Origin of the sequence: Rothia sp. LK2492 (genome assembly GCF_040946345.1) — a bacterium.
Taxonomy (GTDB): Bacteria; Actinomycetota; Actinomycetes; order Actinomycetales; family Micrococcaceae; genus Rothia; species Rothia endophytica.
The window spans coordinates 285290-342686 of record NZ_JAYWLX010000001.1; the positions used below are offsets into that span (position 1 = coordinate 285290).

Annotated in this window: 53 protein-coding genes and 4 tRNA genes (2 of these 57 cut by a window edge); 18 read left to right on the forward strand and 39 right to left on the reverse strand. The window is 57.3% G+C overall.

The window, feature by feature from the left end; all coding sequences use genetic code 11:
• Together VVR27_RS01320 and VVR27_RS01325 are read right to left on the reverse strand one after the other, a co-directional pair.
• Positions 1-161 carry the 5' portion of a LytR C-terminal domain-containing protein gene (locus VVR27_RS01320; RefSeq protein ID WP_368546727.1) on the reverse strand. The gene continues 745 nt to the left of window position 1, outside the view, so the window shows 161 of its 906 coding nt (coding positions 1-161); its start codon is at positions 159-161; its stop codon lies beyond the left edge, outside the window.
• A 55-nt stretch (positions 162-216) separates the two neighbouring features.
• The gene (locus tag VVR27_RS01325) at positions 217-510 is read right to left on the reverse strand and encodes a DUF3263 domain-containing protein (protein WP_368546728.1); all 294 of its coding nucleotides are present in this window, start codon (positions 508-510) and stop codon (positions 217-219) included.
• An 84-nt stretch (positions 511-594) separates the two neighbouring features.
• Here VVR27_RS01325 and VVR27_RS01330 point away from each other — a divergent pair, with 84 nt between their 5' ends.
• Positions 595-1302, forward strand: a complete 708-nt coding sequence (locus VVR27_RS01330; RefSeq protein ID WP_346872512.1) for a uracil-DNA glycosylase — start codon at positions 595-597, stop codon at positions 1300-1302.
• Here VVR27_RS01330 and VVR27_RS01335 read toward each other — a convergent pair.
• From VVR27_RS01335 to VVR27_RS01385, 11 genes are all read right to left on the reverse strand, one after another.
• A complete protein-coding gene (locus VVR27_RS01335) occupies positions 1229-2863 on the reverse strand; it encodes a threonine/serine exporter ThrE family protein (protein ID WP_368546729.1) in 1635 nt (544 codons plus the stop codon). The genes VVR27_RS01330 and VVR27_RS01335 overlap by 74 nt on opposite strands.
• 29 nt (positions 2864-2892) lie before the next feature.
• Complete coding sequence (locus VVR27_RS01340) at positions 2893-4998, reverse strand: threonine/serine exporter family protein (protein ID WP_368546730.1); 2106 nt, start codon at positions 4996-4998, stop codon at positions 2893-2895.
• 226 nt (positions 4999-5224) lie between these two features.
• Positions 5225-6325 carry a lipid II:glycine glycyltransferase FemX gene (locus VVR27_RS01345; RefSeq protein ID WP_368546731.1) on the reverse strand — a complete coding sequence of 367 codons (1101 nt, stop codon included), beginning with the start codon at positions 6323-6325 and terminating at the stop codon, positions 5225-5227.
• Between the two features lie 356 nt (positions 6326-6681).
• Complete coding sequence (locus VVR27_RS01350) at positions 6682-6960, reverse strand: HPr family phosphocarrier protein (protein WP_368546732.1); 279 nt, start codon at positions 6958-6960, stop codon at positions 6682-6684.
• A gap of 126 nt (positions 6961-7086) precedes the next feature.
• A complete protein-coding gene (gene ptsP / locus VVR27_RS01355; RefSeq protein WP_346872516.1) occupies positions 7087-8784 on the reverse strand; it encodes a phosphoenolpyruvate--protein phosphotransferase in 1698 nt (565 codons plus the stop codon).
• A 42-nt stretch (positions 8785-8826) separates the two neighbouring features.
• A complete protein-coding gene (locus VVR27_RS01360) occupies positions 8827-10821 on the reverse strand; it encodes a fructose-specific PTS transporter subunit EIIC (protein WP_368546733.1) in 1995 nt (664 codons plus the stop codon).
• A gap of 117 nt (positions 10822-10938) precedes the next feature.
• Positions 10939-11901 (reverse strand): 1-phosphofructokinase family hexose kinase, encoded by a 963-nt coding sequence (locus tag VVR27_RS01365; RefSeq protein ID WP_368546734.1) that lies wholly within the window; start codon positions 11899-11901, stop codon positions 10939-10941.
• Positions 11898-12689 carry a DeoR/GlpR family DNA-binding transcription regulator gene (locus tag VVR27_RS01370; RefSeq protein ID WP_237202815.1) on the reverse strand — a complete coding sequence of 264 codons (792 nt, stop codon included), beginning with the start codon at positions 12687-12689 and terminating at the stop codon, positions 11898-11900. The genes VVR27_RS01365 and VVR27_RS01370 overlap by 4 nt, the downstream gene beginning before the upstream one ends.
• 107 nt (positions 12690-12796) lie before the next feature.
• Positions 12797-13198, reverse strand: a complete 402-nt coding sequence (locus tag VVR27_RS01375) for a VanZ family protein (protein ID WP_368546735.1) — start codon at positions 13196-13198, stop codon at positions 12797-12799.
• Positions 13199-13246: 48 nt separating this feature from the next.
• The gene (locus tag VVR27_RS01380) at positions 13247-13831 is read right to left on the reverse strand and encodes a histidine phosphatase family protein (protein WP_368546736.1); all 585 of its coding nucleotides are present in this window, start codon (positions 13829-13831) and stop codon (positions 13247-13249) included.
• Positions 13832-13869: 38 nt separating this feature from the next.
• Positions 13870-14412, reverse strand: a complete 543-nt coding sequence (locus VVR27_RS01385; RefSeq protein WP_346872522.1) for a histidine phosphatase family protein — start codon at positions 14410-14412, stop codon at positions 13870-13872.
• 126 nt (positions 14413-14538) lie between these two features.
• Here VVR27_RS01385 and VVR27_RS01390 point away from each other — a divergent pair, with 126 nt between their 5' ends.
• Both VVR27_RS01390 and VVR27_RS01395 read left to right on the forward strand, forming a co-directional pair.
• Positions 14539-15246, forward strand: coding sequence for an HAD family hydrolase (locus VVR27_RS01390; protein ID WP_368546737.1), 708 nt, complete (start codon positions 14539-14541; stop codon positions 15244-15246).
• Positions 15247-15288: 42 nt separating this feature from the next.
• Positions 15289-15813, forward strand: coding sequence for a hypothetical protein (locus tag VVR27_RS01395; protein WP_368546738.1), 525 nt, complete (start codon positions 15289-15291; stop codon positions 15811-15813).
• Between the two features lie 73 nt (positions 15814-15886).
• On the opposite strand, the gene VVR27_RS01400 is transcribed toward VVR27_RS01395, so the two are convergent.
• The 4 genes from VVR27_RS01400 to VVR27_RS01415 all read right to left on the reverse strand — a co-directional run bounded on the left by VVR27_RS01400 (position 15887) and on the right by VVR27_RS01415 (position 20633).
• Positions 15887-16585, reverse strand: coding sequence for a methionine ABC transporter permease (locus VVR27_RS01400; RefSeq protein ID WP_346872525.1), 699 nt, complete (start codon positions 16583-16585; stop codon positions 15887-15889).
• Positions 16585-17643: a methionine ABC transporter ATP-binding protein gene (locus tag VVR27_RS01405; protein ID WP_368546739.1), complete on the reverse strand. Its 1059-nt coding sequence runs from the start codon at positions 17641-17643 to the stop codon at positions 16585-16587. The genes VVR27_RS01400 and VVR27_RS01405 overlap by 1 nt, the downstream gene beginning before the upstream one ends.
• 137 nt (positions 17644-17780) lie before the next feature.
• Complete coding sequence (locus VVR27_RS01410; protein WP_368546740.1) at positions 17781-18644, reverse strand: MetQ/NlpA family ABC transporter substrate-binding protein; 864 nt, start codon at positions 18642-18644, stop codon at positions 17781-17783.
• A 264-nt stretch (positions 18645-18908) separates the two neighbouring features.
• Positions 18909-20633 (reverse strand): long-chain-fatty-acid--CoA ligase, encoded by a 1725-nt coding sequence (locus VVR27_RS01415; protein ID WP_368546741.1) that lies wholly within the window; start codon positions 20631-20633, stop codon positions 18909-18911.
• A 46-nt stretch (positions 20634-20679) separates the two neighbouring features.
• On the opposite strand from VVR27_RS01415, the gene VVR27_RS01420 reads away from it, so the two are divergent.
• The 6 genes from VVR27_RS01420 (at position 20680) to VVR27_RS01445 (ending at position 25625) form a co-directional block, all read left to right on the forward strand.
• A complete protein-coding gene (locus VVR27_RS01420; protein WP_346872529.1) occupies positions 20680-20835 on the forward strand; it encodes a hypothetical protein in 156 nt (51 codons plus the stop codon).
• The gene (locus VVR27_RS01425) at positions 20828-21469 is read left to right on the forward strand and encodes a sugar O-acetyltransferase (RefSeq protein WP_368546742.1); all 642 of its coding nucleotides are present in this window, start codon (positions 20828-20830) and stop codon (positions 21467-21469) included. The genes VVR27_RS01420 and VVR27_RS01425 overlap by 8 nt, the downstream gene beginning before the upstream one ends.
• Before the next feature lie 44 nt (positions 21470-21513).
• On the forward strand, positions 21514-22335 hold the full coding sequence (locus VVR27_RS01430; RefSeq protein WP_368546743.1) for a hypothetical protein: 822 nt from the start codon (positions 21514-21516) through the stop codon (positions 22333-22335).
• A 182-nt stretch (positions 22336-22517) separates the two neighbouring features.
• Complete coding sequence (locus tag VVR27_RS01435) at positions 22518-23231, forward strand: response regulator transcription factor (RefSeq protein ID WP_346872532.1); 714 nt, start codon at positions 22518-22520, stop codon at positions 23229-23231.
• A gap of 164 nt (positions 23232-23395) precedes the next feature.
• On the forward strand, positions 23396-24619 hold the full coding sequence (locus VVR27_RS01440; protein WP_368546744.1) for a sensor histidine kinase: 1224 nt from the start codon (positions 23396-23398) through the stop codon (positions 24617-24619).
• On the forward strand, positions 24609-25625 hold the full coding sequence (locus tag VVR27_RS01445; RefSeq protein ID WP_368546745.1) for a hypothetical protein: 1017 nt from the start codon (positions 24609-24611) through the stop codon (positions 25623-25625). The genes VVR27_RS01440 and VVR27_RS01445 overlap by 11 nt, the downstream gene beginning before the upstream one ends.
• Positions 25626-26173: 548 nt before the next feature.
• On the opposite strand, the gene VVR27_RS01450 is transcribed toward VVR27_RS01445, so the two are convergent.
• The 4 genes from VVR27_RS01450 to VVR27_RS01465 all read right to left on the reverse strand — a co-directional run bounded on the left by VVR27_RS01450 (position 26174) and on the right by VVR27_RS01465 (position 30968).
• Positions 26174-27505, reverse strand: coding sequence for a dihydrolipoamide acetyltransferase family protein (locus tag VVR27_RS01450; RefSeq protein ID WP_368546746.1), 1332 nt, complete (start codon positions 27503-27505; stop codon positions 26174-26176).
• Positions 27506-27522: 17 nt separating this feature from the next.
• Positions 27523-28512 carry an alpha-ketoacid dehydrogenase subunit beta gene (locus tag VVR27_RS01455; protein WP_346872536.1) on the reverse strand — a complete coding sequence of 330 codons (990 nt, stop codon included), beginning with the start codon at positions 28510-28512 and terminating at the stop codon, positions 27523-27525.
• A 4-nt stretch (positions 28513-28516) separates the two neighbouring features.
• On the reverse strand, positions 28517-29689 hold the full coding sequence (locus tag VVR27_RS01460) for a thiamine pyrophosphate-dependent enzyme (RefSeq protein WP_368546747.1): 1173 nt from the start codon (positions 29687-29689) through the stop codon (positions 28517-28519).
• Positions 29690-29834: 145 nt separating this feature from the next.
• Positions 29835-30968 carry a histidinol-phosphate transaminase gene (locus tag VVR27_RS01465; RefSeq protein WP_368546748.1) on the reverse strand — a complete coding sequence of 378 codons (1134 nt, stop codon included), beginning with the start codon at positions 30966-30968 and terminating at the stop codon, positions 29835-29837.
• Between the two features lie 144 nt (positions 30969-31112).
• Here VVR27_RS01465 and VVR27_RS01470 point away from each other — a divergent pair.
• A tRNA-Thr gene (locus VVR27_RS01470) sits at positions 31113-31187 on the forward strand.
• Positions 31188-31238: 51 nt separating this feature from the next.
• Here the strand turns inward: VVR27_RS01470 and VVR27_RS01475 are convergent.
• The 4 genes from VVR27_RS01475 to VVR27_RS01490 all read right to left on the reverse strand — a co-directional run bounded on the left by VVR27_RS01475 (position 31239) and on the right by VVR27_RS01490 (position 34334).
• A complete protein-coding gene (locus tag VVR27_RS01475; protein ID WP_368546749.1) occupies positions 31239-31475 on the reverse strand; it encodes a hypothetical protein in 237 nt (78 codons plus the stop codon).
• Between the two features lie 30 nt (positions 31476-31505).
• Positions 31506-32360: a CoA ester lyase gene (locus tag VVR27_RS01480; RefSeq protein ID WP_368546750.1), complete on the reverse strand. Its 855-nt coding sequence runs from the start codon at positions 32358-32360 to the stop codon at positions 31506-31508.
• A gap of 82 nt (positions 32361-32442) precedes the next feature.
• On the reverse strand, positions 32443-33189 hold the full coding sequence (locus VVR27_RS01485; protein ID WP_368546751.1) for an ABC transporter ATP-binding protein: 747 nt from the start codon (positions 33187-33189) through the stop codon (positions 32443-32445).
• Positions 33190-33236: 47 nt separating this feature from the next.
• Entirely contained in the window at positions 33237-34334 is a 1098-nt protein-coding gene (locus tag VVR27_RS01490; protein WP_368546752.1) for an ABC transporter permease, read from the reverse strand.
• Between the two features lie 176 nt (positions 34335-34510).
• On the opposite strand from VVR27_RS01490, the gene VVR27_RS01495 reads away from it, so the two are divergent.
• Together VVR27_RS01495 and VVR27_RS01500 are read left to right on the forward strand one after the other, a co-directional pair.
• Positions 34511-35899, forward strand: a complete 1389-nt coding sequence (locus tag VVR27_RS01495) for a sensor histidine kinase (protein ID WP_368546753.1) — start codon at positions 34511-34513, stop codon at positions 35897-35899.
• A complete protein-coding gene (locus VVR27_RS01500; protein WP_368546754.1) occupies positions 35896-36525 on the forward strand; it encodes a response regulator in 630 nt (209 codons plus the stop codon). Before VVR27_RS01495 ends, VVR27_RS01500 begins: the two co-directional genes overlap by 4 nt.
• Before the next feature lie 37 nt (positions 36526-36562).
• On the opposite strand, the gene VVR27_RS01505 is transcribed toward VVR27_RS01500, so the two are convergent.
• The 4 genes from VVR27_RS01505 to VVR27_RS01520 all read right to left on the reverse strand — a co-directional run bounded on the left by VVR27_RS01505 (position 36563) and on the right by VVR27_RS01520 (position 40762).
• Positions 36563-37051: a dehydrogenase gene (locus tag VVR27_RS01505; protein WP_368546755.1), complete on the reverse strand. Its 489-nt coding sequence runs from the start codon at positions 37049-37051 to the stop codon at positions 36563-36565.
• Between the two features lie 117 nt (positions 37052-37168).
• Complete coding sequence (locus tag VVR27_RS01510) at positions 37169-37357, reverse strand: YbdD/YjiX family protein (RefSeq protein ID WP_237202853.1); 189 nt, start codon at positions 37355-37357, stop codon at positions 37169-37171.
• 14 nt (positions 37358-37371) lie between these two features.
• Positions 37372-39654 carry a carbon starvation CstA family protein gene (locus VVR27_RS01515; protein ID WP_409349915.1) on the reverse strand — a complete coding sequence of 761 codons (2283 nt, stop codon included), beginning with the start codon at positions 39652-39654 and terminating at the stop codon, positions 37372-37374.
• 115 nt (positions 39655-39769) lie between these two features.
• The gene (locus tag VVR27_RS01520) at positions 39770-40762 is read right to left on the reverse strand and encodes an NAD(P)H-quinone oxidoreductase (protein ID WP_368546756.1); all 993 of its coding nucleotides are present in this window, start codon (positions 40760-40762) and stop codon (positions 39770-39772) included.
• A gap of 111 nt (positions 40763-40873) precedes the next feature.
• Here VVR27_RS01520 and VVR27_RS01525 point away from each other — a divergent pair.
• Both VVR27_RS01525 and VVR27_RS01530 read left to right on the forward strand, forming a co-directional pair.
• Positions 40874-40961 (forward strand) — tRNA-Ser (locus VVR27_RS01525).
• Between the two features lie 285 nt (positions 40962-41246).
• Positions 41247-41338, forward strand: a tRNA-Ser gene (locus VVR27_RS01530).
• Between the two features lie 123 nt (positions 41339-41461).
• Here the strand turns inward: VVR27_RS01530 and VVR27_RS01535 are convergent.
• The 10 genes from VVR27_RS01535 to VVR27_RS01580 form a co-directional block, all read right to left on the reverse strand.
• Complete coding sequence (locus tag VVR27_RS01535; protein WP_368546757.1) at positions 41462-41989, reverse strand: histidine phosphatase family protein; 528 nt, start codon at positions 41987-41989, stop codon at positions 41462-41464.
• A gap of 45 nt (positions 41990-42034) precedes the next feature.
• Positions 42035-44080 carry a BCCT family transporter gene (locus tag VVR27_RS01540; RefSeq protein ID WP_368546758.1) on the reverse strand — a complete coding sequence of 682 codons (2046 nt, stop codon included), beginning with the start codon at positions 44078-44080 and terminating at the stop codon, positions 42035-42037.
• 147 nt (positions 44081-44227) lie between these two features.
• A complete protein-coding gene (locus tag VVR27_RS01545) occupies positions 44228-45004 on the reverse strand; it encodes an alpha/beta fold hydrolase (protein ID WP_368546759.1) in 777 nt (258 codons plus the stop codon).
• 124 nt (positions 45005-45128) lie between these two features.
• Positions 45129-45902 (reverse strand): winged helix-turn-helix domain-containing protein, encoded by a 774-nt coding sequence (locus VVR27_RS01550; RefSeq protein ID WP_368546760.1) that lies wholly within the window; start codon positions 45900-45902, stop codon positions 45129-45131.
• A gap of 420 nt (positions 45903-46322) precedes the next feature.
• On the reverse strand, positions 46323-46961 hold the full coding sequence (gene upp, locus VVR27_RS01555; protein WP_368546761.1) for a uracil phosphoribosyltransferase: 639 nt from the start codon (positions 46959-46961) through the stop codon (positions 46323-46325).
• 99 nt (positions 46962-47060) lie between these two features.
• Positions 47061-47151: transfer RNA gene (locus tag VVR27_RS01560), tRNA-Ser, on the reverse strand.
• Positions 47152-47199: 48 nt separating this feature from the next.
• Entirely contained in the window at positions 47200-47835 is a 636-nt protein-coding gene (locus VVR27_RS01565) for a TetR/AcrR family transcriptional regulator (RefSeq protein ID WP_368546880.1), read from the reverse strand.
• Positions 47836-47948: 113 nt separating this feature from the next.
• Positions 47949-48461 carry a tRNA adenosine(34) deaminase TadA gene (tadA, locus tag VVR27_RS01570; RefSeq protein ID WP_368546762.1) on the reverse strand — a complete coding sequence of 171 codons (513 nt, stop codon included), beginning with the start codon at positions 48459-48461 and terminating at the stop codon, positions 47949-47951.
• A 13-nt stretch (positions 48462-48474) separates the two neighbouring features.
• Positions 48475-50688 (reverse strand): ATP-dependent DNA helicase RecQ, encoded by a 2214-nt coding sequence (locus VVR27_RS01575; RefSeq protein WP_368546763.1) that lies wholly within the window; start codon positions 50686-50688, stop codon positions 48475-48477.
• Between the two features lie 99 nt (positions 50689-50787).
• Positions 50788-51522, reverse strand: coding sequence for a DUF6270 domain-containing protein (locus VVR27_RS01580; RefSeq protein WP_368546764.1), 735 nt, complete (start codon positions 51520-51522; stop codon positions 50788-50790).
• Between the two features lie 74 nt (positions 51523-51596).
• Between VVR27_RS01580 and VVR27_RS01585 the strand changes: the two genes are divergently transcribed.
• The 4 genes in view from VVR27_RS01585 to VVR27_RS01600 are tightly spaced (at most 8 nt apart) and all read left to right on the forward strand, a layout consistent with a single transcriptional unit that may run on beyond the window.
• A complete protein-coding gene (locus VVR27_RS01585; RefSeq protein WP_368546765.1) occupies positions 51597-53594 on the forward strand; it encodes a glycosyltransferase in 1998 nt (665 codons plus the stop codon).
• 8 nt (positions 53595-53602) lie between these two features.
• Positions 53603-54238: a hypothetical protein gene (locus tag VVR27_RS01590; protein ID WP_368546766.1), complete on the forward strand. Its 636-nt coding sequence runs from the start codon at positions 53603-53605 to the stop codon at positions 54236-54238.
• Positions 54235-55737, forward strand: coding sequence for a hypothetical protein (locus VVR27_RS01595; RefSeq protein ID WP_368546767.1), 1503 nt, complete (start codon positions 54235-54237; stop codon positions 55735-55737). Before VVR27_RS01590 ends, VVR27_RS01595 begins: the two co-directional genes overlap by 4 nt.
• On the forward strand, positions 55721-57397 hold the 5' portion of the coding sequence (locus VVR27_RS01600; RefSeq protein WP_368546768.1) for a glycosyltransferase. The gene runs 828 nt beyond the window's last position; the window shows 1677 of its 2505 coding nt (coding positions 1-1677); the start codon lies at positions 55721-55723; its stop codon lies off the right edge, out of view. The genes VVR27_RS01595 and VVR27_RS01600 overlap by 17 nt, the downstream gene beginning before the upstream one ends.

Consider the following 57397-nt stretch of genomic DNA (forward strand, 5'->3'; position numbering starts at 1 on the left):
TACATGAACCCACCTACGAGAAGCGCCAAGACACCGCTGAGTACCATAAGCACCAGCCCACGAGCTGAGGTGGTATTAGCTTTGGGACGCGCCCGGTAGGCGCCTCGGCGTGCTGTTGCTTCATCAATGTCATCGAATTCATCGCGAGGGTAGGGGGACACAGCATCTCTTTCGGGGCAGCAGCGGTTAGGCCTGATATTTCTAGGGTACAGCAGGTCAGCTCAGGGCATCTCGGTGGCGGCGCAGACGGTTCATTAGCAGGGGTTCTGCAGCCACCACTCTGGGGTTATCAAGCATGGAGTTGAGTTGCTGGTAGTAGGCCACGGGACTAAGGCCCAGCTGTTTCTGGATGGCCTGTTCCTTGCTGCCCTGGTAACGGAAACGCCGTTTCTCCAGCTCTATCACAGCTCGTTCTAGCGGTGTGAGCGAGTCAGCGGCTACTTCCCGGCCGGCAGCAGACTCTTCTAGGGGTTCATCATGACCGGCGGAGGCATTCTGTGCAGCAGACAAACGGCGTCCTTCTTTCGGGACTGATAGGTAACTGTACTAATCTTAAGGCACGTAAACCTGCGCCGCTGGACTAAGGGGACCTCTATGCCTGCCAAACCACTGACAGAGATCATGGCCGCTGATTGGGCCGAGGCGCTAGCCCCGGTGGAGAGCAACGTCAGGGCTATGGGTAACTTTCTGCGCGAAGAGCACGCAGCGGGCAGAAAGACCCTGCCAGCCGGTGACGATATTTTTAGGGCTTTTACCTACCCCCTAGCTGATGTAAAGGTCCTTATCATTGGTCAGGACCCCTACCCCACCCCCGGTCACGCTATGGGCCTGAGCTTTTCGGTACATCCAGATGTGCGCCCCATCCCCCGTTCCCTGCAGAATATTTACAAAGAGCTAAGCAGTGACCTAGGCGTAACGCCGCCTGCGCATGGGGACCTTTCAGCATGGAGCGCCCAGGGAGTCATGTTACTCAACAGAGTGCTCTCTGTGGGAGCAGGAAATGCTGGCTCCCACCGCAATCTGGGGTGGGAAACCATCACCACACGCGCCATTGAAGTGCTTGCCCAGCGAGGCACTCCCCTGGTTGGTTTGCTCTGGGGCGCGGACGCCCGCCGGTGCGCCCCCCTATTGGGAGGCTACCCCTGCGTTGAATCCCCGCACCCATCCCCTCTCTCCGCATCCAGAGGGTTCTTTGGCTCCAAGCCTTTTAGCAAGGTCAATGATCTTCTCATGGCCCAGGGCGCTGCACCTGTGGACTGGGCTCTGCCTCACGCGCCTGCTCAGGGCTCTCCTTCGATGTAGAGCCCCCGAAACGGCTGACGAGATAATCCACCAGATAGGTGCCGAACACAATTCCTGTGGCCAGCATCAGCACCGTGGTGCTGGCGTTAGCTAGGCCGTGGAGACCAGCGGTGATCTCTTCACCCTCCAGGAGCGCGTAAGCGGAACGGAAAATGGTGAGGCCGGGCAACATGAACATCATGCCCGGAATATAATATATAGCCGCCGGAGTATGTAACCGGTGCCCTAGAAAAGCGCCTACAGCCCCCACCGTAAGAGCTCCTAGCAGTACATTAACGCGCCCTGCCTCCGCACCGGTAGTAAAAACCAGGCCATAGTAAGCGCCCTGCCCCGCCAACGAGACCAGCGCGCTCAGCATTAGGTTGGCTCCTCTGCCCTGCCAAGCAGCTGCTACCATCACCGAACCGACCACCATGCCAGCCACATTCAGCCAGAGCGGCGGCGGATTGAAGACCGTTCGGTCAACATCAAGAGAAGCATAGTCAAAAAGATTAATCAGGGTCAGTGCGGTACTAATGCCAGCAATAATCCCGGTGAAGTTAGCACCCGTGACCACGAACTTACCGGCAGCCGTCAAAGGAAAGCCGTGCAGGGCGTCCTGCATAGCCGATACCAGGCGGAAGGTGGGCAACAGCATCATGAGCCCGGCAGCCACAATGTGGGGCGCTGACACAACAAACCCCTGCTGGAAGAACCAGGAATCCGTGCTACCCACCCACAGAGCAAAAAAGGTCACCACCCCTGACCCCAGGGCCATGGTGAAAAAGCTGGGTAGACCAAACTTTCCTGCCCAGACCATAGAGAAATTTACCGCAATAAAAACGAAAAAAGAGACAAGAGCAGCCCGCCACGAGCCACCCACACCCAGGGTAAATGCAACGGCCATCAAGAGGTTCCACACCAGCAGCACAGCGGGCGAATAAGGTTTTTTTACCGCGCTAATCTCAGCGAGCTGGCGTTCAGCGCGGGTGCGGGTTACTTGAGCCTCAGTGATACGGTGAATCAGCCGATAGGTGGCTTCCAGGGCAGCATAGTTTTCGGCGCTAGAACGAATGACGCGCACTAAGTTATGGCTGAACTTCTCGGCACCCGACCCGGCGGGAGCCAAGTAATCGCCGCGGCTAGCAGCCTCATCAAACTCAGAAACATAGTTGATTCTGATGGACTGATAGGAGATATCAACTTCTACATCGTGGATGCCGTAGGTGCCGCAGACCGCTACCACCGCGGCGTCCACATCGGCTGAATCTGCCCCGAAGCGGAACATGGTTTCTGCCAGACGCAGGGAAAAGTTGAGCGCACTGCGGGTTTCTTCTTGGAGCTGCACTCGTTGCCGCTGACGGTTGAAGGCGGCGTGAGCGAACTGCCGCTGCGCAACGCGCGCAACGCCGCGCATAGGCACGGTCATAGCCTGCTGCGAGCTCACCAGGATTTTGAGGCCAGCGCGTGCCTTGCTGGTAGGAGTGGAGCGCGTAGGGAGTATCGGACCACTCGGTGCAGAGGTGGAAGGGTAGGACGCCTGTGGCAACTCGGAGCGCGGAGCCTGGGAATTCTCAGTCACGGCCTGTGGTGCACTCTCTCGCAGACCAACTAGCGATCACGCTTTTCGTTGGCGTCAAGGGCGTCATTAGAAAGACGCTGCTGAATGAAGTATTGCATCAGGTAGCTACCCAAAACCACGCCCGATGCCATGGACAAGATGATTGCGATAGCTGCCACCATGCCAGGCAACCCGGTATCGGAGTTAGCCTCAACGGTGAAGAGATAGAGCCCACGGAAGACCGAAAGACCGGGCAAAAGGAAAGTAAGAGCAGGCACATAGAATATAGCTGCCGGGGCATGTAAGCGATAGGCTAGATAGGTGCTCAGCAAACCAATCACCAAGGCGGCAATAGCGGTGTTAGCCCGCCCTGCTCCGGCACCAAAAGTATAACTATAGCCCTGATAGACCCAAAACCCGGCAGTAGCTATAGCCAAAACCCACAACAGGTTATCCCACCGAGCATGAGTGGTCACGGCAAAAGCCAGGGAAGCCACCATAAAGAATGCATAACTAATCACAACCGGCGCCGGTTCAAACCGAGTTTGGGAGATATCCAGCTCCTCAACACCCAAAGCAGAGAGCACCGCCACCGCCGAAGCAAGCCCCACCACAATACCCAGAAAACTCATACCGGTAGACACGAATTTGCCGGCAGCTGTGAGAGGAAAGCCGTTCAGTGCGTCCTGCACCGTAGAGACCAAACGTGCCGTGGGCAGCAACATGATGAGCCCTGCCGCCACAATGTGGGGGGCATTAAGGTGAAAACCCAGATGAGAGAAAACCGAAGTGTCATCAGAAATATAGATGGACGCAAAAGTCACCGTACCAGCGCCCACCGCCATGTTGAAGAAGCTGGGCATCTTGAGCTTAGAGATGAGGCGGCTCACCAGGTGAATCACCAAAAAGACCAGCCCCCCTACAGCCCCCGCTTCCCAGGAACCACCTAGAGCGAGGACGAGGCTGAAAGCTGCCGCCATATTTGCCAGCATAATAACCAGTGGCGAATAGGGTTTTTTGGCTGTATTGATCGAGTGCAGGCGGCGTTCAGCCTTGTGACGGGGCAGACCGCCAGCAGTAATATCGTGAATCAGCTTGTAAATATCGTCAAGGGAGGCGTAGTTCTCTGACCAGGAGCGAACCACGCGCATCACGGTGTGGCTGAAGCGCTCCTTGCTCGGAGAGGAGCGCTCTTTGGCAAGATCATTCAGGTTCAGAGCTCGCGTCTGATCATCAATTTCATCAATGTCTGAGACGTAATTGATGATTACCGACTGGTTGGTGATATCGATTTCAACATCATCTAGCCCGTAGGCGGCACAGACAGCAACAATGGCCGAATCAACGTCTATGGTGTCAGCGCCGTAGTGGAACATGGTTTCCGCCAGCCGCAGCGAAAAGTTCAGCACCTCACGGGCTTCTTCTTTTTCGCGGACAAACTCAGCCCGACGAGAAGCAGCGGTAGCCAGAGCGAAGGGACGTTGCGCAAGACGAGCCACCCCACGCATGGGCTTAGTGAGCGACTGATCGGTGCTGACAAAAGATCTCAGCGTAGAACGCATCCGGCTAGGACGCTTAGGCGTGGTGCCGGTAAGGGGAAGCTGACCGGTGCCGGTGCCCGCAACCGATGGGTAGCTCGCCTGCTGTAACCCGGTGGTAAAAGCCTGTGCCTCTGTATCAGAAGAATTAGGTTGAGCAGCCGGTTTTTGAGCGGGGATGAGAGTCGTAGCCGGGCCAAAGGCCGAATCATGGGCCTGATGCTCAGCTGGAGCAGATACGTCGAAAGCTGAGGGTGCGTTCTTCACCACCTCAGCGGTAGGTGCCGCTGACTGCTGGGCTATTGCCTGGGACGGGGAAAAAGGGCTCCCGCTCGGAGTCGTTACCTCAGTAGTTGGTGGAACCAGGTCGGTGAGTGCATCGCGCAGTTTAGGATCACGCACCTGAGAAAGGGAAACCACGGGGATTCCCTCGCCCCGGTTGCCAACGCCTGCCACCTGGGGGCTAGTATCATCGGGTTTCTCCTGCTGCGGGACGCGAGGCAGCAGCCCGGTAGCACCAAAAGCGCTCTCCTCGGGAGCAGCCGGCTCAGCTTTAACATCAAAGGCAGAGGTAGAAGGGTAGGCCTTTTGCTGCAAAAGAGTGGTAGTGGGGTTCACCGTGAGGTTGCTCCTTCCGTCTCTGCGCTGATTCGCTGATTACAGATCCGCCGCAGTGGCAGGGGGTAAAGAGGTATGTAAAGGGTCTCAGTGGGCTGAACCAAGCTCACACGCGCTGCTGACCCTCTTGCTCAGGCTCGCGAGCTCGCACAGGAAATTCAAGCCAGCCCCGGTACAGCAGGCGAGCTACGAGCTTGGCTCAGCCCAAACCCTACTAAACCTCTCTTTAGTAGAAGGGCTGGCCGGTTTTGCGCACCCAGAGCTGACGCATGACCTTCTCAACCGAGGTGTTCCAGGCTTTGTACTTAACCGGTGAGATCACCTGGTCCCAGACACCCACGTAGTCGATGACGTCCTTGGTAAAGGAGGTCTTGAAGAGGCCCAGACCGTAGTGGTGATGGTCCTTGTTCTTCAGCTGATCCTTGGGCGGGGTGCCGCAGAAGTCGTAGCTGACGATTCCGTGTTCCTTCATGAGGTCGGTCAGAGCGGTCCACTGTACCTGGTGAGAGTCGCCGTACTGCTTGCGGCGGGGTTTGGAGCCGCCGTCCTTGTAGGTGCCCTTATCCCCGTAGTTGATGACGTATGCGCCCACGGAGGGTTCGCCGTCCTCGTAGGTGAAGTAGAGGCGGCCCTGGCCGGCGTTGGCGAAGCTGGTCCAGAAGTCACGGTAGTAGTCGTAGGAACGCAGGTGAACCTTGGCGTTACCCTGCCCCACGGTATCCATGAGAGCGTACATCTTCTTCATGTTCTCGTCGGTTAGCTCTACTCGCTCGACTTTGCAGCCTTCGCGCAGGGAACGGCGCACGGCGTTGCGGCCGCGGGATGAAAGAGATTTCAGAACCTCTTCTTCGCTCTTGTCAGTGGCGAGGATGGCGGTCGAATCGTTGGGCTGAATGTTCCAAGACTTCACCAGGCCGCTCTTTGCCATGTAGGCGTTGATTTCATCGTTAGCGATGATGTCTGGCTCGATTTTGACGGCAAAAACGCTCAGCTTCTCGCGCTGGATGAATTCTTCGTTAGCTTCAAGGATTGCGGGGATCTCTTCAACACTGTTCACACCGGGGCCCTTGATCATGTACCAGATCTTGCCCAGGGCGGGCACAGCTTTCTCCAGGACCAGGTTGTAGCTGGCGAAGGGGGCAGGCTCACCGTTGATGATGGTGGTGCCTTCGTGGACGAGGTAGAGCGGCTTCCAGCCGTGCTTGGCTTTGACGGAGGCAAAGGAGGCAGACTGCAACAGGTTACCGCCACCGGGGCTAGCGGTAACGTGCTCGTCCCAGGCTGCGATTTCTGCTTCGGTGGCGAAGCGTGCTGTGAATTCTCGCAAGGTCCCTCTTTTTCTGTGGTGCGCGGTGGCGCATGAATTGGGTTTCAGCTTTACAGTCTATCGACTTAGCCCCCACCTATGCACCCCATCTCTACGTGAGATACGCCGGCACACCCGACGCCCTGGGGTAGTCCAGCGCTCTGCCTGACCATAAAGGGCATAAAAATGGCTCCCACCGCACTAGACGGTGAGAGCCATGTAAGACTCTCAAGTCTTATCTACCTGGCGTCGATTAATCGGCGTTGTGATGAGTCAGATGGTCACCGCGCGCGGTGACCTAAGAGCTGACGAATGTGGTGCGGTAAGCGGAGCGAACTGCCGCTACTGACCACCACAACGCACGGCTAAATCTCTACTTATTCGGCGTCGTGGTCAGTCTCAAGAATCTTGACCAGGGTTTCGAGTGCTTCATCAGCGCCTTCGCCCTCTGCACGCAGAACAACCTTGTCGCCGTGCTTGGCACCCAGTGACATCAGTGAGAGGATTGACGCTGCGTCCATTGCCTCGTCTGCGGGTTCACCCTCAGCTGCGATGGTGACCTCAACGGGGAGGTCGGCGGCTGCTTCAGCGAAGATCGCTGCGGGACGTGCGTGCAAGCCTACGCGGCTTGCAATGGTGGCAATACGTTCTGCCATGGTGTTCTCCTTAGACGGGAAAGAAGGTGGATTGTTCTCCACTATTGAGTCTAGAACAGGGTAAACACGTTTTCGCGTGTTTACCGCTTGTTTCAGTGTGATTTATCGAAGAGCAAACGGTAGCTCTTAGAGGCCTAGCTCATCAAGGATGGGCAGTTCGGAGCGGGCTGCTGCCTTGGCTTCTGCAGAGGAAATCTCTGACAGTGCCTTGACAGCAATCTGCTGGGCCTTCTCGCGTGTTACTGACTTGAGAACTGCTGATACAGCGGCCATCGCGCCAGCGTTCATGGAAAGGGTGTCAACACCCAGACCGACCAGAACAACCGCCAGGGCAGGATCAGCTGCAGCTTCACCACAGACCGAGACGTACTTCTTGGTGCCAGCGTTAGTTGATGCGCGCTGGGCGCCTTCAACGGTCAGCTTGATCATCTTGAGGACGGCGGGCTGCCAGGGGTTGTTGAGGTGCGCCAGGTCGCCCAGGAGGCGGTCTGCTGCCATGGTGTACTGGGTCAGGTCGTTGGTGCCGATGGACACGAAGTCAACTTCACCCAGAATCGCTTCAGCGTTAACGGCTGCTGCGGGGGTCTCAACCATGACGCCGCGGGGCTTCAGGCCTACCTCATCCAGCATGTTCTTGAAGTTACGCGCTTCACTGGTGGTTGAGATCATGGGTGCCATGACCCAGATATCAGCGTCTGAATCGTCAGATGCTGCCTTAATGGCTTCAAGCTGGCGGGTGAGGACGCCGGGAACGGTCCAGTCGGTGCGGAAACCGCGTACACCCAGAGCGGGGTTCTCTTCTTCTTTGGTGTTGAGGAAGGGCAGGGGCTTATCTGCGCCGGCGTCCAGAGTGCGGACTACGATGTGCTGTCCGGGGAAAGCGTCAAAGACTGCCTTGTAGCTGGCGGTCTGAGTTTCGATGGAAGGTTCCCTGTCGTGACCCAGGAAGCCGAACTCGGTGCGCAGCAGGCCAACGCCCTCTGCCTTAAGGCCGGCTGCCTTCTCAGCGCTCTTGCCGTCGCCAACGTTAGCGTAGAGGGGAACGGCGTTGCCGTCAGCCATCACACCGTGACCGTCGAAGTCGGGCAGTTCTTTGCGGTTGGCATACTTATCTGCCAACTCGCGGTGAGCTTCGGTGACCTCGGTTTCAACAAGACCCTCGTTGGAGTCAACGTAGACCTCGGTACCAGCTGGAATCTCGGTCACACCCTTAGCTGCAACGATAGCGGGCAGACCAAGACCGCGCGCCAGAATAGCGGTGTGTGCCTGGGGGCCGCCGTCGGAGGTAATCAGAGCGATAACCTGCTTGGGGTCCAGGGTAGCGGTATCGGCCGGCGCCAGGTCAATAGCTGCCAGGATGAAGGGCTCAGCAGAAACCGGAATGCCGGGTGCCTGCTGGCCGGTCAGCTCAGCAACGATGCGGGCGCGGACGTCGTGAATATCGGTGACGCGCTCTGCCATGTAGCCGCCCAGGGCTGCCATCTGATCTGCAAATGAGGAGGCAGCTTCCCACACGGCCAGCTCGGGTGCCTTGTTCTGCGTCTCAACGAGCTTGATAGCGCTCTTGAGCAAGGCGCGGTCGGTTGCCATCTGAGAGGTTGACTTGAGCACTGCCTTGCCGTCGCGACCAGCGTGCTCAGCACGTTCCAGCAGACCGTTCTTAACAGCTTCTGCTGCTGCCTTGATACGTTCAGCGGCTGCCTCAGGTGTCTCATCGGCTGAGAGCTTCAAAGAGGTTGAAGGTGCCTTGATGGGATCAGGCATCTGGAGCACTTTGCCGATGACGCGTCCAGCGTAGACGCCAACACCGTTATAGGTGGTCATACGATTTCCTTTGTTAGACCTCAAAAGAGAGTGATTATGAGTTTATGCGGCGACGGTTTCTTCGGTCTTCTTTGATGAAAGAGACTTCAGAACGATGTACATTAGAGCTGACACTACCGTACCTGCAAGCGCTGCCACAAGGAACATTACGGGGTTATCAACCAGGGCAATAACCCAGACGCCACCGTGGGGCGCGGGCGAAGCCACACCACTACCCATAGCGATAGCACCGGCAACCGCAGCACCCACCATAGAAGAGGGGATTACACGCAGCGGGTCAGCGGTAGCAAAGGGGATAGCGCCTTCTGAGATGAAGGATGCACCCAGCAGCCAGGCTGCCTTACCGTTTTCGCGTTCGGGGGCGGTGAAGAGCTTGGGGCGCAGGGCGGTTGCCAGCGCCATAGCGAGCGGGGGCACCATACCTGAGATGATGACTGCTGCCATGACTTCCTGGCTTGCCTGAGTACCGGATGCAAGGCCTGCAGTCGCAAAGAGGTAGGCTGCCTTATTGACGGGGCCGCCAAGGTCAAAGCCCATCATGGCACCTAGAATGAGGCCCAAAACGATAGCTGAGGTGCCGGTCATGCCGTTGAGCCAGTTCTCCAGTGAGGAGGTAACCCAGGCCAGAGGGCCGCCGAGCAGGAAGAACATGAGGCCACCGGCAAAGAGGGTAGCCACCAGAGGAGTAACCACCACGGGCATCATGGATGCCAACCAGCGGGGCAGCTTCAGCAGTGAGAGCCAGTAGGCACACAGACCAGCGAGCAGACCGGCAACGATACCGCCCAAGAAGCCGCCACCCACCAGCACAGCGACTGAACCGGCGATAAAGCCGGGAGCAATACCGGGGCGGGACGCCAGGCCGTAAGCGATGAAGGCAGCAAGGATGGGAACCATAGCACCCAGACCGAAACCACCGATGGTGTGCAGGGCTGCACCCAGGTAGAGGCTGAGCGGGGTATCGCCCAGGTTGGTCAGTGAAGCACCTTCAAGGATGGCGGCGGGATCGACGTCACCCAGGTTGGGCATAGTGATTGCTTCAAGCATGAAGCCAATGGCAAGAATAATACCGCCAGCTGCCACGAAGGGAATCATGTAAGAGACACCGGTCATCAGTGCCTTGTAGATGCGTGAACCCCAAGAACCGTCCGTTGAAGCGGTCTCTTCTGCATCGGTAGCACCGGCGACTACTCGCTTACCTGAGGGGTTCTCGGCCTCGCGCAGGGCTTCTTCAATCATGACCTTGGGCTCATCAATACCGCGCTTGACGGATGACTCGACGTAAGGCTTGCCGGCAAAACGCTCGCGTCCACGCACGGGCAGGGCAACGGCGAAGACCACAGCATCGGCTTCATCAATTTCAGCCTGAGTGAGCTTCTCTCCACCGGATGAGCCCTGGGGCTCAACCTTGAAGTCGTAGCCCATTTCCTCAGCGGCGTACTTAAGTCCGTCAGCTGCCATGTAAGTGTGAGCGATGCCGGTGGGGCAGTTGGTCACAGCCACAATCTTTTTGCGGGCGGGCTCTCCGGCAGCAGGAGCTGACACTGAGGCGGCAGGAACCGCAGCAGCAGGCTCAGCCTTCTCGCGCAAACCCAGTGCTTCTTCAGCCAACACAACTACCTCATCGCGAGTCTTAGCTTCGCGCAAAGCGGTAGTAAAGCTCTTCTTCATCAGAGAGCGAGCCATCTTTGAAAGAATCTTCAGATGCGCCTCATCACCATCAGCGGGAGCTGCAATGAAGAAAATCAGGTCGGCCGCGCCGTCCTTAGCACCGAAGTCAACACCGGGTGCAGGGCGAGCCATCGCCAGGGTCGGTTCGGTAACGGCCTCGCTGCGGCAGTGCGGAATCGCAATGCCGCCGGGAATACCGGTGTCGGTCTTTTCTTCGCGCGCACGGGCCGCGGCGTAGAGGGTTTCAAAGTCGGTGGCCCGACCTGCGTTGACAACCGCCTGCGTCAGATGCTTAATAACATCAAAGCGGGAATCGCCTAGGTTCTCATCCAGGGTGATGAGATTCGCGGTGATAAGAGCAGACATGTGCTCCTCCTTGGGAGTCTAAAGATACTCAAAGCGCCAACTGCCCGTTTCCCACGTATGCGGGCACCTATCACGGGTTGAGGGCAGGTGTGTGGTTGATAGGTTAAAACTTATAGTTTAGAAATCCAACTGGCGCAGGGTAACTGCGTCGGGAGTGGTGGATCCTAGGGTGGGCACCTGAGTTCCCGGCAGGGACGCCGCGGCGGAACCATGTGCAACCGCTTGCACCAGGCAGTCGGGCAGGGTCTTGCCCTGCTCGTGGGCGATCAGGAAGCCGGCCAGAGAGCAGTCGCCCGCACCTACGGTTGAACGAACCTTCACGGGGGCGTGCACTGCGTGCCATGCACCGTCCTTGGTCACCAGCACCGCGCCGTTACCACCCAGGGTTGCCAGCACCATCTCGACACCGCGGTCTACCAGTTCCTTGGCGGTGCGGGCGGTCAGTTCGGGGCTATCTTCTAGCTCATCTGCCATCTCAAGTTTGCCGACCAGTTCAGCCAGTTCTTCTGAGTTGGGCTTGATGAGATTAGGCATGCCGTCTAGGCCAACCAGCGCATCGCGCAGGGCTACACCTGAGGTGTCCACAGCGATACGGGGAGCTTTTTCACCCAGGGATTCACGGATGGAGCGCCCCACCACGGCGTAGTAGTCACCAGGGACGCCAGCGGGCAGGGAGCCTGCCAGCACCAGCCAGCTGGCATCAATGGTTTCTTTAATCATCAGACGGGTCAGCTGCTGCTGGGCAACATCGTTCAGAGGTTCACCCGGAGCGTTGATCTTGGTGGTGGTGCCATCAGGCTCAACCACGGTGATGTTTGAACGGATAGGGCTGCCGATGGGCATGTTTACGAAGGGAACCTCGGCCTCTTTGAGGCTGGCCAGCACGGGGTCTTCGTTATCTCCGGGCAACACAGCTATAGTCTCAAAGCCAGAGATAGTGAGCGCACGAGCGATGTTGACGCCCTTGCCGCCGGGATCGGACGCCGCGGCCACGGCGCGCTGCACGGCACCGCGCTTGATCTCGTGTTCAAGTTCAACGGTGCGGTCCATACTGGGGTTAGCGGTTAGTGTGACGATCATGCGATCAGTACCTCTACGTTAGATTCTTCAAGCGCCTCAGCAAGCTTGCCCTCGGGCGCGCTGTCGGTGATAAGCGTGTCTACATCTTCAAGCCCGGCGAAGCGCACCAGGGATTCCTGGCCAAACTTGGCAGAGTCACAGAGAAGCACTACACGGCGGGCAGACTTAACGATGGCAGTTTTAACGATTGCCTCGTTAAGACCTGGGGTGCTGAGGCCGAACTCGGGGTCCAGGCCATTGACACCAATGAAAGCGATATCGGGGCGGATGGTCGCAAAGTGGTCAGCCGCCCGAGTGCCTACAGCGGCCCAGGTCATCTTGCGCAACTGTCCACCCACCATATCGAGCACGATACCATCAGCTTCAGCCAGCTTCACCGCGATGTGAAGGGCGTGAGTGATAATCAGACGGTCAGCACCAGATTTGAGGGAGAAGTCGCTAGCAGCAATACGGTCTGCCAAGATTTCGATGGTCGTACCTGCGTCCAGCACCACGGCCCCGGCATCCGAATCGCGCAAGAGCTCGTAGGCTCGCATAGCGATTTTTTGCTTTTCGGGGGTATTCATATTTTGGCGCAGGGCGATGGAGGATTCTACCGAGGTCGACTGCTCAACCGTCACCGCGCCGCCGTGTACTCGGCGCAACTTACCATCGGCTTCAAGCGCTGCTAGGTCACGGCGGACGGTTTCCATCGTGACTTCGTAGCGGCGAGCCAGGTCAGCGCCATTGACACGGCGGGCAGAGGCTACGAGCTTCGCAATCTCGGCACGTCGTTCTTCAGCGAACATGTGTTCATCACCTTAAAAAATTTGGTTTGGGGGTAAACCCTATACACAGTTGATTTTATGTGGGTTTAGTTGGGTACGTCAATGTTCAAAGACCTAGAAGCGTTGTATTACACGCATTCCTTGAGGGTTTGCGTGGGTTTCAAGACAACATGTAAAACCACTAAACCCACAACCCAACCGATAGCACAACCCAGGGAGTTAGCCAACACATCCAGCAGTGAACTGGTTCGCCCGGGCATAAAGTGCTGGATAGTTTCAATGAAAAGGGTAGCGCCCAGACCTCCCAGAGGCACCAACCAGGAGCGAGTAGGGCGCAGAAGTAAGGTAAAGAGCAAGCCACCGGGCATAAATATCAGCACGTTGGAGAGCCATTCCACCTGGGCGTAGCCGAACCAGCGGGGTAAGAGCCCTGAACGGTAACCGGTATGTAGAAGTTCTTGCAGAACGTGGCTGGGCTCCCCCGCGTCAACGTGCACCGGCCAGAATACAATCACAGCAACGGTGAGCAAGTAGCAGGATAGAGCCGCCCACCCCAGCAGTGTGAAAGGTAATCGCACCTAGGGTTTGCCCATCAACAGCGGTTCATTATCAACTGACCAGGACGCCAGCCCCGGCAAATCCACCTGGAAAGGTTCTGCGTTGGCGACCGTGCCAAATTCCTCACCCTGCGTAGCTGAAAGAGCCCGCCGAATGAGGGAACCGTGAGAAACAGCGATGACCCGTTGATTCGGGTAATCACTAACAATTTTGCGCAGAGTCTCAATGCCGCGCAGGTAGACAGATCGCTCCGATTCGACTCCCGCATAAAAGGCATCGGGGGTGCGGCGGGCTTCTTCTGAGATATCTAGCCCTTCCGCTTCACCATAGCTGCGCTCTACCAACCCATCGTAGGTAGCGCTGACCGTGAGACCGAAATCTGCGGCAATAATCTGAGCTGTCTCTAAAGCCCGGCTTAGCGGGGAGGCAACGACCACGTCATAGCTGAGACCACGCGCTTTGAGGGCAGCGGCAGTATCGTGCGCCTGCTGACGCCCCACATCATTGAGGGGAATATCGGAGGAGCCCTGCATCAGACACTGCTTGTTCCAGTCAGTCTGGCCGTGACGGATAAGGGTAAGGGAACCGGTGTTATGCGTAGTCATAGGGTTCTTTCTGGGCGGTGGATCAGCGGCAAAGCAGTTTAGGCGGAGAGGTGTACAGGCAATTCAATGACTGCACCATTCACCGGGATGAGCAGTTCACCGCCAGTGCGGGCCTGCAAGGTGGCGCCAATCAGCATGCCGTGAGCAACCACAATGACGTTCTGTTGCGGGTAGTCAGCTTCGACCTGCATTAGGGCGGCATCGGTGCGTGCCAGAAAGTCTGCCATGGGTTCTATATCCAGGGTTTCCGCCACTACGGCTGCCCAAATCTCAGGGTTGGATTTAGTGCCCTCAAGGCTCCTGAAGGACCGTTCAGCCAGTCCGGCATAGACTCCACCGATTTCTAGGCTCAGAGCATCGGCGATGATCTGTCCGGTTTCTACCGCTCGGCTCAGCGGGGAGGTGACCACCGCGTCCCAGGTGAAGCTCTCACCCCGGTCCTCAGCAAAGGTGCGCAGGTTATGAGCTGCTTCCAGAGCCTGGCCCCGCCCAGTGTCGTTGAGCGGGATATCGGTGGCACCCTGCAGGCGGCGGTCGATGTTCCAGTCAGTCTGGCCGTGTCTGATAAGTACGATAGGCATAGGCTCCATTATTCCAGCACTCTCTCTACCCTGCTGGGTAGAGCCACTGTTAGCTTACTCTAGGCAATCTGTGCCTGCTGCGTAATATCGCCCCCGGGGTAAGGGCTCTTATGAGAGCATTAAGATATGTTTTCTCTTGATACCACTGATACCTGGGCGCCCCACTGCGCTGTCTTTGACTGCGATGGCGTGCTGCTTGACTCAGAAACTCTTTGGAACGACGTCCAAATTGAGCTCTTTGACCATTACGACGTGACCGTGACCAAAGAGCTCGAAACATCACTGATCGGTTCGGCAGCAGAAGACTTGGCTAAGGTCATTACCCGCCTTTCACCCCAGGCACAAGGCAAAGAAGACTTCTATGATCAGGTGCTCGCCCATGTGAAATCCACTGAGCTAGAGATTCTGGACCGCGGGGTTGTACCCATCCCGGGCACTCTTGACTTCATCAAGAAGCTAGCGGCTCATATTCCCGTAGCGGTTGCTTCTAATTCATCTGGGGAATTACTGGCCGTGAAAATGCAGAAATTTGGCTATGCAGATATCGTAACCACCTGGGTATCTTCCAGCGATGTGCCCTCACCGAAACCATCGCCCGATATCTACCTTGAAGCAGTACGCCGTTTAGGGTTTAGCCCCGAACAAGCTCTGACGGTAGAAGATTCCGTTACGGGCATGATGGCAGCAACCGGCGCAGGCACTCGCTGTCTGATTTTTACTCCCGAGACACCGGAACAAAAAGAACTCCTCACGGCGGGAATTGGGCGCTTTGACTCTTTCAAGGACGCAGATCTTCTCGCCCAGGTAGACCGCTGGCTCGCCAGCGAAGCATAGCTAGCAGGTTATATAGACTAGCCAGAGAGAGGGAGGGCAACGATGCCTGAAGAATCTGAGCGCGATCAATCGCGTTTTGGTAAGCGCCTTGAGGATCTTAGTGAGGACGAGCGCGCCTATTACAGGGACTTCCTGCCGCCCTCTCCTACTCCCACCACCAGTACCGCTGATGATCCGGTCGGGCAGCACTCTGCTCGGAAACCTAGGAAGCCGCTGAGCCGCTGGTTCTGGTTTCCGCATACTCTGACCGGGCTTGCCCTCATCACGGCTCTAGCCAGTTTTACGGTGGTGCCCGCTGTTTACTCTGACGTGTCGCCGGAGCTTCGCCGCAACTATGTAATTATGTGGGCTGAGCTTGCCTTCTTCTTCCTACTCTTCGCAGCTCTGCTCTACGGTATCTTCACCCTGGCCCGCTTCACCGACCACGATGATGAGGACGACGACCGGCTGGTACGCCCCACCGACTATGCCGAGCGTCTCTACGAAAAAGACATAGCCCGGACGCAGAAGAACTTGCCCGACTCCGGTTTCTACGACTCATCCTGGGTCAGCGGTAAGAAAAACTAACCACCAACAAAAGGCCGGTCTCCTCAGAAGAGAGACCGGCCTTAGACGTGCGGGGCAAGCCCACCTGCCCTGACTAGCGGCGCATGACCTTGCGGGCCAACATGTTGCCCACCAGCTGGATGAGCTGCACCAGAATGATAATGACGGCAACGACGCTCCAGGTGATGACCTCGTTGAAGCGCTGGTAGCCGTCCACCAGAGCCACCTTGCCCAGGCCACCGCCGCCGATGTAGCCTGCCATAGCAGACATATCGACCACGCCAATGACCAAGAAAGTGTAGCCCAGAATCAGCGGGCCGAGCGCCTCGGGGATCATAACCGTGAAGAGGATGCGCATCTTTGAGGCACCCATAGCGCGTGCTGCTTCAATCACGCCGGGGTCAATAGAGACCATGTTCTGCTCAACAATGCGGGCAATAGCAAAGGTCGCGCCGAAAACCATGGCAAAGATAGCCGCATTAGCACCCAGCCTGGTGCCAACCACCATGGAGGTCAGCGGGCCCAGAGCAGCCAACAAAATGATAAAGGGGATGGGGCGAACGATGTTCACCACGACATTAAGCACGATGTTAACGAAGCGATTGGCCAGGATGTTGCCCTGGCGGGTGGTGTAGAGCAAAAGCCCCACCACCAGGCCCAGGAAACCGGCAATGAGCATGGTGAAGGACACCATGTAGAGAGTTTCGCCCAGGGCGGGGACCAGCTTATCGGGCACAAAAGAGGCCCAGTCGACCGAATTAGCCGCCAGCAGTTTACCTTCGCTCGTGTACATTAGCGTACCTCCTGCACGCGGGTTACGGTTTTGAGTTCAGCAACCGCCGCATCAATGCTGATGACATCGCCGATTAGTTCCAGGGTGAGGTTACCGTAGCTCTTACCCTGTAGGGTTTCTAGACCACCTTGCACAATGTTGAAGGAAACATTGCGGGATCCCAGGTAAGAGAGCACCTTGCCGATGCTAGTGTTCCCCTCGGTGATTTCGATGTTGATGAGATAGCCGCGGTGGCGTCCTTTGAGTTCAGCAGCTTCGCCACCCACGGGAGTAGTTTTGACGGCCGTACCCACAAAGCGCTTGGCAGTGGCGGTCTGGGGGTTAGAGAAAACATCGTAAACGTTGCCGCTCTCTACGACCTTGCCCAGCTCCATAACTGCCACGCGGTCTGCAATGTTTGAGACGACGTCCATTTCGTGCGTAATCACGATGACGGTGATACCCAGCTCGTGATTGACCTTTTTAAGTAGATCCAGCACCTCAGCGGTGGTTTCTGGGTCAAGGGCACTGGTGGATTCGTCTGCTAGGAGCAGGGAAGGTGAAGTGGCCAAGGCACGGGCAATCCCCACGCGCTGTTTCTGACCGCCTGATAACTGATCGGGGTAGTTATTTGCCTTATCAGCAAGACCGACGAACTCCAGTAGCTCGGTGACGCGCGCAGCGCGTTTGTTCTTATCCCAGCCAGCTACCTTGAGCGGGAACTCAACGTTACCGGCTACAGTGCGTGAGTTCATCAGGTTGAACTGCTGAAAAATCATGCCAATGTTGGTGCGGGCTTCACGCAGCTGGGATTCGCGTTTACCAGCAACCTCAAACCCGTTGACGGTCAGGGAGCCACTAGTAATGGATTCAAGCCCATTGATGAGCCGCACCAGCGTGGATTTACCGGCACCGGAATAGCCGATGATGGCAAAGATTTCGCCGCGGTTGATGGTCAAATCGACGTGATCAACGGCGGTAACAGTTTTCTTGCCTACGCGGAATTCTTTGGTGACGTTCGACAGGACGACCATGGGTTCAGCTGCCGAACGTGACGATACAATGTGGTCTTCGGTCATGGTTTCTCTTCAGTAGGTAGGAGCATCTTGGTACTAAAGCCCTGGATGCCGGTCAGGCAAACGCAGCGGTAGCCTAGTTGGGCTACCGCTGCGGCTGCGTGGCGCGAGCTAACTCAAAGCGACAGACTCGGGGCGTTTTAGCCGCGTAGCTTGTCTTCGAGAGTTGCCAGAGTTGAGCGCAGCTCTTCGAGGTCGATATCTACCTCAACAGCGGTACCCTGAGTCTCTTCTTGCACAGCCTGCAGCACAGCATCGGTGTGGAAGATTTCAACAATTTTCTTGTAGGTCTCATTATCAGCCTCATCAGCCTGAGCTACGAAGAGGTTGACGTAGGGGCGGGCGCTCTCGTTGGCGGGGTCATCCTGAGCCAGCGCGTTCTTGGGGTCAAGACCCGCATCCATGAGGAAGTCGTTATTGATCACTGAAGCATCGACCGATTCCATTGAAATCACGGTCTGAGTAGCGTCAACCGGGGTGACCTTGACCTTGGACGCAGCTGAGTCTACATCGTCAATGGTGGGGGTATCCACTTCGCTGGTGAAGCTAACCAGGCCGTTAGCTTCCAACAGTTTCAGGGCGCGGGCCTCATTGACAGTGTCATTGGGGATTGCAACCTCGGCGCCGTCAGGCAGATCGCTAATTGAGCTGTGGGTGGTGGAGAACATGGCCATGGGGTAGATGACGGTGGGGCCAACGATTTGCAGGTTGTCATCGTTCTTGACGTTGTAGTCAGAGAGGTAGGCAATGTGCTGGAACCAGTTCATGTCGATATCCCCGGCATTGAGGGCAGGGTTGGGCTGGGTGTAGTCACTGAACTCAACGAGTTCTACATTAATGCCCTCTTCAGCAGCAACTTCGACCAGTTTCTTGTTGGAATCACTGGAACCGACTACACCGATGCGAACCGTTTCGTCGCTAGATGATGCTGAGTCAGATGAGCCGCAGGCTGCAAGACCGAATGCTAGGGGTACGAGAGCCAAAGAGGCAACAAATTTCTTCACGGCTATGAATCTTTCTGCTGGGAAGTATATGAGGTGCGGTCACGCTCAGCCTCTAATGTCTTCAAGGTGCTGAGGTGGTCCCTAATGTCCGCCGCTACTGCGGCGTCTTTTCCATTAGACCATTAGAGAGCTACCGCACCCCTATGTGACCTGCTTTTGCGGTCTATTTCACGCCTTAGTGCGCAACATAAAGTTACCTAGTAACACAAGGTAACATTTAGTGGTTGTGCACGATGGTCAGCCGCGGTAGCCCTGAAGTCATATCTAGTGTTTTCCACCCAGCCGTGCTTCGATGTTTTCGCGCACCTTGCGGCGCAGTGTCTTCCCCAACATAGAGCGAGGTAGATCCTCGACCTCGTAGTAATTACGGGGCACCTTGTAACGGGTGAGGCGGGCACGGCAGTGCTCTTTGAGTTCTTCGGGTTCAATAGCGTAGCCCTCAGTAGGAATAATGGCCGCGGTTACGGTTTCTCCGCCAGAGGCATCGGGCAGGCCCACCACAGCGCAGTCAGCCACCGAGTCATGCTGTTTGAGTACATTTTCAACCTCGGTCGGTGAAACATTGAAGCCGCCAGTAATAATGACTTCTTTGATACGGTCAACGATTTGGATGAAGTAATCCTCATCGAGTTTCACAATATCCCCGGTGCGAAGCCAGCCACCTTCAACCAGGGTATTACTAGTATCTTCGGCGCGCTTCCAGTAGCCCTTGAAGACCTGCGGACCGCGCACCCAAAGTTCGCCTTCCTCACCGTGGGGGACGTCCTCAAGGGTGTCGGGGTCTACCACCCGGATGTCAGTGGAAGGGAAGGGTATGCCGATGGAACCGGCACGGCGGCTGTCGTTGAGCGGGTTGCAGGAAACTAAGGGGGCGCATTCAGTCAGACCGTAGCCTTCCACCAGCATGCCACCGGTAGCTTCTTCCCATTCAGCAACCAAATCGGTGGGCAGGTGCATGGCTCCTGAAACTGACGTGCGGATGCCGCGCAGAGAGACGCCGCGTTTCTTGGCTTCATCTAGAATACGGCGGTAGACCGGCGGCACCGCGGGCAAGATGGTGGGCGGTGTTTTCTTCATTGCCCTGAAAATGAGATCCATGTCGACGGTGGGAAAGAGCACCACACGGGCGTGGCAGACAGCGGCTACCGTCTGGCCCAAAGTCATACCGTAGGCGTGGAAGAGCGGGAGTACCGCATAGATAACGTCGCCGCCCTGGGGCTGAATGTAGGCTTCGCCCATGCGTCCGTTGGACTCCAGGTTGCGGTGGGTGAGCATAACCCCCTTGGGCAAGCCCGTGGTACCTGAGGTGTATTGCAGCAGGGCCAAGTCGTGGGCGGTGGGGCGGTGGTGGTCAGCGGCAACAGGCTCGTTTTTGAGCAACTGGCGCCAGGGAGTTGTACCCTTAGCTACGCCCTCCAGCTTCTCGCGGGAGGCTTTGAGCTTACCTACCGGCAATTTCAGGGCGGTACGCATTAGACGCGGCATCTCTTCAATCATGTTGACCGCGAAGATGTGCTTGGGCCGGATATCGCTGGGCAGAGAGGTGACGTTATCTGCGATTTTGTCCCAGACAATAGCTGCCTTAGCGCCGTGGTCTTCGAACATGTGGCGCAGCTCAGCAGCGGTGTAGAGGGGATTATGCTCGACCACCACAGCACCCAGACGCATGATGGCGTAAAAAGCGACCATATGTTGCGGGCAGTTAGGGAGGACGACGGCCACCCGGTCCCCGTGTTGGATACCGGCTTTGCGTAGGCCCTCAGCTACCCGCAAAACTTTCTCTCCCAGTTCACCGTAGGTGGTGGTGGCGCCGAAAAATTCTAGGGCAATCTTCTGGGGGTGCTCACGCACTGCATCTGCCATCAGGTGGCTGAGGGATGTCTCTGGTAATTCTACATTGCCGGGGGTGCCGAGGCTGTAGTTCTTTTGCCAGGGTCGGTGGGCGAGCGGAAAATCGTTGCTCTGGTATGAATTTTCGACTGTTTGCATACACACGATTGTGCCACAGCACCTTTATTACTGACATACTGGGGGTATGGCTCGTAGACGAAAAGAAGACATCAGCCCCGAGGAGTTTAGGGAGCTGATGCGTGAAATTAACAAGCGCATGATTATTGCCGGTCTCATTGTGATTATGGCGGGTCTACTCATCATCGGCGCTCTTGCTCTGTGGGGAGGCCCCAATGGTTAATTGGCAACAAAAACGAGAAGGCAAAAGCGTCTTTGAACAGATGACGGCGGGTTATGCTTACCGGCCCGATGATGAGTGCGTAGACCTTCATATGAGAGTAACTCAGCTAACTCAGGTCTACGCTCAGCAATACTACGCCTCAGATCCCACGATGACTGAAACACTTAATGAGATGGTGGGGTCCCTGGGCGAGGGGTCAATGATTCGCCCCGCTGTCTCTTTCGATTACGGCGTCAATACCCACATCGGAGCTGGTTGCTTCTTCAATTTTGGTTGTATCTTTTTGGACGTAGCCCCCATTACTTTTGATGATGGTGTGCTCGTTGGGCCTAATGTTCAGTTTCTGACACCCACCCACCCCCTTAACCCGGTAGATCGTAAGGCACTGTGGGAGGGTGGTTTACCCATCACTGTAGGCCGCAACGTCTGGATCGGCGGAGGCGCGATTATCCTCCCTGGAGTCACCATCGGTGAGAACGCTGTGATTGGCGCTGGAGCCGTGGTGTCTAAAGATATCCCAGCCAACGCCGTAGCGGTGGGTAACCCCGCTGAGGTGGTGCGGTATGTGGCTGAGGATGAGCGCCCTACCGACCCCAACCATCAATATAGCCCGCAGGCTCTGAGCCTCGCTTAGTCCTTCCTGTATCCTCAACCTATCTAGCAAAAGGAGTCTCGAGGGTGTCCCAAGATTCTAGCCGTCCCTCCCCTAACAGTTCCGGCGACTGGGAGGCAGTATTCAACGACGCTGATCCCACCCGGGTGCTCCCACCCTACTCATCAGAGCAGGGTGCTAACGCAAGCAGCCCGCAAGCTACCGATTCATCGGTGTCAGCGGTGCGTTATCAACCCGAACTTGCCCCTTCTGCTGCGGAGTACTCTGCACCTGCTGCCCCTACCGAGGTGCGGAGTTCGGGCCCAGCTCAGAGGGCAGCCTACAGCACGGTCGAGGCGCCAGCCCGTCGCAAAGGCAAGCTGACCCCCTACCGAAGAGTTCAGTTCATCCCCGCTTTCCTGGGTGCTCTCATTGCGCACGGCATGCTTACCCTGCTCTTTCAGTTGGCAGCCCCTCTTTTAGTGGCAGCTGGGCTGAAAAGCTATGACACCCCAACCCTCGTAGCTCTCGACCTTTTCAACGCCGATGCTAGATCGACAGCCCTTCCCTGGGCCATCTTCCTTGGGATCTGCTACATATTTGCTTTCCTTGTAGCAGGCTATGCAGCTGCACGTATGAGCGTGGTAGCTCCGGCGAAACAAGCTCTAGGGGTACTGATGATGACCTTGCTGGGCATGCTGCTGGGCTCAGCCATCGCTTGGCTAGCATCCCTAGCAAACGTAGATGTGCAGCCGTCTTTCGCCGGCCATCTTTTTATGGAGCGAGACTTTGCACCTGGGCTACTCACCCTACTCAGTGTGCTGGCCCTCGCTTTCTTCGCAGCCTTGCTAGGGGCCTTTATGGGCACATCCTACCACCGCAAATTAGAGAATAGCTGGAGCGAATAAGTCATAAATGGTGCCCTAGGGGACACCGACCCTTCACACTATAGTTCCCAAACGGGTCGCCGCTATTTTTGCCTGTAAAGTATTTCAAGAGTAAAGAATAGAAGATGGCCCTAGTGACACCAATACACGGCGAGGCTAGGGGTGAGGCTGTCACAGGCACGCCACAAACGAAGTAGGTAAGTATGAGCGTAGTACGGGTAGGAATTGTAGATGATCACGAGGTTGTCCGTGAGGGCATGCGAGCGGTCGCATCCGGAGCCAGCGAAATTGAACTAGTGGCTGCAGCTCCCACCGCCTCTGACCTTCTGGTAGCTCTGGGCAGGAACCTTCATGACCCGTCGTCGGCTGATTTGGGTAAACTCAAAAGGGACTGCGATGTCGTGCTTCTTGACCTTTCTCTACAGGATCGTTCACGTCCCAGCGAGAACGTAGACATCCTTCAGCGCGCTGGCATCAAAGTTCTTATCTTTAGCATTGGTGAGAACCCCTGCTTGATTCGTGAAGCGTTGAAAGCAGGTGCTTTAGGACTGGTTCGAAAGTCCGAGCCGTTGGAGCATGCTCTGGCTGAAGCAAAAAATATTGCCGACGGTAAAGCCGTGGTGACCAAAGAACTAGCAGCAGCTATCGATGGTGATCCAGAGTTCTCCCGGGCCAGCCTCTCCCCCCGCGAGCAGGAAACCTTGCGTCTCTACGCTTCCGGTTTTGCCCAGGTTCAGGTAGCCCGCCGCATGGGCATTAAGCAGTCTGCTGTAAAAACCAACATTGACCGTATCCGCGAAAAGTACGCCCGTGTAGGCCGGCCCGCCCCCACCAAGATTGATTTGCGCATCCGTGCTATCGAAGATGGTTTGGTTGATTCTATGGAAGATACTGAGAGCGCCCAGCGGTACCTTTAAGGCACCACCCACTCCCGCCCTCCCTACAGCAAGGAAACGCCCTGTCTACCTCTACCGGTGGTGCTTCTCGGGATTTAACCCGCGCTCTTCAGCCATCCCGAGTCGAGCGCATACGTTCCTTCTTTCTCAAGCCCCTGTCACTAATCTCTGACCAGCAAAGTCTCATGGGGCCTAGTTCTTTCGGGCTCTACTGCTCCCTAGAAATTATCTATGCTCTGATCGCTACCGCCCTGGTCTTCCAATCCTTAGCGAATATCTCAGGGGCGTACGGGCGAGACTCTTACTGGTATCTCTTCTTCATCCCTGTCACCCTAGCTCATGGTGCCCTCCTGATTTTCAATGGAGTGCGCAAAGAAATTAGCGCTAAAGCGGTGAGTTTTATGCTGATTATTGCCTACGGCGCCTATATAACCTGGCCCTTTAGCGAAGGAGCCCAACTATCGGCTATCCCCTGGTCCTGGCTTTTCGGGACCTACGCCATGCTTGTTCCTGCCTTTGAAGAGACCTCTCGAGGCAGTTATCTTCACAACTTCGCCATTCCCTCGTCTCTCATTGCCAGTTCCTTCGCCGCCCACTGGCTCACCGGCGCCCCCCTAGATTACGCAGGTCTCACCAGCCGCGTAGCCTTTCTAGGGTTCTTTTGTGCACTGCTCGCCGGGTTTGCTCGCTTTGCTCTCAACGCTGTGAGGGAATCAGACAAAACCTACTACGAAACTCTCTCGGCCCAGCTTTTGCTCAATCGGTCAAGGGATTACGCCAAAGACCTACAGGACTTTGACAAACTGGTTCACGATAACGTCATGGCCGCTCTGCTCGATGCCAGCCGGAACTTAGGTGAACTGCCTCAGCGCACCCGCCTTCTAGCCCGCCGCGCAATCACTGTGCTTGAAGAAGAAACTCTTAAGCTCCCGCCTCAGCAGCCCATCACCTTCCAGCAACTCACCGAGCAAATAGCGGAAGGGGTGGAACCGTGGAACCAGCGCTTAAGGTTCGTGCCGGATGTCATGGGGAAGCACCCCCAAGCGTCCCCTGACTCAACAATGCCCTACGCTACCGCCAGAGCCTTCACCTATGCAGTGACCGAGGCAGTGTCTAATTCAGCCCGCCATTCAGGAACTCGCACCACCATTATCAGTATTCGCACCGAGATGAGGCGCCCTTTTAGGTCCACCCGATCCGATGAAGTGCGCCCCTATATTCTCTGCACCATCACAGATAAGGGTCAAGGTTTTTCGATGAGTGACCTAGATTTTCACCGGTTGGGTGTGAGGGTATCAATGCTACGCAGCATGGAAGAAGCCGGTGGCAAGGTCACTATCAATTCAGCGCCAAATAAGGGAACCACGGTTGTGGTGCAGTGGCCCAATGAGGAATCCAATGCTGGCTAAGTATTACCACTCCAGCGTGCTGTTGAAGGTCTTTGTTGCGGGCAGCTTACTCATCATCACTGCCTTCGCTATCTGGTATAACTTTTACACGGTCATTACAGCTCCGCATTGGGGGACCATCCTAGGAGCCTACACCCTGGCGATCTGCCCTATTTTTCTTCCCACCCACCGACTAGAACTTCCTGAGTATCTCCCCCCACTCGTCGTGGTACTGGGGCTTTCCAGCGTGAAGATGACCCTGACCGCTATCAGTCACTGCCTGACGTTCTTGAGTCTTTCCTGGCCGCTGATGGCCTACACGGCACTAGCTTTGGGGCTCATTTTACGGCGCCGCAGTTTCTATGGGTGGCTTTTCTTCGTCGGTTTCAGCGTCCTGGTTCTGAGCAAGCATACCCGCTACTTCGATTCCCGGCTCACGCTGGCTACCGAGTTTATTATTCCCGTCTTACTGATGCTGATCGCCATGATTGTCCCTCGGCAAATTGAGCAGGCAAATTCTAAGACCCAGCAGGCACGCGGTATGCGAATTATCGCTGATGCTGACCGCGCTGAAGAGACCGGCATAGGAGCGGTGTCGTCCCAGCGCGTTCAAGAAGTTCGAGTGCTCACCGAAGACATGCTCTACCGCATCGCCTATAACCAAAGCCCGGTAACACACGACGAGATGAACAGTTTTAGGTTCGCTGAAGCTCAGCTACGCGATACGATTCGCGGGAGATATATCGTTAATCGACAGATTCTGGATGTAGCGTGGCTTGCACGCCAGCGTGGAGTCAAAGTCGATATCTTGGACGAACGCGGCTCCAGCCTTCCTAGCAGAGTGGCCTCTGCACTCACCCACTGCGCCGTGGACCTGTTTGAGAGTGCTTCAAGTGGAACCATCACCATCCGGGCCTTCCCCAGTGATGACCCGTGTGCCGTCATGCTAGTGCACGATGGTAACTCTGAGGACGATGAACCAAGCGCCATCGAGATCTCCCAAACAGGTGACATCGAACGTTTCTAGACACGCCTTTTTAGTTTCCGCATAAATAAAATTTCGTCACTTTGCCCCTCAGAAAACTCTTATAAGCAACACCCCTGCTTTTCTATAACCTTGATTTTCCGCGGGTTTTCCGCGGGTTTTCCGCGGGTTGTCCGGGCGTCTAAACTTGTAAAAGAAACTATTGTCATCACAAATGATGACAAATAGAGATTCAATAAGTGGGATATGATGAAATTGGTTTATGGGTGGTATTGAGTCGGGGGACTCAAAGCACCGGCGACGTTGGGGGACTGACCCGGAGCGTTACCCACCCGATAACCCAACCAGGTATCTTGTGAAGATTGCTGGTAGGTTTGATCCTACCTCCCGCATTTCTAGGGAGATGATGCGGGATTCTTAACACTCTTCACACCTTGCCACGGTCCCACCTCTTTCCCTTGAGCAAGGCTTTACAGGCTTCTTCCTGTAACGCCTTACTTAAGCTCATAGGTGGCACCGAAAGACCCAGTCTGCTTTACGCAGACTGGGTCTTTTTTGTGCCGGTTTGCCCCGGCCCCAGGCTTCATTCCCTACATGTCTAGGAGGAGAGCCGGTTCTTCCAAAATAGAAGCAACATCGGCCAGGAAGCGGGCAGAGAGATCTCCGTCCAGAATACGGTGGTCGAAGGACCCACCCAGAGTGGTGACCCAACGCGGGATGACCTCACCGCTCACTACCCAGGGCTTCTCTTTAATAGTGCCGAAGGCAATAATGGCAGCTTCACCCGGGTTGATAATCGGTGTTCCGGTGTCGATGCCCAAGGAACCAATGTTGGTAATAGTCATGGTGCCGTTAGACATCTCTGCCGGCTGAGTTTTGCCCTCGCGCGCGCGCGCGGTGAGATCGTTGAGTGCTATAGCCAACTCCCTTAGGTTCAGTTCGTGGGCATTTTTGATGTTGGGCACCATCAGACCGCGAGGGGTAGCTGCAGCGATACCCAGGTTCATGAAGTGCTTGATCTGAATTTCGCTGTCCGTCCAGGTCGCGTTGACCTGAGGGTTGCGGGCAGCAGCCCAGATGACGGCTTTGGCTAAGATGAGCAGCGGAGTTACCCTGATGCCTTCAAACTGGGGTGACTTCTTGAGTCTCTTGACGAACTCCATGGTGCGTGAAGCGTCCACATCTACGAAGATGGAAACGTGCGGTGCACTGAAGGAAGACTTGACCATGGCAGCAGCGGTCGCCTTACGCACGCCCTTAACGGGGATACGCTCAATCCGATCATCGCTGATTTCTGTTGCCTGCCAGAAACTGCTGGGGCTTGCTCCCGGCTGAGTGGCCTGAGGCAGAGCCATATGTGCGGCGTAGTTGAGAAGGTCTTTCTTGGTGACCTGCCCTTGCGCACCGGTGGGTAGAACATCGTGCAAATTGATGCCCATGTCTTGGGCGGCCTTACGAACCGGCGGTTTAGCCAGGGCATGGGAAGCAACATGCTTAGACGGTAGCGGGAAGGATGCCGCGGGCTCAGCAGAGACGGGCTCAGGGCGCTTACGAGCGCGGCGCTTCACCGAGTCAGCCTTGGGGCCAGAGCCCACCAGTGCCGCCTGCTGCGCGCCAGCGCCCTTGGCGTCGCGAGAAGCAGATTCAGTGGTAGCCGGGGTAGCGTTCTGCTCAGGGGCTGCGTCCCCTGCAGAGATAGCGATAATAGGGCTCTCTACCTCTACGGTCTGCCCTTCTTCTGCCATGAGTTTCTCTACCCTACCGGCATAGGGTGAGGGCAACTCAACCACTGATTTGGCGGTCTCAATTTCAACGAGGACGTCATTGACCGCCACTGTATCGCCGACTGCGACCTTCCAGCTGAGGATTTCTGCTTCGGTGAGGCCTTCGCCTACATCGGGGAGGTTAAAAATTTGGGACACGGTTTAACCTTTCGTTTCTAGTAGGCAAAGGAGCGGTCGACGGCATCGAGCATACGGTCAATGCCTGGCACGTATTCTTCTTCGACGCGGGAGACCGGGTAGGGCATGTGGAAACCACCCACCCGCAGCACGGGCGCTTCTAGGTGGAAGAAGCAGCGCTCTGAAATGGTCGATGCGATATCGGAGCCGATGCCACCAAAAACCGGAGCTTCGTGGGTTACCACCAGGCGCCCGGTTTTCTCTACCGAGGCAATAATGGTGGGAAAGTCCAGGGGTGAAAGGGAACGCAGGTCAATGACCTCGATGCTCCGGCCGTCCTCTTCTGCTGCCTTAGCTGCGGCTAGCGCAACCGGAACTAGGGGCCCATAGGCAACCAGGGTGAGGTCAGTGCCTTCGCGCACCACCTGGGCTTTGAAGGGATCAAAGCCGGTGTCGGTGAAGTCTACTTCTCCCTTGGACCAGTAGCGGCGCTTAGGTTCGAAGTAGATCACCGGGTCTGGGTGGGCAATGGACTTGCGTAGCATCCAGTAAGCATCGTGCGGGTTGGAGGGGGTCACCACGCGTAGGCCCGGGGTGTGGGTGAAGAGGGCTTCGGGTGACTCTGAGTGGTGCTCGATAGAGCCGATCATGCCCCCATAGGGAATGCGCACGGTGACAGGGACGGTGTACTGACCCAGGGTGCGACCGTGCATTTTGGCCAGCTGACTGGTGATTTGGTTGAAGCCGGGGAAGACAAAGCCGTCAAACTGAATTTCTGCCACCGGTCGGTAGCCGCGCAGGGCCATACCGATAGAGGTACCGATGATGCCTGCTTCGCCCAGGGGGGTATCCAGCACGCGGTTCTCACCAAAGGTTGCCTGGAGCCCCTCGGTGACGCGGTACACCCCGCCCAACTTGCCGATGTCTTCACCCAGGATGAGCACCTTGCGGTTGGCGGTCATTTCATCGTGCATAGCACGGGTAATGGACTTGGCGAGGGTAAGGGTTTCTTGAGTCTGTTCAGTCACGGTTTTATTCCTCTTCAAAACCTGCAGTGTAGGCACGGTAGAAGGCGCGGTCGTCCTCTACCTGCTGGTGGGGTTCAACGTAAACCCGGTCAAGGTAGGTCTCAAAGTCTTCGGGTTTGCTGTTCAGCACGTAGTCGCGCACAGTTTGCCCACCCTGCTTGGCCGCTGCTTCGATCTCTTCAAAGAAGCTCTCTTCGACCCCGCGTGACCGCAGGTAGGCTTCTAACCTGGGAAGAGGGTCAAGAGGAGTGTAGATTGCCTCATGGTCTTGCGGGCGGTACTTGGTGGGGTCATCGGCGGTGGTGTGGGGGCCTAAGCGATAGGTTTGAGCCTCAATCATAACTGGCCCCTCCCCCGCACGTAGCTTATCCATGGCGTAACGGGTAGCAGCGTAGACCGAGAGGACGTCGTTGCCGTCCACGCGCAGACCTTCAAAACCGTAGCCAGCTGCACGGGTAGCCAGAGGCACTCGGGACTGGGTTTCAAAGGGAACCGAGATAGCCCAGCCGTTGTTCTGCACAAAGAATAGAACCGGGGCGTTATAGCTGGCGGCAAAGACCATAGACTCATGCACATCGCCCTCGGTGGATGAACCGTCACCGAAGTAGACCGCCACGGCCGGCTTCACGGCGTCCTGGTTGGGGTCTGTCGCCTGACCCTGACCGGTCTGCTTTTCGCCCGTCTCCGCCTCAATCTCAGCGTCTATGTTCAGACCCATGGCGTAACCGGTAGCGTGCAGCACCTGAGCGGCCAGCACCAGAGTGTAGGGGTGCACGTTGTGCTTTTTTGGGTCCCAGCCCAGCGTTGTGCTCCCGCGGAAGAGCGGAGTAATTTCGGAGGGTTCGATGCCGCGTTCCAGCAGAGCGCCGTGATCGCGGTAGGAGGGGAAGATGTGGTCGTTAGGTGCTAAAGCCCGGGCGGACGCCACCTGAGCGGCTTCCTGCCCACGGGAAGGCACCCAGAGAGCCAGCTGACCTTGGCGCTGTAAAGCCGTCATTTCGTCGTCGAACCGGCGGGTGAGCACCATGGTCCGGTACATCTCTTTGAGATCGGTGCTAGTCAGTTCATCAGCATAGGGGCTGAACGTGGGGTGGGCTCTGACGGTGCCGGTCTCATCCATGAGTTGTACGAGGTCAGGTGTACCCCAGGGGGTGGCAGGGGTGTTTGCTTGTGGCATAGAATCTCCGCGTGATAACCGGGGTGGTGTACCTATTAAGACTACGCCCGCGCCACCGTCATTCTGCCCAGTTTTTGCAATTTTTAGTGAAAATATGCAAATAATGGGCAAAATCTCAGCTGGCGCGGGCCCGAGGTAAAGGGGGTTAGGGTGCGCTGGTGCGGTGTTCGAACTGCTCCGCGAGCGCTAGAAAACGGTCATTGGCCTCATCTTCGCCAATAGAGACACGCACGCCCTCACCGGCAAACGCGCGCACCGACAGGGCGTTGCGTTCAGCCAGCTCAGCGAAGGCAGCCGAGTGTTCACCCAGAGGCAACCAGATGAAGTTAGCGCGGGTCTCGGGCACCCAGTAGCCTAAGTTAGTTAGCTGGGTAACCACCTTTTCACGTTGCTCGACCAGGTGGGCTACCCGCTGCATGACGGCGTCGTTGTGATCGATGGAAGCAACGGCAGCCTGCTCAGCGATAGAGGTCACCGCAAAAGGAGTGGCGCCCACACGCAGGTACTGGGTGATAGTGGGGTGGGAGATGGAGTAGCCAACCCGCAGCCCTGCGAGCCCCTGTGCCTTAGAGAAGGTGCGCAAAATAATGACGTTTTCATAGTCAGGGAGAACGTCGAGGCCATTGACCGGGGGCTCCTGCCCCTCGGGAATATCGCTGGCTGCGCAGAACTCAAAGTAGGCCTCATCAATAACGACCAATACGTCGCTGGGCACTTTGGCCAGGAAATCCCGGACTTGATTCTCAGTCACTGCCGGGCCCGTAGGGTTGTTGGGGGTGCAGACCAGGATGACGCGAGTCTGAGGGGTAACCGCCGCCGCCATGGCGTCCAGGTCGTGGGCACCGTTGGGCAGATTGGGCACCTGCACGCTCTTAGCACCTGCTAACCCCACACAGATGGGGTAAGCCTCAAAAGAACGCCAGGCGTAAATGACCTCGTCCTGAACGCCATCATCGTGGCTCCCGGCGAATGTTGCCAGGATCTGATTCAGGGCACCCAGGCTGCCGGCACCGGTCACGATGTCATCAGCGTCCACCCCCAAATGCTCGCCCAAGCGGGTGCGCAGGGCAGTAGAGAGCGGGTCGGGGTAGCGGTGCACGGTGTTAAATTCAGCGAGCACCCGGGCCACCGGCTCCACCGGCCCAAAAGGGTTCTCGTTGGACGAAAGCTTAAACTGGGTTAGCCCTTCCACCGGTACCGGGGGTTTGCCCGCTGCGTACTGGGGAAGTTGAGAGAAGACCGGGCGAGGGTTAAGCCCGGAACGCTGTGAAGTAGTCATACCCACCATTGTAGTGCCCCTCACTTTTGCCGCTGGGTGGTGGACGCCGTTAGCTTGGTAACCAGTGCAGGGTCAGCAGGTGGTGAACCCGCGCGGCCTCTGGTAAAGTTTTCTTTCGTTCGCGCTGTCGTTCAGCACCAACAGGCCTCCATAGCTCAGGGGTAGAGCATTTCCCTCGTAAAGAAAAGGTCGTCGGTTCAAATCCGACTGGGGGCTCCAGAACATAAGACCCGTTCCGTTACTGCGGAACGGGTCTTATCTTTAACTCACTTAGTCCTCGTCTAGGTGAACCTCGGAGCCGTAGCCGATGAGGTAGGCCCAGACCCAGGCGGTCATCACCGCTAGAAAAATGGGCACCAGGAATATAGTGTCTGAGGCAAAGAGCCAGCGGTAGAAGAACCACAGGGCCAGTGAGGGAATCAGCAGGAACGCAAAGAGGGCTATAAAACCGCGGGAAAAGCCACCCGAAGGTGTCCTTCTGCTCTCAAATCGAAAATAATCTTTCACCCATGTCCCTTTCGTCGTCTAACCAACAATCTAGCTACGCCACAGGCCGTAGGTCTTGGCCAGGGAGGATACCTTGCGGGCACGTGCCAGGCGGGGCAGGTAGGAGCCGTCCTTAGGCACTGAGTCCCCCTCGCTCTTTTGCAGCAGTTCCCGTGCCCAAGCGATTTCATCGGAGCTGGGCGCCAAACCCAGATTGATGATTTCGGTCTGGGCTGGGTCAAGGGTCAGCTTACCGGTCATTCCGTGGCTGGTGGTTACCGCACAATCCTTGATGAGGTCTGACCCGTACTTACCGACCGAGGGGCCATCAATGGGGCCAGCAAGGCCACCCACGCGGGATGCCAGCACCATCTGGGAGCGGGCAAAAGCCAGAGCGATGGGGTCATCTGAGACACCGGTGTCACGGCGGTAGTCACCCTGCCCGAAAGCCAGGCGAAAGGTGCCAGGTGCCTTGGCGATGCGCACAACGTTCACCATACCCAGGGCGGTTTCAATGAGAGCAATAACGGGGGTGCCGGCAGGGAGCATCATGGCGGTGCGGGTCACGTGGTCGGGGTGCTCTGTCATAGCCAGCATGACACCTTTGAGGCCGGCTGCATTGTTCAAGGCTTCAAGGTCCTTAGCCCAGTGATCACTCTCAATACCGTTGATACGAACCCAAGCGCTAGCTGCTCCCCCATTGAGCACGGCGACCACGCGCTCGCGCGCCGCGTCCTTTTGATCTGCAGGGCAGCCATCTTCAAGGTCGATAAGCACTGAGTCAGCCTCAGATTCAAGGGCTTGAGCGATCACCTCTTCGGTTGCTGCTGCGCTGACCAAAAGCCAGGAGCGGGAGAGGCGGGCGGGCAGGGAGGCGGCACGTTCGTTGCGGTGAAAGTTAATCACAAAAAGTCCTTGTTATGGTTTCTTTGACTGCGACTCATTCTACCTTGCTCACCCTATCGGGGGGCTGACACGTGAGCTATCTCTAGGCGTCTGTAAGGCACCCATCGGTCATGTGCACCGTTCGGTCAGCGTGAGCCAATTGGTCCCCGTCGTGGGTAATAAGCAAGGTGGCAGTGTTGAATTCGAGGGTGATCTGTGCCAGCAGTTCCACGATAGAGGCGGAGCGCTCGGCGTCCAGGGCGCTGGTGGGCTCATCGGCAAGGAGCAGGGCTGGGGTGTTCATGAGGGCGCGGGCAATATTGACACGCTGACGCTGACCGCCTGAAAGCTGATGCATCTTACGGCCCTTTTCAGCACCGAGCCCCACCAGTTCAAGAAGCTCGGTTGCCCGCTGGCGAGCTACTTTGAGGTCAGCACCGCGAGCGCCGCTAATGCGCGCCACCAGCTCGAGCTGTTCAGCGGCGGTGAGGGAGGCCAGTAGGTTGGGCTGCTGGAAGATGAAGCCGACGGTGGTGCGGCGAAGCTCGGCCAGTTGGCGGTCACTGTAATTTTCGGTGCGGTTGCCCTGAATAATGCGGGCGCCGCTGGTGGGGGTAATCAGCCCGGCTGCTACCGAGAGCAGGGAGGATTTACCGGAGCCGGAGGCCCCGGTCACGGCGGTCAGCGTACCGCGGTGGGCGGTCAGGCTTACTCTGTCTAGGGCGCGCATGACGGTGGGGTTGCCGTCAGCGTCCACTCCGTCTGGGTATTCCAGGACGATGTCGCGCAGTTCTAGCACGCTGTCGGTGGGAGTAACAGTCTGGGTGGGAGCGATAAGGGTCGCAGTCATGGTGGTTGGCCTTTCGGGAAGCGGGGTCATCGGGTCAGAGCGCGGGGTTAGTTGCCGCCCAGTGCAATCATGGGGTCTACCTTGGCTACCTTTCGCAGGGCGAAGAGGGAGCCTGCCATGCCTAGTGCCCAGATACCTGCTGCGGGTGCCAGGACGGTCAGGGCGGTGAGCTGGAAGGGCACGGCGTTCGCCGCCAAGGCACCTAGCCCAAAGCCGGTGAGAGCGCCGAAAGCTACACCTGCTGCCAAGATGACAGCGGTCTGTGTCAAAGCGTCTTTAGTGAGGAAGCCTTGAGAAGCGCCTAGGGCGCGCATGACGGCGATGTCACGGGTGCGCTGGATCGTCCAGACGGTCAGGAAGGAGATAATCACCAGAGCTGAGATGCCGTAGAGGAAGCCCTGCATGGTGAGCAGGGAGCCTCGTTCTGAGGTGTAAGCGGGCAGAGCGTTAAAGGATTCGCGGGGTGTAATCGCCTGAGTGCCGGTTTCTGAGGCAAGTGCTTCAACGTCGGCGCTGCCTTCTGCCAGCATCACGGTGCCCACAACCGCTTCATCGCCCTCTAGGGTGCGCTGGTGGGTGAGGTTCTGCCAGGTGGCGGTGGTTGCCCAGCCGGTCAGGGTGTGGGAGTAGAAGGTGTCTTCAGCGATACCGGAGACCACCAGGTCGGTGCCGCTGAAGGTGACAGTATCGCCCACCTGCGCCCCGGCGTCCTGGGCGGTGGTGGCGGGGAGCAGGATTTCGCCGTCAGCAGGCAGGGAGCCTTCGCGCAGGGGTGAAACCTCACCCACGGTTGCTGAACCTTCTGGTAGCGAGAAAAGGGTCATGGACACCGCTGAGCCGGCTTCAAGCCTGCCGGTGCTCACGCCCAAGGGCTCAGCAGAGGTCATGCCCTCTGCGCTCTGCCACTGATTCAGCAACCCGGCGGTGATTTGTGAGTCGGTGAAGGACGCGGCGCCACCCTCATTGGAGGGCGCAAAAACCAGGGTGTCAGCGGGGATTTTTTCAAGAGCGTCGGTGTTCTGGTTACCTAGCCCGCCGGTCAGCCCGGTCAGCATGACCAGCAGGAGGGTTATGAGGGCTACGGTAGCCCCGATGAGGGTGAACCTGCCTTTAGCAAAGAGGATGTCTCGCCAGCCTACAAACATTGTTCTGCCTTTCGTGTCACGGTTTTCTGATCTATTACCATTCAACCGGGCAGGGGGTAGGTTGCACATCGGGGTAAGGGTTGAGCTTTTTATCAACCGTTTGGACGATGTGCGCGGCCGGGGAGCAGCTTGTACCCCTGAGTAGACTGGTGCTGACTATTACCTTGGGGAGATAAATGCGCAGTAAGCGGGAGCCTAAGACTCTGCCCACCGGCCAGAGTGTGCAGACGGTGACGGTGCTGATGGTGCTGCGTATCAGCCTGCACGTAATGTTTGCCTTCCTGGTACTTTTTGGCACGGTAGCTGCCCTATTATCTGAAGCCGCAACGGCCAGGCACACCGCGGTAGCGGTGCTTTCCCTAGCTCTGGGCGGGATCTACCTGTGGGGCACCGTCTTTGAGAATCGCCTGGGTCTGCCCTCTACCCTGCACCAGGTCTTTAGCCGTGCCAAGGCGTCCGCCCCCTACCGGCCTGAACAGACCGGTACACCCCTGCCGGTGGCTCTCTGGTTGGGCTGCATTACCCTGCTCTGGCTGGTATTAATGCTGCTGAGCAGTTCTTTCACCTGGGTTGTTTTCCCCATCATGTTTCTTTATTTGCACCTCTTGCGCCCGGTCAGGAGTGTATTGGCCACGCTTCTGCTCTGTTGCCTAGCGGTGGCTCTGCCTTTGGTGGGCCCTGCCGGTTTTGGGCTGAGCGCGGTGCTTCATGATGGTGTTGCCCCGGGCTACCTAATCGGACCCACCTTGGGCGCTCTGCTTGCTATCGTCATTTCTTTTACCTACCGCGCTCTGCGGGAGGACGCCGCCCACCAGTACCGCCTAGCAGAGCGGCTACGGGCGGTTCAGGCGCAGCTGGTGCAGCAACAGTACAGTGCTGGCAAGGTAGAAGAGCGTGAGCGTCTGGCACGAGAAATTCATGACACCCTAGCCCAGGGGCTGTCTTCCATCGTGCTGGTATCACGGGCGGCAGAGCGCTCCCTGCAGGAGGGAGACCGGGCGCGGGCCTCCGAGCAGCTGAGCATCATTAGCGCCAGCGCGTCAGAGAACCTAGCGGAGGCACGCCGTTTCATCAAAGATTTGTCCTCCCCCGCCCTGGACGATTCCCTCGTCTCTGCTCTGCAACGGCTAGCTACCACCACAGCCGAGTCCCGGCGAGCGCTGGGCAAGAGCCAGCCGGGCGCTGAGCACTTTGTCTGCACCTTCACCTTTGAGGGTAACGAGGACGCCGCCCGGCAGCTCCCTTCGCAGGTGGCGGCTGCGGTGATGCGGTGTGCTCAGGGTGCTTTGGCTAACGTGGTCGCGCATTCGCAGGCAACCCGAAGCGCGCTGACGCTGACGCTGTGGCCTGAGAAAGTTATTCTAGATGTACTGGATAATGGGCGGGGCTTTGACCCCGGAGCTGCTGAGAGCCGCACCCCATCAACAGAAGGCCATACCGGCTTCGGCTTAACCGCCATGCACAACCGGGTGCAGGCACTGGGTGGCTCCCTTGAACTCGAAAGCGGCACCGGAGGCACTGCCCTCACCGTCTCCTTTCCTTTATACCTTCAGGAGAAAGCATGACCATACGTGTTTTATTGGTTGATGACCATCCCGTAGTACGGGCAGGACTGCGAGCCATGTTTGAGGAATTTGAGAACATCACGGTGGTCGCTGAGGCAGCAGACGGCGGTGCAGCGCTGGCTGAAGTAGCCCGTTTTGCAGAGCGGGGGCACCCGTTGGATGCCGTAGTCATGGACCTACAGATGAAGCCGGTGGACGGCATCATCGCTACCCGTTCTATCACCGAGCAGTTCCGCACCCCGGTGCTGGTTCTCACCACCTTTGATACCCAGACCAATATTGTGGCAGCTGTTGAGGCGGGGGCGCTGGGCTACCTGCTGAAGGACGCCCCGCCCGAGCAAGTGCAGGCTGCAGTAGTGGCAACAGCAGAAGGCCGTCGCACCCTCTCCCCCGATATCGCAGCTACTCTCATGGACCGTATGCACCGGCCGGTGATTACCCTTTCCCAGAGGGAAACCGAGATTCTTACGCTGCTGGCAACGGGGGCAACCAATCGTGAGATGGCGCAACGGCTCTTTATCTCTGAATCAACGGTTAAAACCCACCTGGTGCATATTTACTCCAAGCTGGGCGTCGATAACCGCACGGCCGCTGTGGCTACTGCCCGCGCTGAGAACCTGCTCTAGGCCGGGCCCCTTTCCCGGAGCTCCAGCAGTAATTGGGTTAGGCAGAGGCCAGCTCTGCCTTTTCAGCTAGTGCCCGGCCCAGTAATTCTTCTGCTGTTTCAATATGCTGAACCACGGTCTGCACCCTGCGGGAGACCACGGTTTCACGGTCACAGCTTTGCTCGCAGGTGCCCGCGCACCGTGTCATGGCTAGAGCTTCAGCGCAGAGCGCCAGGGAGTTACCCGCCTTAGAAAGAGAGCGGTGCAGGTCTGAATAAACCCCGGTAGGGGACGCCGGTACATCGGTACCGTTACTGGGTGCGATGTTCTGAGCTTGTGCCGCAACAGATCGCACCCGGGGCAATAGGTCTGCCAGGTCGTTAGCAACCGGGATGAGGTGTTCGAGGGTATCGGTAGCGGGCATGCGCTCAAGGATTTGGTGAAAACGGTCTAGCCCGCGCACAAAGCAGTCATGGGCTCTGCGCCAGAGGCCGGTGCCGAGCTCGGCGTCATCGCGGCGTGACTGCAGAAAATCTTTAATCCCCAAGGCACAGCTCCTCTCGTCGTCCCTCAACAGGTGTCTTCACAGGTGTCTTCTTAGGTTACCCTAAGAAAACTGCCGGAGCTGCCCTTTAGGCACCTCCGGCAGACTTCTTTGTGCACCCTAGCAGCAGCGAGTACCCGGGTTCTTTTCCATGCGGTCGGTGTGATCACGCCAGAACTCGCGTTCGGTCATGGGCGGGTGCTCACAGCCGGTGGCACGGTGGTGAGCCAGATACTTTTGGTACTTGTCAGCACCCAGCACACCGTTAGCTAGCCAGCGCGCTCGGGAGAAAAAATCACGCAGTGACATATTCACCTGCTTCGCTAGTGCTCACGGTGCCCGGCTGAGCCCGAGATTTGATCGGGGTACTTGGCGTAGAATCTCTTCCATTCCTGCTCAAGTTCCTTCTCGGGAGCTGTAGCCAGCATGCCGGCCGGTGCGTAGATCTTGGATTCGATGTAGGGGTTCTCCTTACTCTCCTGGGTATGCCCATTCTTCGCCTTGAGTACCTCAATTAGAGCGGTAGTCACCACGATCAGGGTCAGCACGACGAAGAGGATGGAGAGGGAGCCCTGCACGAAGGTGTTGCGAACAACCGCGTCCATGGCTTCGGGGGTTGCAGCGGCACCCAGTGAGGTCTCGCCTGCGGCAATCGCATCTTTGTAGCGGAAGTGGTTAGCCCAGTAGCCCACGGCTGGGTTAGATGAGAAGATCTTCTGGTAGGAGCCAACCACGGTGACGACCAGGTCAAAGACCAGTGGCACGGCGATAATCCAGAGGTACTTGAACTTACCCTTGTTAGCAGCGATAGCCAGGCAGACCGCCAGAGCGACCGCAGCTAGTAGCTGGTTAGCGATACCGAAGAGCGGGTAGAAGGTGTTGATGCCACCTAGAGGGTCAGTAACACCAAGGATCAGAATGCTACCCCAGCCAGCAACCATCACGGCGGTGGTAATCCAGGCACCGGCACGCCAGTTGTGATCCTTGAACTTAGGGAAGAAGTTGCCCAGGGTATCTGAGAGCATGAAGCGAGCCACGCGGGTGCCGGCGTCCACAGCGGTCAGGATGAAGAGAGCTTCAAACATAATCGCGAAGTGATACCAGAAGCTGGTGAGTTCGAACCAGGGAATCATCTTGTTCAGAATCAGCGCCATGCCCACCGCCAGGGTGGGGGCACCACCGGTACGCGAAACAATGGACTGCTCACCCACGGCATCTGCAGTGGACTGCAGGATTTCGGGGGTAACGTGCACCCCGGTCAGCCCCAGTGAGTTGACGAAGAGCGCAGCCGATTCAACGGTACCGCCGGTAACGCCGGCTGCCGAGTTCATGGCGAAGTAGATACCGCGGTCGATGGTAACGGCTGCAACCAGCGCCATGATGGCCACGAAGGACTCCATAAGCATGCCACCGTAACCGATGAAACGGGTCTGGCGTTCTTTTTCAACCATCTTGGGGGTGGTGCCCGATGCGATGAGAGCGTGGAAGCCTGACAGGGCGCCACAGGCGATAGTGACGAAGAGGAAGGGGAAGAGGGAGCCTGACCACACCGGGCCGTCAGCGCGGGAGGCGAATTCGCTGACCGCGGGAACGGTGATTTCGGGGCGGACCACGATGATGCCGACTGCTAACAGGATGATGGTGCCCACCTTCATGAAGGTGGAAAGGTAGTCACGGGGTGCTAGCAGCAACCAGACCGGCAGAACGGCGGCAATAAAGCCGTAGATGATGACCGCCCAGGCCAGGGTGACGCGGTCCAGCGTGAGATACTGCACGCCCCATTCGGTGTTGCTCACCATACCACCACCGATGATGGCTGCCATGAGCAAAATAAAGCCAAGGATAGAGATTTCGCCGACTTTACCGGGGCGGATGTAGCGCAGGTAAACACCCATGAAAAGCGCGATGGGGATGGTCATACCCACGGAGAAAACACCCCAGGGCGATTCGCCCAGTGCGTTCACCACGACCAGGGCCAGGATGGCGGTAATGATGATCATGATGGCGAGGGTTGCCAGAATAGCGGCGTAACCACCAACGGTTCCTAGTTCTTCCTTAGCCATCTGACCCAGGGAACGTCCGCCGCGGCGCATGGAGAAGAAGAGAACCAGGTAGTCCTGAACAGCACCGGCGAAAATAACGCCCACAATAATCCAGATAGTGCCCGGCAAAAAGCCCATCTGCGCTGCCAGCACGGGGCCAACCAGGGGGCCAGCGCCCGCGATAGCTGCGAAGTGGTGGCCGTAGAGCACCCGGCGGTCAGTGGCCGCGTAGTCCTTACCGTCCGCGTCGTATTCCGCTGGGGTTGCGCGGCGGTCGTCGGGCTGAGTCAGTTTGGCTTCAATGAAGCGGGCGTAAAAACGGTAACCTATCAGGTAGCTACAGACCGCTGCGAAAACAAACCAAATGGCGTTCACAGTTTCGCCGCGGAAGATAGCGATCATGGACCAGCTGACCGCACCAATAATAGCGATAACTGACCAAATGGCTATTTTCTTGGGCGTCCACGTAACATGATCTGTTTCTAGTTTTTCGGAATCGACGTAGGCCGCCGGCCGCTCGTTATCAATAGTCGATGGGGAGTGGACTTCCACAAGAATCTCCATACTGTGTGCCCGGTGTGTGACCGAGAATGATGTGCGTACTCACACATTAGACCTGTCTCACATTTTTCTCCATATTTAAGCCGTGTATGACAAAGAGTTTCCTCGGCTCTGACCTTTAGGGCACCAGCAGGATTTTGCCGGCATGCTCCCCAGAGTCAAAGTAGGTGTGGGCAGCTGCCGCGTCATCAAGGGAAAAGGTACGGTCCAGGTGGGGTGAAATGACCCCGCTTTCCAGCAGGGGCCAGGTGACTCGACCTACACCAGCAACGATAGCGGCCTTATCCGCCGAGCTACGCGTACGCAGAGAGGTGGCATGGACGCTGAGTCGCCGGGAGAGCATGTAGCCCAGATTAACATTCCCTTTATTCCCACCTTGCAGGCCAATAATCACCAGCGAACCGTCTACAGCCAGGGTCTTGAGGTTATCGTCCAGGTAAGAGCCGCCTACCACGTCCAAGATGACATCCGCTCCCCTGCCCTCAGTAAGCTCTAGTGCCGTTTCGCGGAAGTTTTGGGTGCGGTAGTTGATGGGCTCAGCACCTAGCTGCTTGATGCGATCGCACTTTTTGTCGCTGCCAGCAGTTGCTAGAACCCGCAACCCTAGAGCTTGCGCCAGTTGGATAGCGTGGGAGCCAATCCCCCCGGTCCCGCCGTGAATCAACAGGGTGCGCCCGACGTTATCGTCAGCGCTCTCGCTCACACCGCAGACTGTCACCAGGTTGGAGTAGACGGTGGCTGCAACCTCCGGCAAGCCAGCGGCTTCTACCAGGCTGACACCCTTGGGTACCGGCAGGGTATGGTCGTAGCGCACGGCAACATATTCGGCATAGCCCCCGGAAGCCAGCAGTGCTACCCGCTCTTGGCCCAGCAGTTCTTCCGGAACCCCGTGACCCACTTCAACCACGGTGCCTGACACCTCTAGTCCGTAGATATCGCTTTCGCCCGGTGGGGGTGGATAGAACCCTCGGCGCTGCATGACGTCGGCCCGGTTAATGCCGCTAGCAGCAACCTTGAGCACCACCTGCCCCTGCCCAGCAGCGGGCTGGGGTGCGTCACTCACTACCAGAACCTCTGGCCCACCGTGGTTTATTTCCCGTATTGCACGCATGCTTGCTCCTTAGTTTTCTCTTACCCCCACTCTAACGAGAGTGAGCACACACCGGTTATGTTTTGCAAAGTTATGCTGGGTGTGTAGTATTGTTTGAGTGCTCAGCACGCTGGATGGTTGTCCGAGCGGCCGAAGGAGCTGGTCTTGAAAACCAGTAGGCGGCAACCCCGTCTCGTGGGTTCAAATCCCACACCATCCGCAAACTAAAGCCCCGCTTCGAAAGAAGCGGGGCTTTTTGTATGCCCCCCTGGGATCACACAGGGCCGGCAGATCACGAAGTAATGTTCAGAAAAAATGTTCACACCTTGCCCCGGTACTAGTCACCGGATGACTGCTGATTTCTGTGCAAATATACTCAGCCCTATAGCCCAGGCGAAGACGCCACATAACGCGCAACGTTTTGACCCTTGCTCCTTTTGCGGCTAGTATTGGGGGAGCTGTGATGCTGAAAGCAACGTTGACGAGCTGGATGCGCACGCTACATGGAGACGTGCCAGAGCGGCCGAATGGACTTCACTGCTAATGAAGGGTCGGGATTAAACTCGACCGGGGGTTCAAATCCCCCCGTCTCCGCCAATCAGAAAAAACCCCGTCTGACCTAGTGAAATCTAGGTTAGACGGGGTTTTTCTGTGCCGGGGCAAGGTCTTTTTTCCCCGCGGTATTTAGTGGCGGTATTTAGTGAGAGACTGAGCAGCCGATTAGAAGGCTTTGAAGGCTTTGAGGAAGGCGGCAGCGGTTGTGAGTTCTGACCAGTCGCCAAAAACATCAAAAACAGCTACCGATGATGGAGAGAAACCGTGGGAGGCATCCATGAGGGCCTCATAGTCAGAATCGGGGCGCGCAAGTTCTAAGGCAGCGTCCTGCACACCGGGTAAGTGTGCCACCAGCATGAGCGCCTGAACCCCCTGCGGCGCTCGATTGATGGTTGAGAGCAGAGCGGATGACGGGGCGTTATAAAGCCGCTCATCCAAGCTAGCGGTGGGGGCTTTCTCCCCCAGTGCTTCAGAAACCCAGGTGGTGGTCTGGCGGGTGCGCAAAGCCGCTGAGCTCACTAACATCTCGGGCACGAAGCCCTGCTGCACCAGCCACTGCCCTGCGCTCAATGCTTGCGCATGTCCGCGCCGGGTCAGGGGGCGGTTGAAATCGTCCAACCCCCAGTCAGCCTCAGCGTGGCGCATAATGATCAGTGTTTTAGCGTCGTGACGCGGTAGGGAAAACTCGCTCATAACCCCCAGTGTAACGCGCCGGCAGGGCAGGCGGCGCGAGAGCACCTAGCTATTCTTGGGGCTATTGGGGGCTTCAACAATGGGGATTTCCCCGGTGTATTCACCCGTCTTGTAGTCGTAGTCCACCTCGTTGCCCTCTTCATCGCGGCGTACATACCAGTCAGTTACTTCACTAGCAGTTGAATCAAAATCAGCACCGGTGGCGTAGTCACTGGTGGGCTGAGTTTTCTCAACCTTGAGCGCGAAGTTATCCCCATGCTCGCTCACTCCCTGGTGCACTGCGTTTTCAACAGCGACTGCGGCGAACTTCTGGCGGATAGCCATGGGGTCGGTGCGTAGCTCTTTGAGGAAGGCGATGCAGATCAGGATGAGAATAATCGAGAAAGGCAGAGCTGTAACCGTGATTAGGTTCTGCAGGCCCTGCAGAGCATTTTCGCTGCCGGTCATCAGAATAACCACGGCGATACCCGCCATACAGAGGGCCCAGAAGGTGGTGATACGGCGTTTCGGTGAGGGGTTGCCGCGCTGGGAGAGCTGAGAGTTCACGAGCGAAGCAGAGTCAGCGGTAGTGATGAAGAAGATTGCCAGCATCACAATGACCACGGGAGCAATGATGGACGCACCGGGCAATTGATCCAGCACCACGAAGAAGATTTCTTGGGCCGGTGGGATAGTTGCCGCAGTGCCATCGGGGGCAATCGCGTTACTTTCTCGCTGCATCCAGATGGCGGTGCCGCCCATAATGGTGAAGGCAAGCACGATGATGGTGGAGGGGATGAAGAGCACGCCCAAGATGAACTGGCGGATGGTGCGTCCGCGCGAAATCTTGGCAACGAACACGCCGACGAAGGGCGCCCAGCTGACCCACCAAGCCCAGTAAAAGGTGGTCCACGATGAGAGGAAAGCTTGCATTTCTTCGCTCTCTGCCATGTTGGCAGAAAGTGCGTCAGGCATGGTGCCAACGTATTCGATAATGGTGGCGGGAATGATGTTCATCAAAAAGGCGGTGGGGCCGGCAATAAACACGAAAACCGCGAGAAGCACGGCAAGGCCCATGTTGATATTGGAGAGCCAGCGGATGCCCTTGGAGACACCGGATACCGCAGAAAGGATGGTACCCACAGTCAGCACCACGATAATGATGAGGGCAACGTTATTGGTGGTGGCGCTCCAGCCAGTGACCAGCTTGGTACCGTGGGCGATCTGCAGCGCACCGATGCCCAGGGAGGCTGCGGTGCCAAAGAGGGTGGCGATAATAGCCATGCCATCAATGAGGCGTGAACCAAAGGATCCGCTCTTATTGCCGAACAGCGGTTCAAGGATGGCGCTCATGAGCGGCACACGCCCTCGGCGGTAGGAGGCATAGGCGACTGCTAGACCTACGATGGCGTAGATGGCCCAAGCATTAACACCCCAGTGCAGGGCGGCCTGGGCCATGGCACCGGTAATCGCTTCAGCAGTAGCGGGATCATAGGCACCGGGCCGCGGTGAGAGGTAGTAGGTCAGGGGCTCATAGGGGCCGAAGAAAATAATGCCGATACCGATCCCAGCACCGAAGAGCATAGAGGCCCAGGACGCTGTTGAGAACTCAGCTTTCTCACCGTCCACGCCCAACGGTATTTTGCCGTAGCGAGAAAAAGCGATGAGAAGTAGCAGCACCATGAGACCGGCGGCCAGGGAGGTAAAAATCCAGCCCAGGTTGCTCATGACCCAGGTGAGTGCTGTGGTTGATGTTTCCAGCACCTGAGCAGGTGCCAGAACACCCCAAATAACAAATCCGATGATCAGGGCACCCACCGTTGCCAGAATGGGCTTATCAACCCCGTACTTGATTTTCTGCTCTTCAACAGAAATACCGGGCACCAGGGCGGGGTGAATGTTATGCGGGTAAATAACGTCGCGAAAAATCTGTGGGGTGGTGCGTTTTTTGGCGGTTTCCTTTGCCTTCTGCGAACCTGCGGGGGCAACCTGCCGTAGCTTTCCCGTGGCGGGATTGTTGTAAGAGAAGGTGGGGCCCTTATCTGAGGTAGGTGAGATAATGGGCTCTACCGTGAGATCTTTATGCGCGGGTTTGGGGTGCTGGGCGTCCATACACGTGCTCCGTTAATTATAAGTTTGCTGACTTATCGACTGTACTACTCTTTGGGCCAAGAATCGATAGGCGTAGGCGTAATGTGGAGGCTCAGTTAGCTCGTTCACGGGCTAGCAAACTCTGCTGGCAAGCGTAGTGAGCGGCGCCTAGGCCGTTATGAATTGACGCAGAAAGTAAACCGTTTCTTCCGGTTTTTGGGCGTGCACCCAGTGACCGGCCCCCTTAATTGAAATTTTGCGGACGCGGGGGAAAAGCGCACGCATAGGGGCGGTATCAGCGTCGGTGATGTAGGGCGAATCACCGCCCGCTATCCAGAGCACCGGGCCGTCAAAGGTACCCGTAGCTCCCGGCCATGCCATGATGTGGGGTAGATTCTCACGCAGCATTGCCAAGTTAGGTTCCCACCGGTTACCTCCCTTGCCCATGATGAGGTTCTGCAGCAGGAAAGCGCGGGTACTCTCAGAAGGTACGCTAGGGGCAAGGTCAGCTCCGGCTTGGGAACGAGTGGTGTAAGTATTAATGGGAAGCGCTAGCATGCCGTCCATGAGCACTTCAAAGTTACCCTTTGACCCCCCGGGCGCAATATCGATCACCACCAGTTTTTCCACCAAATGGGGGTGGCGCAGTGCAAGCAGCATAGCAATCTTGCCGCCCATGGAATGACCCATAAGCACCACTTTCTCACCGTCAGCAAACTCTTCCACCGTCACCGCAGCGATATCAGCCATCTGCACGTAATCAAAGTCCTCCGTCCAGGGTGAAGCACCGTGATTAGGGAGGTCAATGAGCAGGGTCTGAGCCTGGTCACCGAGGTCCTTGGCAATACGGGTGAAGTTTTTGCCGCGGCCCAGCAACCCGTGCAGAAACACCGCTTTGATGGGGCCCGAACCGACCAGGGAGGTAAAGAGAGGTGAAACAGTCATATCCCTTACTCTACCGGCAGGGTGTGAAGCGTTGGTGAGCACCCCAAAAACCTCCTAGGCAGGGGCAAGAAAAAGCCACCGCCGGGCATCAGCCAGACGGTGGCGCATCGTTTGCGTTAGCGGATTAGATAGAGTATTCGGGAGCTGCCCAGACAACAACCTCGGGGTGCTCGTAGAAGCGGTAGCCCTGGCCGCGCACGGTGCGCACGGTGTTGGAAAGACGGCCCAGCTTAGAGCGCAAGCGGCGGATATGGACGTCGATAGTGCGTTCGTTAGGCACTTCTTCAGCGTCTCGCCACAGGCTCACCAGCAGCTCCTCACGGGCTACGGTCCGCACTGCGTTTTCTACCAGGTAGTTGAGTAGCTCAAATTCTTTGTAGGTCAGGTTCAGCATTTCGCCGTCCAGAAAGACCTCGCGGCGCGAAAGATCAATAAGCACACCGACTGAGTGGGTGGGCTTCGCATCTTCCGAGCCTTGATGCAGTGCGGTAGGCAGTGCCTCAGGCTGGTAGTGCACGGCGGTGGGATCACCCAGGGCGTTACGCACCACCTCAAGGTCGCTACCTTCTGCGCCGGCAGGAGCCAGGGCAACGGCGGCGTAAGATTCAGCTTCGGGTGCCAGGTTATGGGCGTAAGCTCGTAGGTCCTGCACAATGCGCACCAGGGAGGTGCCGTTTGAGGCTGCAGCCTCTTCACTCAAACCTACGTAGACCACGAAGCCGCGAGCTTCGTTTTCCTGCGCGACGGTGCGCTGGGGCTCGGGTTTGAAAGTCATGGGGCGCAGGTTAGTGGGATGAGGCTTATTCTGACCGCCATTCTGCACACCAGCTGCATGAGGGCGCTGAGCGGTGGAGCGGCTTCGCTGTGATATGTGAACATATCCCGGTGCACCTGACATTTTTTCTCCCCTATTCGATGGGCATCGAGTGTGTGACCTCTAGAGACGCACGAGTTCATGTGTGTCAAACGTGAGCTGCCCGTCCTTGCTTTAATCCTTGTCTGATATGGCGGATAAAGCAAGTAACATTTAAGACATGTATGCGGCTCTTCTTAAACTATAGCACCGGCAAGGAGAATTCATTATGCAAAAAATATCTATGTTCTGAATATTCTTCCAATTAATACCTTGAGTATGAATAAGTGATGTGGAAAAACCTGAATATTTTTACTACCGGCCAGGGTCAATCTGACTAGAACAAGGCATCGCAAAAAGTCAATAATTCTTTTTTAGAGGATCGCGGAGCGAGATTACCTGGCATCAAAGTGGGGTGCAACTGCTCTCAGCAGCTACACCCCAGAAGGAGCCTATCATCAAGAACTAGTGGGCTACTCCGTAGAGGCGATCACCAGCGTCGCCCAGACCGGGCACGATGTAAGACTTCTCGTTCAAGCGCTCATCCTGTGCCGCCAAGAAGAGATCAACGTTCTCAAGCCCATTGATGCCCTTTTCAAGGGCTTCAATACCTTCAGGAGCACCCAGCACACAAACACAGGTGATGCGTTCAGCACCGCGAGCGCGCAGGAACTTAATAGCCTCAATGAGGGTTCCACCGGTGGCGAGCATGGGGTCGAGTACGTAGACCTGACGGCCGGTGAGATCTTCTGGCAGACGCTCGGCGTAGGTGACAATATCCAGGGTTTCTTCATTACGCGCCATGCCCAAGAAGCCCACCTCGGCGGTGGGAATCAAACGGGTCATGCCTTCAAGCATGCCCAGACCGGCGCGCAGAATGGGAACGATGAGGGGGCGGGGGCTAGCGATGTGTGATCCTACAGTCTTAGCAACCGGAGTTTCGACCTCTCGGGGTTCCACACGGATATCGCGGGTTGCCTCGTAGGCAAGTAGCGTAACTAGCTCATCCACTAGCTGACGGAAAATCGGTGAGGGGGTGTTCTTATCCCGCAGAACGGTGATCTTGTGGTCCACCAGGGGGTGGTTGAGAACTTTAATACGCATGGAGAAAGCGCCTTCCGTCGTCCTTGCGCCCGCTGTAAGAGACGCATCTAAAAAGAAAACCCCGCTCACCCTAGATTCACTAGGATAAACAGGGTTTACTGGCGGTGACGGAGGGATTTGAACCCTCGGTACGGGGTTACCGTACACAACATTTCGAGTGTTGCACCTTCGGCCGCTCGGACACGTCACCATCTCACGAAATACTACCCTAGGGGGCGGTTCATCTCAACTTGAAAAGCTAGAGAATATAGCCGTCAACAGCTAGCATGGCGGTGGCTGTAGCGACGCTGGCGGGACGGCGAACACCGTGCCTGGTGTGGTCCATCGCTAGCATGAAGACGGCCCCAAAAATGACCAGGGCCAGGCCTTCAATGGTTTGTTCTTTGCGCACATCGTAGCGGGTAGAAAGAGCTGAGACCTTAGAGCAGACAAACCGCATGATGTCCGAGCGGATTTCATCGGTGGTCTTCGACCAGTTCTCGTCACTGCGCCACAGCTCAGAGACCCACAGCCGCGCAAAGCCGGGGTGCTCTTCAAGATAGAGCACCGCGGCGTGCAGAGAATTACTCAAAGCCTCCCTGGGGTCTTCGTGGTCGCCCGCTGCCGACATTTCGGCTAGAAGAAGCTTGGCACCGTACTGCAGTAGCTGGTCAATCATGGTCTTCTTCGACCCGAAATTGTAGTAGACGGTGCCCTTAGAAACCCCTGCCTTTTCAGCGATTTCCTCTACCGTTGTAGCGGTTGGACCATCCTTGCTCATGATGTCCATGGCAGCTTCAAATAACTTGAGCTGGGTTCTGTTGGTCCGGCCTGGGCGCCTGGTTGATGCCTCAACCACGGGCACTTGGTGCGCATATATCACCGAACTGTGCATTTCACCGACCACACCCACTCCATTCTTATTTGAAGAAAATTGTTTACTTTTTCAAAGATACAGCAAAAGTGGGCGAGTCTGTGCACCCTACGGGACCTGGGAGGGATCTATTGTCACGGTCGGTGAGAATGAAAGAAACCCTTGAGAAGGCTGGCACATTCGTCTGCCAAAACCCCCGCATGCACTTCTACCCAGTGGTTGAGTTTGCGGTCGCGTAAAACGTCGTAGACACTACCGGCAGCCCCGGTTTTCTCCTCCCACGCGCCCATTATCAGGTAGGGCAAGCGTGCCAGAAGCATAGCGCCAGCACACATGAGGCAGGGCTCAAGGGTAACCACCAGGGTGCACCCGTCAAGGCGCCAGCTACCCAGGTGGGCGGCTGCCTCCCTCAGCGCCAGCACTTCGGCGTGGGCCGTGGGGTCATGGTCTGCCTCGCGCCGATTGTAGCCCCGCCCAATCACCTGGCCCTGAGCATCCACTACAATCGCCCCGATAGGCACGTCCCCCTCTTTCAAGGTTAGACGTGCCTGGTCTAGTGCCAGGCGCATGAGTTCTTCATGGCACAGGTTGCGGGGCCGGTCAGAGAAAGGCTGGCGACTTGTGAGCTCTGAGGGTGAGTTCTTCATGTGAGCCTTCCTTCTAGTGCGTAGCTGCCAGGGCAAAGGGCAGGACGGCGGTGGCACCGGCGGCGCGCAGTGTTCGGGCGGCGATGGCAAAGGACCAGCGGGAGTCAACACGGTCAGCGACCAGTAGAACCGGGCCGGGATGGGTAGCGAGGTAGTCAGCGGCAGTCTGAGGCAGGCGATAGGCACCCAACACGCCCCCGCACCGGAAGACGCTGTTGCCGCCAAAATGTGCTGGCTCTTTTACCAGTTCAAAGGTCCCTAAATCGGCGAGTTTACCTGCCTGGGCAAGGCCCCGCGCCAGCGAATCAGTCAACACAGGGCGTACCGGTGAAGGCAACGCAATCAGTGCCACCGGCCGCTGCTCCCACCCCCACTCAGCAAGAGTTTTGAGGCAGGCTCTCCCAAGATCGGCGGGCACCGGGCCATCCTGGGGCTGACCGTTAGCGTCCAGGGTAAAGATTTCACGCAGACGGTTGCCCCAGCCTAAGTCAGTAAGGCGGGCCAGTGCCCTGCCCGTCTCAGCGCGCTCTTCGGGGGCGATTCGCCCGCGCAGGGGCCTGCTCGTTACCTCGTGTACAGCGCCAGGTGCTACCCGGTCCAGGCCGGTGGGCCACATCCCGCGCGGCTCAATGGGCACCCCGGTGCCACTCAGGGCACCGCGAGCGCCCTCTACCAGCTTGGGGTCTATATCTGCTGGATACCAGGGCCCAGCGCAGACATCGCACATCCCACAGGGTTCAGCGGTACGGTCATCGAGTTCAAAGGCCAGAAACTGCATGCGGCACTGCTGAGTGCTCTGGTAGGCCAGCATGGCGTCCTGCTCTCGCACTCTGGCCTGTTGCACCCGCTGGTAGCGCGGGGCGTCATACTGCCAGGGGGCGCCGGTCGCCACCCAGCCCTTGCTGCGGCGCTCGGTAGCGCCTTCAACCGCTAGCACTTTAAGCAAGAGCTCCAGGCTAGAGCGCCGCACGTCCACCCGGGTTTCGAGAGCTGGCACCGATAGCTCCTGGCCGGCCGCTGTTGACTCAGCCAGGGCAGCAAGAACTGCTGAGGTGTTCTCTGGGGTGGGCATAGACGCGGTGGCGAAATAGTGCCAGATTTCCCGGTCTTCAGCACCGGGTAGTAGGAGCACATCAGCCTTAATCGCGCCGCGACCGGCTCGGCCCACCTGCTGGTAGTAGGCAACAGCGCTGGAGGGGGCACCTAGGTGCACCACGAAACCTAAATCGGGTTTATCGAATCCCATGCCCAGGGCGCTGGTAGCCACCAGAGCTTTGACGCGGTTACCTTTCAATGCGGCCTCTGCCTCCTGGCGTTCGTCCGCATCGGTTTTGCCCGTGTAGGGCAGCACATCATACCCGGCAGAGCGCAGGGCAGCAGCGGTATCTTCAGCTGCGGAAACGGTGAGGGTATAAATAATTCCCGAACCCGTTAACTGCCCCAGATAGGTCAGCAACCAGGCCAGCCTGGCTTCTGAATTGTGTAATTTCAAAACTCCCAAGCGCAAGGACGCACGAGAGAGCGGGCCTCGCAGAATAAAGACGTCATCTAATGCAGCGCTCTGGCTGAGACCCTCTCCCCCAGCAGAAGCAGCACTGACGGTATCGTGTGAGCTCGCACCCAGCTGTTCGGCGATATCCTGCACGACCCGCTCATTAGCTGTGGCCGTAGTAGCCAGAACCGGCACACCGGTGGGCAGGTGGGTGATGAGGTCGCGAATACGGCGGTAGTCGGGGCGGAAATCGTGGCCCCAGTCAGAGATGCAGTGTGCCTCATCAATCACCAACAGACCGATGGTGCGCAAGAGCGTGGGCAGCCACTCCTCGCGGAAGGCAGGGTTATTGAGACGTTCTGGCCCTACCAGGAGCACATCAATCTCACCGGCAGCCAAGCGCTCGCGCACTTCGTCCCACTCGGTTACGTTGGATGAATTGACCATCGCAGCCCGCACACCTGCACGGGAGGCAGCTTCTACCTGATCCCGCATGAGAGCAAGTAGGGGTGAAACAATCAGCGCCGGCCCAGCCCCGCGCCGTCGCAGCAGAAGGGCGGAGAGAAAGTAAACAGCAGACTTACCCCAGCCCGTCCGCTGAATAACGAGAGCGCGGCGGCGGTGCTCCACCAGCGCTTCGATAGATTCAAACTGACCGGGATGGAAGTGGGCCGCAGGGTTAGCGGTGAGCTTGTGCAGAAGCTCCAGGGCTTCGCGGTGCAGGGGTGAGGTCATGCTTCCAGTCTCCCATAGGTGAGTTTGGGCGGTCTGAGTTCCATGGGGTGTGTATTAGTGATTGGCGCATGGAACTTACGGTGCCCGTATCAGGGAGTTCTAGTCAGTGAGGGCGTCGCGTACGTACTCGTAGACAGCTGGCACGTAGTGAAAGGGAGCCTCACCCCACTGATGGTTGGGGTCTGCAACGGCTAGTTCTGCGGGTACTTCAAGGGTGGGGACGCCCAGCTCGGCTAGATGTGCGTAGTAGCGCTGGCTTTTCTGGTTGGCTTCGGCGGCGGTAACGCCCATGCTCACAGGGGTAGGGTGACCCTCAGTATTGACCTCTGCCCAGGGTACATTGAGAAGACGAACCCGTTCCAAGGCACCCTGCTCCTTGAAACTTTGCACCAGGTCGGTGGCTTTTTCTGCCCATTCCTCAAAGTGCTCGTCTGCGCCGAAGGGTACGTGGGTGCCTGGTTCAATCAAGCTCATGGCGGTTTCTGAGCTGACGAGGTCTATAGACCGGGTCACTACCTCACCGCTACTGAACCAGTGCACTCCATGGCGTTCGTCGAAGATGTCCCAAAGAATGAGGTGGAAGTGGCTGGCATTGCTGCGCAGTAGATTCAGCGCCCCTGTTCCCCAGTCAGCGCGGAGCATGCGGGTTTGAAAGGCATTAGCGAGTTTGAGGTCAGCCGGGAGCTTGTAGCTGGCATCGGTGTCATCAGCTAGCAGGGAGTGCCGGGCAACGTACTGGGAGACGCGGTAACTGTTGGGGAAGTACTCGAAGCTGTCCCGTGCCACGCAGGAGCCGTACACAAAGACTGGGTGCACTTCTGTTTCTGTGGTCATGGGTTACTCTTCCCTGTGGGCTGGTGTGGGGTAACTTTAGGTATACCCTTTTTCATTTTAGCGAAGGAGTCCCTTTGCCTCCCCAGTTTTCTGCTTCAGACGTACGCAGAGCATTCTGGCACCTGCGTCACGGCGGCGTTAAACAGTTGAAGAAGTTTCGCCGCCGCCAGCTGATGTCCTCACATTTTGGCGGGGCTGCTTTTGCATCACGTGGCACAGCAGGACGCCGGGGCGTGGGTTTAGCCAGCGAGGAGGCAGTGGGGGCGGTGCCAGCTGTGGCTAAAAGTAAGAAGAGCCCGGCGGGGTATTCGCTAGATTTTCTGCCCCTGGATTACCCTCACTACGCACCGGTGTTTGAAGGCTTGAAGGTAGCTACCGTTCTTGATGATTTTTCTGCGGTGGCTTGGAGTTATGAGTTTGATTGCCTACCGGTGACTCCGCACAACTGGCAGGAAGTGCTTGAAGCTGAGCACCCGGATTTCCTGCTGGTTGAATCAGCGTGGGCGGGCAACAATGGCGCCTGGCAGTACCACTTAACGGGCGAGAGCGCCCCACGCCCAGCGCTAGTGGAGATACTGAATTACGCACGAAAAAAGAACATCCCTTCTGTTTTTTGGAATAAGGAGGACCCCCCGCATTTTGAGGACTTCCTCGATACAGCTGCCCTCTTCGACATCGTTTTCACCTCGGACTCCAACAAGATTGCTGATTACCGCCAGCGCCTGGGGCATGACCGCATCTACCCTCTAGCCTTTGCAGCTCAGAGCGCAGTACACAACCCGGTGCGCCCCCACCACGGAGTTGCCGAGCGAGGGGTGGCTTTCGCCGGTAGCTACTTTGCTCATAAGTACCCGGGGCGCCGGGAGCAGATGGACTTCCTCCTGGGTGCTGCCCGTTCAGCAGCAGCTAAAACCAAGGAGCCCTTCGAGGTTTTCTCGCGGTTTTTGGGGCAGGATGAGCGTTACCAGTTCCCCGCACCGCTAACCGAACACGTGGTGGGTAGCCAGAACTATGAGCAGATGCTGGTGGCTTATAAGGCTTATAAGGTGTTCTTGAACGTGAACTCAGTGGTTGATTCCCCCAGCATGTGTGCCCGCCGCATCTTTGAGATTTTGGCTAGTGGTACACCCGTGGTGACCAGCGCTTCAGCAGCGATCGGCAACTATTTTTCGCCCGGCATGATTTCTGTCGTGGAGAATAAGGCAGAAGCCGAGATTGCTGTGCGCTCATTATTACGCAGCGGTGAATTGCGTGATCGCAGCGTACATCTGGCGCAGCGGGAGATTTGGAGAAAGCACACCTATACCCACAGGGCGCAGCAGCTACTGGACGCAGTAGCTCAGCTGACCGGCAGGCAGCTGGTGGGTGAGCGTCAGCAACCAACGGTGAGCGTCCTGGCTCCCACTAACCGCCCGGAGCAGTTGCCCCACCTGATGCGCCAGGTGGCTCAACAGACTGTCCGCGCCCAGCTGGTAGTGCTGACCCACGGTTTTGAACTGACCGACACTGAATTTGCTCAGCTGACCGAAGACGCCGGGCTGGTAGACGCGCGCAAGCTCAGTGCCAGCGCAGAAACCTCTCTGGGTGAGTGCCTTAACCTTCTGGTGGCTGCGGCTGATGGTCAGATTCTTGCGAAGATGGATGACGATGACTTTTACGGTCAACACTATCTGGAGGATCAGTTGCATGCTTTAGATTTTTCCCGCGCTGATGTGGTGGGCAAGCAGGCCTACTACATGCACTTGGCTGGTAGCAAAGCGACGGTCTTGCGTGCTGGCGAGAGGGAACACCGGTTTACGGATTTTCTGGCTGGGCCCACCCTGACTGCGCGCCGTGAAGTTTTTGAGGCTCACCCTTTTGAGGCGATCAATACGGGCGAAGACACCGCTTTTCTAGAAAGAGTAGCTGCCTCTGGCGGGTGCATATACGCTGCTGACCGTTTCAATTTTGTGCAGGTTCGCCGCGCGCCGGGTGCGGGCAGTGAGCACACTTGGCGGGTAAGTGATGCGGAGATCCTTGCCAATGCTCAGGTACATCACTTTGGTTTGAGCCAAGAGCACATTTTCTTTTAGGGGGTACTGTGGCGAGTCTGTACACTCGGTTGATCGCTGGACGTAGCGAGCCCACTGCGCGCGCCGATGAGCATGAGATGACCGCACTGGAGGACGTTGCGGTGGGCCGTCTTATCCGTGCGGTTGATGAAGAGAGGGTGGCTTCTTCTTCTGCTGCTCTTGCCGAGATGATGTTCGGCAGACAGTTGCGCAGGATGCCTCAGGAGTGGATCAGTGCCCCTGTCTATGGGGTGGTTACCCCAGCTTTGGTAGAGGCCTGCGCCCCGGAAACAGTGGTGCAACTGGCACCGGGGTGGGCTTATGCGGTGGCGCAGGAGTGCGGGGCGAGGTTCTTCGTGATTGAGATTCGCGCTCTTGAAACCGGCCCGTGGGCTGGGGCGCTGGGTGCAGGCGGCGAACACCTCTTCGATGAGCTTTTAGCACTCATTGCCCAAGCCAGGGCCGCCCGCATCACACCGGTGGTGTTAGGCGCTGGATCAGCGCGTGCTCTCTCCCCCGGGTCCTTTACCCTGCGTCCTGCTATCGACCGTTTACGAGCACTAGCCCCAGGTCAACTCATCGAGTCTAGTGATGATGCCTATGCGCCGGAGGCTTCGCCCATTTTTGTATCTTTGGCCTCCTATGCTCAGGCAGGTGTAGCATGACCGACGTTCTTATTCTGGTAGGCAAAAGCAAGAACACATTGGGACTGACCGCTACTGCCACTGCCCTGCAGCGTTCCTTGCAAAAGCAAGGTTTCTCTGTGGTCAGTGAGCCCCAACGCGGAAATATGCAAGAAGCAGCAGCTGAGACGCGTGCTGCGCTATTACATACTGGGGCGCGGGCTCTATTTACTGTGGGCTATAGCCTGAGCACGCAGGTGGCCAAAGGTTGGTTGACCAAGGGTACAACACAGCAGGTACTGGTAGCGGTTACCCCTGATGTTCCGGGTAACGCTGATTCGGTCTATGGCTCGGCGCTGCAGAACCTTGAGATGGTGGTGCGCGTATGCGATCTTTTGCTCGTGGCGGATGAGCTTTCACGGTCCTTGGTGGAATACAAGGTAGCTGGTGCTGCAGGCAGCACCGGGCTAGTGGATGATCTGCGTTCGTGCATACGCCTACTCAACCAGCAGGTGCAGTCTGTGGAGCCACGCAAGATCTTGGTAAGCGGGCATGATTTCCGTTTTGCTGCTGAGGTGGTGCGCATGTTGCAGAGCACTCCCGGGGTGCAGGTGCGGCTTCAGAAGTGGGATCTGGACACCACCACACCTGCTAACACAGCCGCGGTGAAAGCTGATATGGCGTGGGCTGATACGGTGTTCTGCGAGTGGGCGGGGCGTCAGGCGGTCTGGTATTCGCAGCACTTACCTACCGGCAAGCGCCTGGTGGTGCGTTTGCACGGCTTTGAATCGGATGCCACCTGGATTGGGGAGCTTGATTTTAGCCGCGTGAATCAGCTAATTGCGGTCTCTAATTTCTACCGAAAACAGCTGGTCAAACGGCACGGTTGGGATGAGGGTAAGGTAAGCGTAATCGGCAATTCGGTTACCTTAGATGCTTTCACCCGCCCCAAAGATGACGAGGCCCGTTTTCATCTGGGAATGCTAGGCTACACCCCCCTACTGAAACGCCCCCAGGTGGCTGTTGAGATTCTGCGTTACCTGGTACAGCAGGATGATCGTTTTGTTTTGCACCTGCGCGGCCGTGCCCCGTGGAATTTTTCCTGGGTGTGGAACCGTAAGGTTCAGGAAGCGGACGCCTACCGCACCCTGTTTGAGATGATTGGCGCTGACCCTGTGCTCCGCCAGCACGTGGTCTTTGAGCAGCCGGGTGCCAATGTTGAATCTTGGTTTACTAAGATTGGGTGGGTGCTTTCTCTGAGCCACAGGGAAACGTTTCACCTGGCTGCGGCTGAAGGTATGGCGTCCGGGGCTGTACCGGTCTTTTTGCGGCGTAAAGGTGTGACCAGTATTTTCTCCAATCGCTGGGTTTTCGATAGCCCCGATGAAATTGCGCGCTACATTGCCATGACCGCACCACATGAACTGTGGAACCATGAAAGCGGGGTGGCCCGAGCCTATGCCAGCCGCTTCGATTTTGCCACCGTAACAGATGCCTGGGTGCAGGCTCTGCTAGGTGAGGGGAATGTGCGAAATGTTTAGTGTGGTAATCCCTGTTGCTGGTGAGGGGCAGCTCTTGCAGGCAGCGGTTGAAAGTGCGGTCAGCCCGCTAGTGAGCCGCATCGTAGTGGTAGCCGATGATGCCGCAGCTTTACGGGCAGCGCGCACCTGCGCCGAAGTTTTTAAGCAGGTCACCGTGCTGGAAACCCCGGGGGTTGGACGGCGTGGCCCAGGAGCCGCCCGAAATCTGGGCTTAGCCGAGATACTTGGCCGCTCAGACAGTACCTGGCTAGCCTTTCTGGATGCAGATGATACCTATGCGCCCGGCTACTTTGAGGCGCTAGCACCGATTGTTTCCCGCGCAAGGGCAGAAGTTGCGCCGGTGGTTCATACCCGCCTGATGAGCCTTACAGAACGTGAGGGGCAGACAAACATCACTGAGGTGCATCCCCTGCGTTACCGCTTTGAACAGGGTAGCCGGTTCGTTTCCCTGGCTCAGGAGCCCCACATAATCGGCACCTCGGTGGCCGCTGCGGTTTTTGATTGTTCCACGTTGGAAGACACTGGCGTCCGCTTTACTGAGGGTATCAACTGGTCTGAGGACTCCGATTTTATGGTGCGGTTTCTGCTGGCTAGCGGGGCACATAAAGTTGGGGTGTGCGCTGATGCCCACTACCGCTACCGGGTGCAGCAGGGCGGGTCTACCACCGAGAGTGCCTGGACTAATCCGCTGAAATATACTCTCCCCTTTGAACGCTTCTACCTGCCCTGGGCGCACTCTAGCGCCAGCTTGCCAGAGTGGTTGCAGAATCAGTTGCTCTACGAGATGAGTATCTATCTGCAGGTTGACCGACAGGTGCTATCGCCTGCCTTTGACATCGATCAGAGCGTGCTAGATTCTTGCTCTGACTACTTTCAGCAGGTCATGGGGTGCCTAGATAGTAGGATCATTGAGAGCTTTGCCCTGGTGCCCCTGGGTCTCGACCGCCGCCAGATGCTCTTAGCGGTTTCAGCGCAGGTGCAGCAGCTCCCCTACTATCCTGTCACCAGCAGGCAGGTTTTCCGCTACAGCAAGCGCCCCTGGCGTTCACTCACTAAATTCACCTACTTCTACACTGTTCAGGGCTGCGGTGGGCGGGACGTTCCTGCCGAGGTTTTTGGGCACGGGGGGCAGGAGGTTGCCGCGGCTGAGGCTAAGTGGGTGAGCCACACCTTCTTTGGTAGAGAACTGGTGAGGGAGCGAATTCTCTGGTTTGAAATAGAACCATCATTCTTTATCAATGGTCAGAGCCTGGACGCTCAGCCCTATTCCGGTACCCCTTCCCTGCCCCGAGCAGCCCAGGGGGTGGCCTCCGAGCAGGTGCAAAGCGGTGTTAGAGAGGCACCTGGCGCTAAGGTCGCCTCGCTTAAACTGCGTCTTAAGAAGCAGCTCTGGCGCGTCAAGAAGCAGCTAACAGCAGATCAAGTCAGCCCTGCACCTGAGCGGCTTAGCCTGGCGTCCAAAAGCATCTGGTTCTATGCTGACCGGTCACACCGCGCCGGCGATAACGCCGAGGCATTCTACCGGCATGCCAGCCAGCAGCTACCGGCGGTGCGTCATGTCTTTTTTTTGAGCCGGGAAAGCCCGGACTGGAGCCGCCTAGAAGCTGAGGGTTTTGACCTGGTTGCCGCTGGGAGCAGTGAATGTGAGCGGCTCTTTGGT

What these genes read in the sequence shown, in the direction of transcription:
- VVR27_RS01515 (WP_409349915.1), bottom strand. Translation starts at nt 39,654, where the DNA reads ATGGAGATTCTTGTGGAAGTCCACTCCCCATCGACTATTGATAACGAG.
- ptsP (WP_346872516.1), bottom strand. Translation starts at nt 8,784, where the DNA reads ATGACCACCTATAACGGTGTTGGCGTCTACGCTGGACGCGTCATCGGC.
- VVR27_RS01350 (WP_368546732.1), bottom strand. Translation starts at nt 6,960, where the DNA reads ATGGCAGAACGTATTGCCACCATTGCAAGCCGCGTAGGCTTGCACGCA.
- VVR27_RS01445 (WP_368546745.1), top strand. Translation starts at nt 24,609, where the DNA reads ATGCTGGCTAAGTATTACCACTCCAGCGTGCTGTTGAAGGTCTTTGTT.
- VVR27_RS01440 (WP_368546744.1), top strand. Translation starts at nt 23,396, where the DNA reads ATGGGGCCTAGTTCTTTCGGGCTCTACTGCTCCCTAGAAATTATCTAT.
- VVR27_RS01575 (WP_368546763.1), bottom strand. Translation starts at nt 50,688, where the DNA reads ATGACCTCACCCCTGCACCGCGAAGCCCTGGAGCTTCTGCACAAGCTC.
- VVR27_RS01390 (WP_368546737.1), top strand. Translation starts at nt 14,539, where the DNA reads ATGTTTTCTCTTGATACCACTGATACCTGGGCGCCCCACTGCGCTGTC.
- VVR27_RS01500 (WP_368546754.1), top strand. Translation starts at nt 35,896, where the DNA reads ATGACCATACGTGTTTTATTGGTTGATGACCATCCCGTAGTACGGGCA.
- VVR27_RS01415 (WP_368546741.1), bottom strand. Translation starts at nt 20,633, where the DNA reads ATGCAAACAGTCGAAAATTCATACCAGAGCAACGATTTTCCGCTCGCC.
- VVR27_RS01565 (WP_368546880.1), bottom strand. Translation starts at nt 47,835, where the DNA reads ATGCACAGTTCGGTGATATATGCGCACCAAGTGCCCGTGGTTGAGGCA.
- VVR27_RS01465 (WP_368546748.1), bottom strand. Translation starts at nt 30,968, where the DNA reads ATGACTACTTCACAGCGTTCCGGGCTTAACCCTCGCCCGGTCTTCTCT.
- VVR27_RS01460 (WP_368546747.1), bottom strand. Translation starts at nt 29,689, where the DNA reads ATGCCACAAGCAAACACCCCTGCCACCCCCTGGGGTACACCTGACCTC.
- VVR27_RS01535 (WP_368546757.1), bottom strand. Translation starts at nt 41,989, where the DNA reads ATGAGCGAGTTTTCCCTACCGCGTCACGACGCTAAAACACTGATCATT.
- VVR27_RS01550 (WP_368546760.1), bottom strand. Translation starts at nt 45,902, where the DNA reads ATGTCAGGTGCACCGGGATATGTTCACATATCACAGCGAAGCCGCTCC.
- VVR27_RS01370 (WP_237202815.1), bottom strand. Translation starts at nt 12,689, where the DNA reads ATGTTCGCTGAAGAACGACGTGCCGAGATTGCGAAGCTCGTAGCCTCT.
- VVR27_RS01405 (WP_368546739.1), bottom strand. Translation starts at nt 17,643, where the DNA reads ATGACCGAAGACCACATTGTATCGTCACGTTCGGCAGCTGAACCCATG.
- VVR27_RS01495 (WP_368546753.1), top strand. Translation starts at nt 34,511, where the DNA reads ATGCGCAGTAAGCGGGAGCCTAAGACTCTGCCCACCGGCCAGAGTGTG.
- upp (WP_368546761.1), bottom strand. Translation starts at nt 46,961, where the DNA reads ATGCGTATTAAAGTTCTCAACCACCCCCTGGTGGACCACAAGATCACC.
- VVR27_RS01545 (WP_368546759.1), bottom strand. Translation starts at nt 45,004, where the DNA reads ATGACTGTTTCACCTCTCTTTACCTCCCTGGTCGGTTCGGGCCCCATC.
- VVR27_RS01395 (WP_368546738.1), top strand. Translation starts at nt 15,289, where the DNA reads ATGCCTGAAGAATCTGAGCGCGATCAATCGCGTTTTGGTAAGCGCCTT.
- VVR27_RS01380 (WP_368546736.1), bottom strand. Translation starts at nt 13,831, where the DNA reads ATGACTACGCATAACACCGGTTCCCTTACCCTTATCCGTCACGGCCAG.
- VVR27_RS01485 (WP_368546751.1), bottom strand. Translation starts at nt 33,189, where the DNA reads ATGACTGCGACCCTTATCGCTCCCACCCAGACTGTTACTCCCACCGAC.
- VVR27_RS01580 (WP_368546764.1), bottom strand. Translation starts at nt 51,522, where the DNA reads ATGACCACAGAAACAGAAGTGCACCCAGTCTTTGTGTACGGCTCCTGC.
- VVR27_RS01425 (WP_368546742.1), top strand. Translation starts at nt 20,828, where the DNA reads ATGGTTAATTGGCAACAAAAACGAGAAGGCAAAAGCGTCTTTGAACAG.
- VVR27_RS01400 (WP_346872525.1), bottom strand. Translation starts at nt 16,585, where the DNA reads ATGTACACGAGCGAAGGTAAACTGCTGGCGGCTAATTCGGTCGACTGG.
- VVR27_RS01520 (WP_368546756.1), bottom strand. Translation starts at nt 40,762, where the DNA reads ATGCGTGCAATACGGGAAATAAACCACGGTGGGCCAGAGGTTCTGGTA.
- VVR27_RS01365 (WP_368546734.1), bottom strand. Translation starts at nt 11,901, where the DNA reads ATGATCGTCACACTAACCGCTAACCCCAGTATGGACCGCACCGTTGAA.
- VVR27_RS01360 (WP_368546733.1), bottom strand. Translation starts at nt 10,821, where the DNA reads ATGTCTGCTCTTATCACCGCGAATCTCATCACCCTGGATGAGAACCTA.
- VVR27_RS01330 (WP_346872512.1), top strand. Translation starts at nt 595, where the DNA reads ATGCCTGCCAAACCACTGACAGAGATCATGGCCGCTGATTGGGCCGAG.
- VVR27_RS01595 (WP_368546767.1), top strand. Translation starts at nt 54,235, where the DNA reads ATGACCGACGTTCTTATTCTGGTAGGCAAAAGCAAGAACACATTGGGA.
- VVR27_RS01490 (WP_368546752.1), bottom strand. Translation starts at nt 34,334, where the DNA reads ATGTTTGTAGGCTGGCGAGACATCCTCTTTGCTAAAGGCAGGTTCACC.
- VVR27_RS01435 (WP_346872532.1), top strand. Translation starts at nt 22,518, where the DNA reads ATGAGCGTAGTACGGGTAGGAATTGTAGATGATCACGAGGTTGTCCGT.
- tadA (WP_368546762.1), bottom strand. Translation starts at nt 48,461, where the DNA reads ATGAAGAACTCACCCTCAGAGCTCACAAGTCGCCAGCCTTTCTCTGAC.
- VVR27_RS01385 (WP_346872522.1), bottom strand. Translation starts at nt 14,412, where the DNA reads ATGCCTATCGTACTTATCAGACACGGCCAGACTGACTGGAACATCGAC.
- VVR27_RS01420 (WP_346872529.1), top strand. Translation starts at nt 20,680, where the DNA reads ATGGCTCGTAGACGAAAAGAAGACATCAGCCCCGAGGAGTTTAGGGAG.
- VVR27_RS01510 (WP_237202853.1), bottom strand. Translation starts at nt 37,357, where the DNA reads ATGTCACTGCGTGATTTTTTCTCCCGAGCGCGCTGGCTAGCTAACGGT.
- VVR27_RS01540 (WP_368546758.1), bottom strand. Translation starts at nt 44,080, where the DNA reads ATGGACGCCCAGCACCCCAAACCCGCGCATAAAGATCTCACGGTAGAG.